This window comes from Isoptericola hypogeus, from assembly GCF_039531145.1.
GTDB lineage: Bacteria > Actinomycetota > Actinomycetes > Actinomycetales > Cellulomonadaceae > Isoptericola > Isoptericola hypogeus.
The window spans coordinates 1,497,519-1,553,184 of sequence record NZ_BAAAPM010000003.1 but is presented as its reverse complement, the minus strand read 5'-3'; the positions used below and the strand labels follow the sequence as shown (position 1 = coordinate 1,553,184).

The following is a 55,666-nucleotide window of genomic DNA, read 5'->3' as shown; positions in this document are numbered from 1 at the left end:
CGACCTCGTCGTCTGCGCGACGTCGGCGGGCGAGCCCGTCTTCGACGGCGCGCTCGTGCGCGACGGGGCGTGCGTCGTGGCGATCGGCTCGCACGAGCCCGACCGGCGCGAGCTGGACGGGACGCTGATGGGCCGCTCCCGCGTCGTCGTCGAGGACCGGGCCACCGCGCTGCGTGAGTGCGGGGACGTGGTGCTCGCCGTCGACGAAGGCACCCTTCGTCCCGACGACCTCCTCCCCTTGGCCGACCTCGTGCGCGGCGCCGGCCGGGCCGCCGACCGGCCGAACGTCTTCAAGGGCTCCGGCATGTCGTGGCAGGACCTCGCCGTCGCCACGGGGGTCGTCGACGCCGCCGGCGGCTGACGTCGACGACCGGGGGCCGACGGCGCGAGCCTGCCTCCGTCGGGGGGACGCGGACTACGGCGCGGGCTCGACCCGCAGCTCCGCCATGTCCACCACCGGCCGGTAGCCGAGCCGCTCGTACAGGCGGTTCGACACCGGGTTCTCGAGGTCGGTGAAGAGGCACACCCGCAGCTCTCGGTCGAGCAGCAGCCGCGAGACGTGCGCGGTCAGCGCGCCGCCGTACCCGCGGCCGCGGTGCTCGGCGGGCGTGTACACCGGCCCGACGCGCGCCACCCCCAGCGCCGGTCCGGCGAAGCCCACCATCGACACCGGCGTCCCGTCGCGGGTCCACAGCCACGTGCGCCCGCCGGAGACCCGCTCCGCGACGTCGTCGCGCGAGCCGAGGACGGGCGCGTCCGCGGGCCGCGCCCGGCCGGCCTGTCGGTCGGCGTCCTCGTGGAACCGCCGGTACCAGGCCTGCACCAGGTCCAGGTCGGCCGGCCCGGCGATCCGGGCCTCCCCGTGCGGGGCGGGCGGAGCCACGAGGCCGCGGACCTCGAACAGCCGCGTCGGGCGTTCGACGCGCGCCCGTCCGCCGGCGCGCTCCGCGACCCGGGCGACGAAGGCCTCGGTCGCGGGCTGGGCGCCGTTCGCGCCGGTGACCGGCTCGCCGTCGTCGGGCAGGACGTCGGCCAGCGCGGCCGCCGTCGAGGCCGCCATCGGCAGCAGGTAGAGCGGGTGCGGCGCGAACGGCGCGGTGCGCATCGCGATGCCGGCGAGCCCGCCGGACGGGTCGGTGGCGAGGGCGAACCAGTGCGGGTGCTCCGGCTCCGGGGCGCCCCGCTCCAGCTCGGCGGCGAGCCTGGTCGCCACCGTCGCGACGACCGTCCCCAGCACCGGGTCGGACGCGAGCGCGTCCCGGGCGGCCGACAGGAAGTCGCGCGGGTCGGGGACGATCTGCCAGGTGGCCCCGGTCTCCCGGGCTGCCTCGGTGGGCCGGTTGTTCATCTCCCGCACGGTAGCGGCCGACGCCCGGGAGGTCCGCTTCATTCCCGGGTCGGCGGTCGGTCGCCGATCCGCGGGTTGAACGCCGGGGGAACGGTCGGCGAACATCGTCCGAACCCCGCCCGCACGGCGGTCCGCGGGCTCCATACTTCCGGCTGTGCACGATGAGATCGCCCAGATGGCACGCCACGTGGCGCCGCGCGGCCGGACCCAGCTCGCCGGCGTCGCGGGGGACCTCGCGCAGCCTGCGATGGTCGTCGGCTCGTCGATGCCGATCGGCCAGCTCGAGGTCATGTTCCGCAGCCCGGACATCGCCTGCGTGGCCGTCCAGGACGACACCGGACTGGACCGCGTCGGCATCGTCACGCGCGCCGGGCTGGCGACCGCCCTGACGGGGCGGCTCGGCTACGGGCGCGCCGTCCTCGAGCGGCGCCCCGCCGTGACCGTCACCGACTGGTCTCCGCTCGTCGTCGACCCCCAGGCGCCGGTGTCGCAGGTCGCGACGCGGGCGATGGCCCGCTCCGGCCCGCGACGGTACGACGACATCCTCGTCCGGGGCCCGTACTGGGGCAGCGCCAGCACCGCGGAGGTCATGCGCGCGCTGGTCACCGCCCTCGCCGAGCGCTCGACGCACGACCCGCACACCCGGCTGCCCACGCGCGCGGCCACCTGGGAGGCGCTGTCGCACCGGTGCGAGCTGGTGCGGGGCGGGCGCACCCGGGTCGTGCTGGTGCTGCTCGACGTGCGCGGCATGGCCGCGCTCAACGCCGCCCACGGCCAGGACACGGGCGACGTCGTGCTGGCGGAGCTCGCCGCGCGCCTCGGCGAGGCGCTCCCCCGCGGTTGCGAGGCCGGCCGGGTGGACGGCGACCGGTTCGCCGTCCTCGCCACCCTCCCGGCGCTGGACGACATCGAGGCCGCCGCGTCCGCGGAGGCCGTGCGCCAGCACCTGCTGACCCGCCTCGCCGAGCCGTCCGGCCAGGTCGACGCCGCCGTGTGGCCGTCCCTGCACTCGGCCGTCGTGTGGTCGGTGGCCGGCGCCGCCGACGCCGACGAGCTCGTCACCCACGCCGAGCTGCGGCTGCGGCGGGCGAGCGCGGCGGCGCTGCTCGACGTCGCCTGAAGCCCGGCGCTTGGCGACCGCGCCGCGGGACAGGGCTCCGAGACGGGGCTACGTCCCCGGGCTGACGAGGCCCTGCGACACCAGCCAGTCCAGCGCGACGTCGGCGGGCTCCTCGCCGTCGACGTCGACGCGGGCGTTGAGGCCGATCATCACCTGGTCGGTGAGCAGCGGCGTGATCCGGGCGAAGACGTCGGCGATCTCGGGGTGCTCCTCGAGCACCGTCGTGGCGACGTTCGGCGCGACGTTGTACGACGGGAAGTACTGCGCGTCGTCGGCCAGGACCGTCAGGTCGAGCGCCTGGATGCGGCCGTCGGTCGTGAAGATGACGCCGAAGCTGCACTCGCCGTCGGCGGTCGCCTGGTAGATCGCGCCCGTGTCCATGATCCTGACGTTCTCGGTCGGCACGCCGTCGGGCTCGCCGAGCGGGACGCCGTAGTGCGCGAGCATCGGCTCGAACCCGTCGTCACGGCTGCGGAACTCGCTGTGCACGCAGAACGTGCGGTCGGCGACGGGGACGTCGGCGATCTGCGACATCGACGTGATGCCGAGCTCGTCGGCCGCCGCGGGACCCATCGCCAGGCCGTACGTGTTGTTCAGCGGCGCCGGCGGCAGCCAGGTGATGCCGTTCGCGAGGTCCGCGTCGTGCACCGCCTGCCACTGCGCGTCCTTGTCGGGGATGCCGGTCTCGCCCAGGTAGGAGACCCACGCCGTGCCGGTGTACTCCCAGCCGACGGTCGTGTCCCCGTGGACCAGCGCCTCGCGCGCCGGGTTGGAGCCGGGGATGTTGGTCGCGTCGGTGACGTCGAAGCCCGCCGCGCGCAGGGCGAGGACGGCGATCTTGCCGAGGATCAGCTGCTCCGTGAAGGACTTCGAGCCCACCGTGACATCGCCGCCGGCGGCGCCGTCGACCGGCTGGATCGCGCCGGGCGCGACGGCGGGCGCGTACCCCGACGACGGCTGCAGGCCGCACGCGGCGACGGGCACGACGGCGGCGGCCGCCGCGAGGGCGGCCAGGGCGCGGGCGGGTCGGTTCATCGAGCTCCTCATCTCGTGGTTGCTCACCGGCTCGTCACAGGCCGCGCGGCCGCGCGACGTGCTCGACGACGCGGCCGAGCCAGTCGACGACGAGGGCGAGCAGCGCGACCAGCAGCGCGCCGGAGACGAGCAGGGTCGGCAGGTACAGGTTGACGCCGGTGGTGATCAGCAGGCCGAGCCCGCCGCCGTCGACGAACGTGGCGAGGGTCGCGGTGCCCACCAGCAGCACGAGGGCGGTGCGGATGCCGGCGAGGATCACGGGCACGGCCAGCGGCAGCTCCACCCGCACGAGCACCGCGAGCGCCGACATCCCCATCCCGCGCCCAGCCTCCACGAGCCGCGGGTCGACGCCGGCCAGGCCGACCATCGTGTTCCGCAGCACCGGGAGCAGCGCGTACAGGACCAGCGCCACGACCGCCGTCGTCGGGCCGAAGCCGAGCCACATGGCGAGCAGCACGACCAGGCCGATCGCGGGCGCCGCCTGGCCGACGTTCGCCACCGCGACGACGGGCCCGGCGAGGCGCTTCATGCCGCCCCGCGTCAGCAGGATCCCGAGCGGCACGGCAACGGCGACGACGATGCCGCCCGCGGCGAACGTGAGACGCAGGTGCTCCAGGATCGCGGGCCACAGGGCGTCCCAGCCCAGCGGCCGGCTCTCGGTGGTCGTCAGGTCGGCGGTCGCGCGCCAGACGAAGAAGCCCGCGAGCACGACCGCGACCAGCGCGGGCTGCACCAGGAGGCCGCGCCACCCGCGGGTCCCCTCGGACGTGTCGAGGGCGCCCTGCTCGCGGAGCGCGCTCACGGCGCGCCGTCCCCGGCCGGCGCGCCGTGCCCGGCCGGTGCGTCGGCCCGTGCGGCGGCCGGGCGGGTCAGGAACGACATGACCGCCTCGAGGGTGAGGGTGCCGACGACCGCGTCGCGGGGGCCGGTGACGACGACGGCGGGCTGCCCGGCGGCGAGCATCACGTCGAGCGCCTCGTGGAGCGTGGCCCGGGCCGGCAGGACGGGAAGGGCGGGGTCCGGCCCGTCGCCGTCGGCGGTGGTCGTGCCGTCAGCGGCGAGGCCGGCCAGGGCGTCGCCGACGGACACGAGGGTGAGGGTCTTGAGCGCCGCGCCCTTGCCGACGAAGTCCACGACGAAGTCCTCGGCAGGGGCGGTGAGGATCTCCTCGGGCGTGCCGAGCTGCACGATCCGGGCCCCGGTGTCGAGGATGGCGATACGGTCGCCGAGCTTCACGGCCTCGTCGAAGTCGTGCGTGACCATGACGATCGTCTTGCCGAGCTCCTCCTGGATCGCGAGGAGCTCGTTCTGCAGCCGGTGCCGGGTGATGGGGTCGACGGCGCCGAACGGCTCGTCCATGAGCAGCACCGGCGGGTCGGCGGCGAGCGCGCGGGCCACGCCGACGCGCTGCTGCTGGCCGCCGGACAGCTCGCGCGGGTAGCGGCCCCGGTAGACGGCGGGGTCGAGGCCGACCAGCTCGAGCAGCTCGTCGGTGCGCGCGGCGATCCGCTGCTTGTCCCAGCCGTGGTCCCGGCCGAGCATCTTCGGCACCAGGCCGACGTTCGCCGCGACCGTCAGGTGCGGGAACAGGCCGCCGGCCTGGATGACGTACCCGATGCGGCGGCGCAGCGCGTCGGCGTCCTGCGTCGTGACGTCCTCGCCGTCGAGCACGATCCGGCCCGACGTGGGCTCGATGAGCCGGTTGATCATCTTCAGGGTCGTCGTCTTCCCGCAGCCGGACGGGCCGACGAGCACGAGGATCTCGCCCGCCTCGATGCGCAGGTCGATCGCGTCGACGGCGGGGCGGGCCTGGCCCGGGTACTGCTTGGTCACGCCCTGCAGGTGGATGGACGCGCCGGTCGTCGTCGTGCTGGGCGGCGCGGTCGTGGTGGTCTCAGGCACGGATCCCCCTGGGAATGGTGAGGCGGCCGACGCCGACGAGCGCCAGGTCGACCAGCAGAGCGATGACGACGACGAAGATCGTCCCCGTGAGCGTCGAGTAGACGGCGTTCGCGCCGCCGAGGCGGGAGAGCCCGCTGAAGATGAAGCCGCCGAGCCCGGGGCCCAGCACGTACGCGGCGACGGCGGCGATGCCCATGACCATCTGCGTCGACACCCGGATCCCCGCGAGGACGACCGGCCAGGCCAGCGGCAGCTCGACGCGCAGCAGGGTCGCGGACCGGCTCATGCCGATGCCGCGCGCGGACTCGACCGTGGCGCGGTCGACGCCGGACAGGCCCACGACCGCGTTCCGCAGGATCGGGAGGGTCGCGTAGAACGTCACCGCGATCACCGACGGCGTGACGCCGAAGCCCGTCCACGCGAGCAGCAGCCCCAGCAGCGCGAACGACGGGATGGTCAGCGCGATCGCCGTCGTCGAGCTCGCCAGCGACGACGCCCGCGCGCTGCGGTACACCAGCACGGCCACGCCGAGGGCGATCAGGGTCGCGAGCGCGACCGACTGGATCACCAGGCTCGCGTGCTGGAACGACGAGAACAGGATCTCGTCGCGGCGCTCGACGACGTAGTCCCACATGGGGCGGGTCTCCTCAGGGTGGCTCGTGGCTCTCGACGGGTCCGGTCCGCCCGCGGCCGGTGTCCGGCCGCTCGTGGGCGGGTGCCGCAGATGATCCCGTCGACATCCTCATGTCCCTGCGCGCACCAACGGGAACTCATGGTGAAGACCGCGGCACGTCCCCGTCAAACCGCGGGCCGTCTGCCGGGCCGCCCGGCCCGTGCGAGGGTGGGGCGATGGCACACCCCGAGGCCCGGCGCGACGGCGCCGACCCTGCCGTCGATCGCGGCGCCGACCACGCCGACCACGTCGTCCTGGTGGACGACGCCGGCAACCGCCTGCGCACCTGGCCGCGCTCCACGGTGCACACCGAGGCGACCCCGCTGCACCTCGCGTTCTCCTGCTACGTGCTCGACGACGCCGGCCGGCTGCTCATGACGCGCCGCGCGCTCGCCAAGCGCACGTGGCCGGGCGTGTGGACCAACTCGTTCTGCGGCCACGTGCGGTGGGAGGAGTCCGCGGAGGAGGCGCTGCACCGCCACGCCCGCGGCGAGCTCGGGCTGGACGTGGCCGACGTCGAGCTCGCGCTGCCCGACTTCCGGTACCGCGCCGTCGACGCGTCCGGCGTCGTCGAGCACGAGATCTGCCCCGTCTACGTGGCGCGGGTCGCTGGCGAGGTCGCGCCGAACCCCGACGAGGTCGCCGAGCTGGCGTGGGCGCCGCCCGACGACGTCATCGCCGCCGTCCACGCCGCGCCGTGGGCCTTCAGCCCCTGGATGGTGGAGCAGCTGCGGGCGTTCCACGCCGCAGGGCTGGACTTCAAGCCGGGCGGCTGAGGGCGGCGTCGGCGCGACTACCAGCGTCGGATCACGGTGGCCTTGGGGCCGGCGACGAGACTCCTCGCCGGGACGTCGTCGGCGACGACGGCGCCCGCGGCGACGACCGCGTCGCGCCCGATGCTCACGCCCGGCAGGATCGTCGCTCCGGCGCCGATCCACACGTTCTCGGCGACGTCGATGGGCCCGCCGGTGAGGTACAGGCGTCGCTCGTTCGGGTCGACCGGATGGCTCATCGTGATGAACGTGGTCCGCGGGCCGACCATCGTGCCCGCGCCGAGCCGGATGCCGGCGTAGTCGAGGAAGGTGCAGTTCTGGTTGACGAACACCCGCTCGCCCAGCTCCAGGCGCAGCCCGTGGTCCGTGAAGAACGGGGGGTAGATCGTCACCCCGGGCGGGAGCGGGCGCCCGAGGATCTGCTCGAACAGCGCCGCCTTGCCCGCCTCGTCCTCGAACGGCAGGACGTTGAGCCGCGACGTGAGTGCGGTGACCTCCAGGACCCGCGTCGACATCGCGGTGAACTCGGGGCCGAGGTCCCGTTCGGCGGACGCCGGCTCCGCGGGCTCGTGGATGGGCATGAGGCGGTCGCTGGTCATCCGGCGATTCTGGCAGCAGGAAGCCCGCGGGCTGGAGGCCTGACCTCCTACCGTGCTGGACGACGGCACGGCACCCGCGGGCTCCGGTGGTCGCGAGGAACTCGCTACCCGTCCCGCGCGCCGGCCGGGCTCGACGACCTCGTCATCGGGTCCGGCAGCGCGAAACGCTCAAGGGCGCGCGCGACTAGCGCGCGACCACCTCATGGGTCCGAAGAGTCTTCACTGCGTCGGATCACCTCCCTTCTCATGTGCCGACGACGCTACGCCCGGTCGCCGGAGGTGCCAAGGGGTTTTCCACCGGTGTTCGCCGACGGCTCAGTCGACCGGCAGGCACACCCACGTGTTCGTACAGGTGTTCGAGTGGGTGTCGGTGGCCCGTGGTTGGGTGTTGTCATGGCGGATCAGCCGGGCAGCGTCGCAGCGGACGGCCCCGAACCTCATGGGAGCGGGGCGCAGCTCGTGCTGGATGCTGCGCTGGAGGCGGCCGTGGCGGAGCAAGCGCTGATGAATGCGGCGGCGGGGCGGCGCACGATCGCGCTCGCAGGGGTCGTGGAGGCCGCGGACGCCGATCTGGGGACGATGCTGGACCTCGGGGTGGATCGCATCGCGTCGGCGTCGTTGGTGCGCCGGTCGTCAGTGGCGCACCGGGCGCTGATCGCGGAGGTCTCCTGCAGCCTCGGAGTCGGTGAGCAGGCGGCGCAGAGCCTGCTGGAGGACGCCGAGGTCCTCGCCAGCAAGGCGACCGGCACGTTGGGCCTGTTGTGTCAGGGGGACATCTCGTATCAGCACGCGGCGAAGTTGGCCGGTGTGGTGGCGGACCTGCCCGCCACCGCGGTTGCGGACGTGGAGCGGGTGGTGCTGGGGCGCGCGCCGGAGCTGACCGCGGCGAAGTTCGGTGCCCTGGCCGAGAAGGTGCGCGACGTTCTGCACCCGGTGCCGGCGGAGCTGCGGTGCGAGGCCGCGAGGTTGAAGGCGAACGTGTGGCTGGACGACGACAAGGACGGCATGACGTGGTTGACGGCGCTGCTGCCCACGGCCGCTGCCCGTGCCGCCTACGACCGGGTTACTCGGACCGCGGCGAGAGCGAAGGCCGCGGGGGATCCCCGCGGGGTGGGTCAGCTGCGCGCCGCCACCCTGACCGCGCTGCTGCTCGACGACGACGCAGCGAAGAACGGAGCGAAGGGCTCGACCGGCAGCGGCTCGTCCGGCGGCGGGCCCGCCGATGACGGTTCGACAGGCGACGGCTCGACAGGCGAGGGCCCGACGGTTCGCAGATCGACCGACGCTCGGGGTCGCGAGCCGGGCACGGGTGAACGCCGTGAACAGCCCCGGCCACCCGTACCGCCCGGTACCGGCGAACCACCCGGACCGCCAGGACCGCGGGAACGATCGACGGCAGTCGAGCCGGTGGAGCCACCCGAGCCGGTGGACGTGCCGGACCCGTTGGAAGTCCTGGCGCGCAGCATCAAGCCGGTGCTGCACGTGACGGTGCCGATCACCACCCTCACGGGGGTGGGCGAAGGCTCGGCGACGCTGGACGGTGTCGTGCCCATCGACGCCGAGACAGCGCGCCTGCTCGCGGCGGGTGCGCCGACGCTGCGGCGCGTGCTGACGGACCCGGTCACGGGGGCGATGCTCACTCTGGAACGGCGCACGTACGTCGTGCCAGCGGACCTGCGGGCGTTCCTCACCCAGCGGGACGTCACGTGCCGGTTCCCGGGCTGCCGCATCCCGGCGCGCCGGTGCGACGTCGACCACACCATCGCATGGGCCGACGGCGGCACCACGGACGCCACGAATCTGGCCCATCTGTGCCGCCGGCACCACACGCTGAAGCACGAGTCGCGCTGGCAGGTCGAGCAGCTCGCCGACGGGGTGCTGGCGTGGACCTCGCCGCGGGGTCGGACGCATCTGACCACGCCCGGGGTCGCGGAGCAGGTCCTCGGCCGGCTGGACGCATGGGCCGTCGAGGCCCGGTACCTGGCCGACGAGACACCACCCGACCCGAGCATGAGTCTGAGCACCGAGCCGAGTACGGACCTGAGCACCCTGCCGAGTACGGACCTGAGCGCGGACCTGGCCACGGACATGGACGTCGACCCGACCGACGAGCCCGTCGACAGCTCCGCCGCGGACTCTCTGGAGCTGGCCGGCCGGCCCGCTGACACGGGCGTCGACCGGGACGACGCCCCGCCCTTCTGAGCGGGCGAGTCCCACCAGGGTCCCGGGGGTCGGCCGCCGGTCTGGGACAGGCTCATCCGGCCGGGGTATCGGCGGGGTTCGACACCGGGCTTCGACAGGTTGGACCAGGCCGGATCCAAACGGGCTCGATCGAGCGCGTCGGATCTCAACGCCGCAGGTTCGCCCACTCCGCGGGGTAGTCGTCGAGCCACTGCGCCAGGGACCGGGCGGGGCGGCCCACGAGCCGGCTCACGTCGTCGGACACGTGCGCGAGCTCACCCGCCGCGATGGCGGTGTACGACGTGACCCAGCCCGCGACCTCGAACGGCTCCGCGCCGTACCCGGCGCGGGACTCGTACGCCTCCTGCTCCGACTCGGCGTGGTAGGTGACGTCCCGGCCGCTCGCCTCGGCGAGGGTGGCGGCGACCTCGGCCAGCGTGAGCGCCTGCGGGCCCGTGACCTCGTACGTCGCACCGTCGTGCCGCCGGGGCCGCTCGTCGAGGATGACGGCGGTCGCGACGTCGGCGACGTCGTCGTGCGAGACCGACGCGACGCGACCGTCGCCTGCCGGGCCGCGGATGACGCCGTCGTCGCCCACGAACATGGTCAGCGCGTGGTGGTACAGGTTGTCGCGCAGCACCGTGGTGCGCAGGCCGGACCGCTCCGCGACCGCGGCGAGGTGCTGCTCGGTGTGCCAGTGGTCGCGCGCGAACGTGAAGGTCGCGTCGGGCGCGGCGCCGACGAACGACGTGTAGACGAGGCGCTCGACGCCGGCCGCGACCGCGGCGTCGATGGTCGCGGTGTGCAGGGCGACCCGGTCGGCGGACTCGCGCGCGCTGACCAGGAAGACGGTGCGCACGCCGTGGAACGCGGCCCGCATGGCGTCGGCGTCGGCGTAACCGTCGGCGACGGCGATCTCGCACTCGGGGAGCCGCCGGCCGTCGGCAAGCCGGGGAGCCTGCGCCGGGTCGCGCACGACGAGCCGCTGCCGCGCACCTTCCGCCGCCAGGCGGAACGCGAGCCGCGAACCGAGCCGTCCGCTCGCGCCCGTCACCGCGACCAACCCGTCCGCCGACCACCGCACCATGCCTCACCGTAGGCACGTCGACGCCGGCAGGGCCTGTCGAGCCCCGCGGCGGACGAGGGTGAGAATGGGCCGGTGACTGCTGAGCCGTACCGCGTGATGACCGTCTGCACCGGCAACATCTGCCGCTCCCCCATGGCCGAGATCGTGCTGCGCGACCGGCTGGAGGCGGCGGGCCTGGGCGACCGGGTCGTCGTGGACTCGTCGGGCGTGAGCGACGAGGAGCACGGCAATCCCGTGGACCCGCGGGCGCGGCGCGTGCTCGCCGCGCACGGCTATCCTGCCGGCGACGGGCACCGGGCGCGCCAGGCCACGGCGTCCGACCTCGCCTCCCGCGACCTCGTGCTCGCCATGACCGCGCAGCACGCGCGCCGGCTGCGCCGCCTGGCGACGGAGCGCGGCGCGTCAGGCACCGAGCGTGCCGAGATCCGCCTGTACCGGTCGTTCGACCCGGACGCCCCGCTGGTGGAGCGGGACGCCGACGAGCACCTGCTCGACGTCGACGACCCCTGGTACGGCGACCAGGGAGGCTTCGAGACCACCCTCGCGGAGGTCGAGGCGGCCGCGGACGGCGTCGTCGCCCACGTGCGCGCGCGCCTGGAGGGCACCAAGGACGTCGCCTCCTGACGGCGAGGCGCGGTGAGATCCGGGCGCGGGGCGGCAGCCCCGAGTGGGACGATCCGGGCATGACGACGAACGAACCCCGGCCCGTCACCGTCCGGCGCGTGCGCGCGGACGAGTGGCGCGAGGTGAAGGAGCTGCGGCTCGCGGCACTGCAGGACCCGGTCGCGCACCTGGCGTTCCTGGAGACGCACGACGAGGCTGCCGCGAAGCCCGACGGGTTCTGGCGGGGCCGCGCCGAGGGCGCGGCGTCCGGCGGCCCGGTCGCCCAGTACGTCGCGGTCGACGACGACGGCCGCTGGCTGGGCACGGTGACCGGCCTGCTGGAGGAGCCCGGGCAGGACAGCGCGCTCGGCGGCGCGGTCCAGCGGCGCCAGGTGCACCTGGTCGGGGTGTTCGTACGGCCCGAGGCCCGGGGCGCGGGGATCCTGCAGCGACTGTTCGCGGCCGCTCAGGGCTGGGGGCGCGAGCAGGGCGTCGAGCTCGCGCGGCTGTGCGTGCACGTCGACAACTCCCGCGCCCGGGCGGCCTATCTCAAGGCCGGCTTCGCGCCGTCGGGCACGACGTTCACCCTCGACGCGGGCGAGGAGCTGGAGATGGTGCGGCCGCTCTGACGGCTCCGGTCCCGCTCTGCCGGCTCAGCGGCGGCGGCGGAACAGCCGCCGCCACCCGCTCGGCTCAGGCGCGGGCTCGGGGGCGGCGCGCGGCGGGACGTACGCACGCAACCAGCGCGTCGTCTCGGCCCAGACGACGTCGCGCACGGGGGCGGCGGACAGGGTGACGTCGTGCAGCGCGCCGTCGACCCGGACGACGGTCACGCGGCTGCCGAGGTCGGTGGACCGGCGCGCCACCCCGACGACGTCTATCACGGAGTCGGTGCGGAGCATCTCCTGGCTCCAGCGGACCGGCGCGGTGAACCGCGCCGAGAGCAGCACGAGGACGGGGGCCTCGATCCCCAGGCCGCGCGCCACGCGGTCGTGCCCGCGGAAGACGGCGGACAGCCACGCGGGCGTCGGGCGCCAGCCGGCGTCGGAGCGCCACGCCGGGTCGTAGTCCCACTCGCCGTCGAACCGTGACGACGTCGCGCGGGAGTAGAAGCCCTGGTCGAGGTTGATCATGTGGCTCAGCGGGGCGAGCGCCGCCTGCACCCGCACCCCCGGCTCGAGCATGCGGCGCCCCACGTGCCGCGTCTGGAACTCGAGCCACGGGCTGTTGAGCACCAGCGCGTCGGCCCGGCCGGGGCGGTGCGCCATCCACAGGCTGAGCACCAGGCCGCCCGTCGAGTGCCCCATGAGCACCAGCCGCCGCCGCCCGGCCCCCGCGTCCGGGCCGTGGCCGACGAGGGCGAGCGCCGCGGAGATCTCCTCGTCGTAGGTGCGCAGCCGGGTGACGAAGCCGGGCGTCTGCCAGGAGCGGATGCTGCGCCCGTACTTGCGCAGGTCGAGCGCGAAGAACCGCGCGCCCCGGGCCTCCCAGAACGCGGCCAGGTGCGGGTGGAAGAAGTAGTCGTTCCAGCCGTGCACGTACAGCACGTCGACCCCGGCGTCGGGGACCTCGGCCGTCGTCTCCGGGCGGGACGTCGGGGCGCGCCGCACGAGCGTCGCGACGACCTCGCCCTCGAAGTCCGGCTCCAGGAGCAGCGTGTGCTGCTCGAAGCCCGGCAGCACGTCGGGCAGCCAGCCGGCCGGCGCGGTGGGCCGGTCGTCGGAGGTCGTGCCGGCGGATCGCTCGCTCACGCCCCGAACGTACGAAACCCGGTGCCGCGGCGCGACCGGACGCCGCGTAGTTCGCCCGGAGGACCGCCCGGGTCAGCGTGCCGCGCCGTCGGCGGAGCGGCGGACGGCGCGTCCGGGCAGCGCGCTGGTGCGGGCGCCGTCGTCCAGCACCGCGACGCCGTCGACGAGGACGAGGTCGATGCCCTCGGCCTGCCGGCGCGGGTCGTCGAAGGTGGCGACGTCCCGGATCGTGGCGGGGTCGAGGAGCACGAGGTCGGCGGCGTACCCCGGGCGGACGAGGCCGCGGGCGGCGAGGCGCAGGCGGGCGGCGGGGCGCCCGGTGAGGTGGTGCACGCAGTCCTCGAGGGTGAGCAGGCCGAGCTCGCGCACGTACCGGGCGAGGTAGCGCGGGAACGTCCCCCACGCGCGCGGGTGCGGCCGGCCGCCGACGAGGATGCCGTCCGATCCGCCGCAGTGCGCGCGGTGGGTCATGATCGCGCGGACGTTCTCCTCGTGGCCGACGTGCTGGAGGATCGTCGTGCCGAGGCGGTCGGCCCGCAGGAGGTCGACGAAGACGTCGCCCGGCGCGCGGCCCTCGCCGCGGGCGATCGCCGCGATCGTGCGGCCCACCCGGTCCTCGAGTCCCGGGCGCTGCACGCCGCTGACCTCGATCGTGTCCCAGTCGGCGACGCAGCCGTGGCAGCCGTCGGTGCCCACGTGCTCCAGCTCGTGGACGATCCGCGCCCGGTCGGCCGGGTCGGCGAGCCGCGCGAGGGCGGCGTCCGGCCCGCCCGAGAACGCCCAGCTCGGCAGGAGCGCGCTGAGCGTCGTCGAGCCGGGCAGGTAGGGATAGGAGTCCAGGGTGACGTCGACGCCGTCGTCGAGGGCCGCGTCGACCAGCGCGAGGAGCTCGCCCGCGCGGCCGGCGTTCGGGGCGAAGTTCATCGTCGCGTGCGTGAGGTGCAGCGGGCAGCCCGTGGCCCTGGCCAGGTCGAGCACCTCGGCGTACGCCTCGAGCGCCCCCTCGCCGTAGGAGCGGGTGTGCGGGCTGTAGTACCCGCCGTGCGCGGCGACGACCCGCAGCAGCGCCGCGAGCTCGGCGTCGTCGGCGTACATGGACGGCGGGTAGGTGAGGCCGCTGCTCATGCCGAGCGCGCCCTCCCGCAGCCCCCGGGCGAGGAGGTCGGCCATGCGCGCCTGCTCCGCGGGCGTGGCGGGGCGGTCGTCGGGGCCGACGACGAGGAGCCGCAGCGTCCCCTGCGGCACCAGGTAGGCGGCGTGGCAGGCGATGCCCCGGTCGAGGCGGTCCAGGTAGCCGGCGACGGAGTCCCAGTCGTAGGCGAAGCCGGGCGGGTCGCCGTTCCAGCCCGCGAGCTGGGTGCGCAGCGCGTCCCGGGTGCGCTCGTCCACAGGCGCGAGGGACAGGCCGTCCTGGCCCAGGACCTCCAGCGTGACGCCCTGGCCGACCTTCGCCGTGTGGTCCGGGTTCGCGAGGATCTGCACGTCCGAGTGCGCGTGCAGGTCGATGAAGCCGGGGGTGAGCGCGCGGCCGGCCGCGTCGACGGTGCGGTGGGCCCCCGCCGCCCGGACGTCGCGGCGGCCCGGGTCGACGGCGGTGATGCGGCCCGCGGTCACCCCGACGTCCGCGACGAAGCCGGGCGCTCCCGTGCCGTCCACGACCAGCGCGTCGCGGACCAGCCAGTCGATCACGGCGCCCTCAGAAGAACGTGCGCACGAGGTCGACGACGACCGGGTCGGCCGCGTCGGCGTCGTCGACGACCGGGACCAGCGCCCACTTGTCCATCGCCGTGCAGGGGTGCGACAGGCCCAGGCGCAGCACGTCGCCGATCCGCACGGGCGGCTCCTTGGCGCCGGTCGCGTCCCAGCGCAGGAAGCCGTGCTGGTCGTTGACGGCGGTGACCGTGACGCCGTCGACCGGCGCGAGGCCGACGCCGTCCTCGTCCTGACGCGGCCAGCGGCGCTGCACGCGGGGCAGACCCTCGTCGAACGGCAGGTCGCGCTTGCCCGCGTCGAACAGCGCGAGGCCGGGCTCGGGCTGGGAGGTGACCCGCACCCAGGCGTGCATCGCGGCCCGGAGGCCGGTGCCGTCGGTGCGCGGCTCCTCGCCGAGCGCCGAGACGTGCCGGTAGTGCCCGTCGTCGTGCACCTGGTAGGCGCCGCTGCGCAGCACCACGCGGGCGCCGGTGCCGGCGAGGGGCGAGAGCACCTCGTCCACCAGGTCGAAGAACGCGCTGCCGCCCGCCGAGACGATCGGCGCGTCCACCTCGTACAGGCCCGCGGCCTCGATCTGTACGTGAGCCGCGAGCAGGTCCCGCAGGTAGGCGACCACCACGTCACGGCTGTGGGGGTCGGAGTCGTGCGCCAGCGCCCCCTCGTATCCCGCCACCCCCGCCAGCCTCAGGTGCGGGGACGCGGCGACCCGCTGTGCCGCCGCGAGCGCGGTGGCCTCGTCCCGGGCACCCGTGCGGCCGCCCGCTCCCCCGCGCTCGACCAGGACGTCCAGCGGCGGCCGCGGCCCGGCGTCGGCGACGTGCGCGGACAGGGTCTCGTGCATGAGGTCGACCGTGGTGGGCGAGTCCGCCCAGACGAGGACCCGCAGGTCGTGGTCGTCGGCGAGCTCGTCGGCGACCCAGCGCAGCGCGGCCGGCGAGATCAGCGTGTTGGCCACCAGCACCCGGGTCACGCCGAACGCGCGCGCCACCGCGAGCTGGGAGGCGTTCGCGACCGTGATCGCCCACGCCCCCGCGTCGAGGAGCTCCGACCAGAGCTGCGGGGCCATCGTGGTCTTGCCGTGCGGCGCGATCGCCAGACCGCGGGCCGTGCACCAGTCCTCCATCGCGCGCACGTTGTGGTCCAGCGACGCCCGCGAGAGCGTGAGCAGCGGCGTCGACAGCTCGGACAGGCGGGGCCGGCGCTCGCGGACCTCCGCGACGCTCAGGCCCCACAGCTCCGGCGGGATCGCCTTGTGCTGCCAGCCCGTGCGCTCGTCCGCGAGCGCGGCGACGCGGCCGCGGTCGATGCGGCATGCCTGCTCGTCGTGCTGAGCGTCGTGGTCCATCGTCAGAGCACCTCCCCCGCCGTCAGGCATGCTTGGGACAGTACGGCAGCAGGCCGAACGAACTCCATCCCTCGAGCCCGGAGGACCGTCCGATGACCAGTCCCACGAACAGGACCGCCGTCCGCACCGACCAGGCTCCCGCCCCGGCGCACACCTTCTCGCAGGGGGTGCGGGCCGGCAACCTCCTGCAGGTCTCGGGGCAGGGCCCGGTCGACCCCGCGACGAACGAGTACCTCTACCCGGGTGACGTCGCCGCGCAGACCACGCGCACCCTGCGGAACGTCGAGGCCGTGCTGGCCGGCGGCGGCGCGAACCTCGCCGACGTCGTCATGCTGCGCGTGTACCTCACCACCCGCGCCGACTTCGCCGCGATGAACGACGCCTACGGCGCCTTTCTCGCCGAGCGGCTGGGGCCCGACGCCGTCCTGCCCGCCCGCACGACCGTCATGGTGGAGCTCCCGCGCGAGGAGATGCTCGTGGAGATCGACGCGCTCGCCGTCATCGAGTGACGAGCAGGTCGGGCAGGGCGGTGACGTCGTCGACGACGTGCTCGGCGCGGGGTAGCGCGTCGTCGTCGGCCTGGCGGGAGAACTTCCCGGTGCGCACCAGGACCGTGTGCACGCCGGCCTCGAGGCCCATCGCGATGTCCGACGAACGGTCGTCCCCGACCACCCACGTGCGCGCGGGCCCGGGCGCCGGGTTGACGGTGCCCAGCGCGAGCCGCAGGAAGTCGGAGCTCGGCTTACCGAGCGTGCGCGCGCTCACCTCGGCGCCGTGCTCGAGCGCCGCGACGACCGACCCGGTGTCGAGCGCGGGTCGCCCGCCGCGCAGGAACCAGCGGCCGTGCTGCAGCGCGAGCAGCTCCGCCCCCGCGAGGACCGCGCGGAACGCCGCGTCGAGGGCCGGGTAGTCGAGCACGTCGTGCACGTCGCCGACCAGTACGTGCGTCGGGTCGTCGTCCGGCCCGACGACGGCGAGGGATGCCCCGAGCTGGTCGCGGACCACGCCCGTGGCGAGCACGTGCACCCGCGCGTCGGGAGCCGCGGAGAGGTACGACGTCGCGGCGTCCACGGGGGTGAACAGCTCGGCCGGGTCCAGCTCCAGGCCCATCCCCCGCAGCATCGCGACGATCGACGCGGAGTCCTGGGAGTCGGTGTTGGTGACGAACCGGATCGCGTGCCCCGCGTCCCGCAGGTTCGCGACGGCGCGGTCGGCGCCGGGCACCAGCCGGCCCGCGTCGTAGACCGTGCCCTGCAGGTCGAGGACGACGGCGTCACCCACGGTTCGTTCCCCCCTGGTCCCTCAGGCCGCTCCGTTCAGCGGATCCCGTGCGCCCGGCGCCGCTCGCGCCAGCGCTGCACCTCGCGCTCGACGTCGCGCGTCGGCGTCACGACGGGCGGGCCGCCCATGAGCTGGCGGCGGGCGTCGATCACCCGGGCATTGAAGTCCTGCACGACCTGCCGGACCCGCGACTCCTCGGGCTCGCGGTCGAGGGTCTCGTCGAGCTCGGCGTCGTCGCGGCGCAGCTGCGCCGCCGGCAGCACCCCGGTGATGTTCTCGCGCTCCACCAGGCTCTTCAGCCACCAGTCCGGATCGTGGGTGCCGCGTAGGCCGGGGATCGGCTTGCCCGCCAGCGGCAGGTCGTCGAACTCCCCGCGGCGGATCGCCTGGTCGACCACGGTGTCCACCCAGAGGTGGCGGTCGTCCATGCGCGGTCGAGGCTGCGCGGCGGAGGGGGCGCCGGCGGCCTCCGCGTCGTCCTCACCCACCGTCGCGCCGCCCTGCGCGGCGCGCTCGAGGTCGGCCTCGCGGTCCACGCGGTACTGCACGGCGTGGCGCACCGGGTCGGCGCCGGCGTCGTCGGGTCCCTTGGCTCTCCAGGCTCGCATGTCTCCACGCTAGCGAGCCGCGCGGGTCAGTGCCGCGGGTCGCGGGTCGGCGGCGACGAACGGCGGCCACGAGCTGTCGGTGCGCGACGGCGACCAGGAGCGGGCGGTCGAGCGTCACACGCTCCGCGAGCTCGAGGCTCCTGCGGGGATCGCCGAGGGGCCGCGGCGGCATGATGGGCGCATGAAGATCTCCCGCCGCAGCCACGTGCCCCCGTTCGCCGTCATGCAGGTGCTGGCGGCGGCCAACGAGCGCCGCGCGGCCGGGAACGACGTGCTCAACCTGTGCGCGGGCGAGCCGTCCACGGGGGCGTCCGACGTGGTGCGGGAGCGCGCCGCCGACCTGCTGCGGCACGCCGACCTCGGCTACACGGAGGCGATGGGGGTCCCGGCGCTGCGCGCCGAGATCGCCGGGCACTACCGGCGCTGGTACGACGTCGACGTCGACCCGGGCCGGGTGGCGGTGACCACCGGGTCGAGCGGCGGGTTCCTCCTGGCGTTCCTCGCCGCGTTCGACGTCGGCGACCGCGTGGCGCTCGCGCGGCCCGGGTACCCGGCGTACAAGAACATCCTCGCGGCGCTCGGGTGCGAGGTCGTCGAGCTCGACTGCGGCCCGGAGACCCGCTACCAGCCGACCGTCTCCCAGCTCATGGAGGCCTACTACGGCGGCGGGCTCGACGGCGTCGTCGTCGCGTCGCCCGCAAACCCCACCGGGACGATGATCACGCCCGCCGAGCTGGCCGCTGTCGCCTCGTGGTGCGGCGAGCACGACGTGCGCCTGATCAGCGACGAGATCTACCACGGCATCGCCTACTCCGACGATGTACAGCAATCCACCGCCGCGATGTACGCGGATGCGGGGGCCGTGGTGGTCAACTCGTTCTCCAAGTACTGGGCCATGACGGGCTGGCGCCTGGGCTGGCTGGTGCTCCCCGAGGAGCTGGTCGGCCCGGTGAACGCGCTGGCCGGGAACGTCGCGCTCTCCCCGCCCGCGCTCGCGCAGCATGCGGGGATCGCGGCCTTCTCTCCCGACGGCTACGCCGCCGCGGCCGGGAACGTCGCGCGGTACGCGGCCTCGCGGGCGGCGCTCCTCGACCGGGTCGACGAGCTCGGCTGGCGCCCCGTCGCGCCCGCCGACGGCGCCTTCTACCTGTACGGGAACGTCTCGCGGTACCTCGACGCCGTCGGTGGCGACTCGGTGGCGTACTGCTCCCGCCTGCTCGCGGAGGCCGACGTCGCCATCACCCCCGGGGCCGACTTCGACGGCGTCGCCGGCGGCGAGTGGGTGCGCCTGTCGTTCGCGGCGTCGCCGGACGTCGTGGCGCGCGCCGTCGACCGCATCGTCGCCTGGCAGCGCACCCTCTGAGCGCGACGCGGCACGCACCGGCCCTGCTACCCGGGCGGGAAGGCCGCTCCCTCGGCAGGATGGGGCTACCTCGGCGGCGGACTGGGAGGAGGGCCTTGGTGATCCGGCTCGTGACGGCCAACATCCAGCACGCGCTCGTCGCCGGCGCGCGCACGGACCTGGACCGGCTCGGCCACGCCCTGGCGGGGCTCGACGGCGACGTCGTCGCGCTGCAGGAGGTGGACCGCGGGCAGACGCGTTCGGGGGATGCCGACCAGGCGCGCGAGCTCGCGGCGGCGCTCGGCACGAGGGAGCACCGGTTCCTGCCCGCGCTGGTCGGACCGTTGGCGCCGTGGTATCGCCGCCGTCGCGCGACCGCGGCCGACCTCGACCACGCCGCTCACCCGGGCCACGCGCCTGACCTGCCCGGATACGGCATCGCGCTGCTCTCGCGCCATCCCGTGCGCGCGTGGCGACCGATGCGGCTGCCCGGGCCGAACGTGCCAGGCCTGCCACCCCTCGGCGTGGACGAGCCGCGCGTCGCGCTGGCCGCGGCCGTCGCGACGCCCGACGGCACCGTGACCGTCGTGACGACGCACCTGTCGCGGGTCGACCCCTGGAGACGCGCGCAGCTGCGCGCGCTGCGTCACCGGCTGCGCCACGCACCCCGACCGCTGGTGCTGCTCGGCGACCTCAACACGCGCGACGCCGTCCCCGCCCGGCGCACGGGCTGGCGCGAGCTCGTGCACGTGCCCACCTACCCCGCCGCCCGGCCGTGGCTGCGGATCGACCACGTACTGACCGACGGCGACGTCCGGGCCGCCGCGGCGGCCCGCGCCGTGGACCTCGGCGTCAGCGACCACCGCGCGGTCGTCGTCGACGTCGTGCTCGGCAACGACGAGACCCCGCACCACGCCAAGGACGGAGCACGGGACGGATGAGCGACGACGCGACCGGCAGCACGACCGACCGCCCGCACGGGCGGCCGGAGACCCCCGAGCAGCGCTCCGACCGCAACTGGAGCGAGCTGCTGCAAGAGCTGCGCGTCATGCAGACCGGGGTGCAGATCCTCACCGGGTTCCTGCTGACGCTGCCGTTCCAGCAGCGGTTCGCGGACCTGGACACCTACCAGATCACGCTCTACCTGGTGCTCGTGGTGCTGTCGGTCGCGACGACCGGGATGCTCGTCTCCCCCGTCGCGCTGCACCGCGCCCTGTTCCGGCGCCACCTGAAGAAGGAGATCGTCACCGGCGGCGACCGGATGACCCGCGTGGCGATCGTCCTCATGGCGTTCGTCATGACCGGGGCGGTGATGCTGGTCTTCGACGTCGTCGTGGGGCGGACGGCGGGCCTGGTCGTCGGCGGTTCGATCCTCGGGGTGCTGCTGGTGCTGTGGGTCGTGGTGCCCGTGGTCGTCCACCGGCGCAGCTGAGCGCGCCCCGCGTCGCGAGGACGGCAGGACGCCGCGGCGAGGTCAGGCGGCCAGGTCCACGCGCTCGGCCGGGACCAGCTCACCGGGCTCGGCCGCGACGAGCTCGGCCGGGACGAGCTCGACGGCGTGGCGACCGGCGGTCGGGTCGTCGGCGCCGTCGATGACGGTCGCGACGCCGGCCGCCCCCGTCACCTGCGCGAGGGCCGCGCGCTCGGCGCGGCGTGCGCGGGCGATCGCGCGGAGGGCGCCGGCGCCGATGACGACGGCGGCGACGTTGGCGAGCGCCGACGGCCAGATGCCGTTCATGACGGCGATCATCAGCATCACGGCCGCGCCGCCGATGTTGGCGACCTGGAACGCGAGCGAGTCGGCCGTCCAGCGGCCCTTGCTCACCATGCCGTAGGCGAGGACGACGGCGATGGCGCCGACCCACCCGAGGGCAGTAATCACGGTCAGCAGGGAGATCGTCATGACGGGCACCTCCGGGTAGGTCGGCATGGCACAGCGGTGCCATGCGGAAGGATGGATCTGAGGGTGTGGGGCGCCGTCTCCCGAGTCCGGGAGCCGGTCGTGCCGGCCGGCGCCGTGACCATTCTGAGACACGATCGGCCTTCAGCGCAATCAAATCTTTCTGCGACCGGCAGTTAGGATATCTACATGGCTACCGACCCACGAAGGCTTGCCTTTCTCCTTGCCGTGCACCGTGCCGGGGGCGTGCTCGCGGCAGCAGATCTTCTGCATGTCACCCCGTCGGCGGTGTCCCAGCAGATCGCCCGTTTAGAGGCCGAGGAGGGCATCGCCGTCCTCGACCGCGGGCCGCGCGGCGTGACGCTCACCGCCGCGGGCCGCGTCCTGGCCGAGGCGGGCGAACGCATCGAGGGCGAGCTGCTCGAGGCGCGCCAGGCCATCGCGGCGCTCGGCGAGGGCGTCGCCGGGACCGTCGTGCTCGGCGCCTTCCAGTCCGCGATCCGTGCGGTCGTGGCGCCCATGCTCGTCGACCTCGCCGAGCAGTACCCCGGCGTCGAGGTCGACGTGCGCGAGCACGAGCCCGCGGACGCGATCAGGATGCTCCGCGCGGGCGACCTCGACGTCATCCTGCTCGAGCGCGACGTCGACGTGGACGCCCCCGCCCCGCGCGGCGTGCACGACGTGCCCCTGATCGACGAGCCGTGGCGCGTCGTCGTGCCCGCGGCCATGCCCACGCCGGAGCGGCTCGACGACCTGCGCGACCTGCAGTGGATCGGCGCCGTGCCGGACACCGCGGCCGACCGTGCCCTGCGGCGGCTCGCGCGCACGCTCGGGACGTCGGTGACCACGCGGCACTCCTACTTCGACTTCGACACGGCGCTCGCCCTCGTCGCAGCGAACCAGGGGGCGGCGATGCTCCCCGCGCTCGCGCTCGAGAGCGACGTCCCCGAGGGGGTCGAGGTGGTGGGCCTCGCCGGGCTCGGGTCACGACGCATCGTCGTGCGGCACCGCGCCACCCGGCACGAGCCCGGGCCCGCGGTGCGGGCGGTCGTCGACGCGATGGTCGAGGTCACGCGGGACCGCGAGCTGGCCTGACAGGCGGCGTTCCGGCCCGCTCCGCCGTCGTCTCGACGGGCGGCCCGGCCGCACGGCTCCTAGCATCGCCACCAGGGAAGTCGCACCGCTGGGGAGGCCGACATGTCCGACGACACGAGCGCCGTGCCGCTGTCGCAGCGCACGATCGGGACCGCGCGGCGGCTGTGGGGGCTGGTGTACCTGCGCGCCGTCGCGTACCTGGCGGGCGGCGTGGTGCTGTTCCTCAACCCCGACGAGGGACTGGTGTGGTTGCGCTGGCTGATCGGGCTGGTGATCCTCGTCCAGGGCATCCTGCTGATCGTCGAGGGGCGGCCGACCAAGGGCGAGCCCTCGGCCGAGAGCGCCGGCGACGAGGTGAGCTGGCGGTTCGTCGTCGGCATCGTGAGCGTCGCCGCCGCCCTGGTCGTCGTGATGTGGCCGTCGATGAGCGCGCAGGTGCTGTACCTCGTCGTCGGGATCTGGGCGTGCGCCGCGGGGGTCAGCGGCATCATCGGCGGCCTGCGGGGCCGCGCGCTGCGTGCGCTGGCCTGGGACTGGCAGCTCGCCAACGCCGTCCTCTGGCTCGTGCTGGGCGTGCTCATCTTCGCCCGCCCCACCGACGACACGGTGACGATCGCGCTGCTCCTCGCCCTCTACCTGGTGCTCGCGGGGGCCGTGATCCTCGTGGGCGGGTTCGCCAGCACCACCCGGGTGCGCGACGAGCGCAAGGGGCGCGCCGCACCGGTGGCGGGAGCCGCGCCGTCGGGCCGGCCGGAGACCCCGCCGTCGGGCCGGGCGGACACCCCGCCGTCGAGCCGGGCGGAAACCCCGCCGTCGAGCCCTCCGGACGGCCCGGTGCACACCGACCCGGCCGGGGAGCCGGGCACGGGACCAGCAGGGACAGGCGCCGCCGGTCCGCGTCACGACGACGAAACCCGGCACGGGTAGGATCGACGCCACAACGCAACACGCTGTTCGAACCGCGTCGGGAGAGTTCGCGCCGCGACGTCGGGCCGGTCCGCCGGCCCTGCGCGCGGCCGGCGCCGAAGGAGCAATCCCTCCCCGGGAATCTCTCAGGCACCCCGTACCGTCGCGGCGAGGCAACTCTGGAAAGCGGTCCGCCGCTGGCGACCGGCCCCGGCCGGCAGCCCGCGAAGGACCCACCGACGGTGCAAGTCGGCGCGCCCCGTCGTCGCCCGCGACCTGCGATCACGCAGGAGCGGGCGGTGCCAAGGCGGACCGGCAAAACTCTCAGGTCGACGTGCGACCGGGCCTGGCCCGGCACGCAGTCCGATGACAGAGCGGGGAGGGACCGATCGTCCCTGCCCGCCATTCCCGGACCGACCTCACGGAGCGCTCGACGTGACCACCTCCCCCGGATCCCCCGCGTACGACCCCGACGTCTTCGCCGACCGCCACCTGGGCCCCCGCGGCCGCGAGGTGCGGGTCATGCTCGACGCGCTCGGCTACGACACGCTCGACGCCCTCGTGGACGCTGCCGTCCCGAAGACGATCCGCACCGACCGCCCGCTCGCCCTGCCGGCGGCCCGCACCGAGGCCGAGGTGCTCGACCACCTGCGCGACCTCGCGTCGAAGAACCAGGTCAAGAAGCAGATGATCGGGCTCGGGTACTACGGCACCGCCACTCCCCCGGTGATCCGCCGCAACGTGCTCGAGTCCCCCGCCTGGTACACCGCCTACACGCCGTACCAGCCGGAGATCTCGCAGGGGCGCCTGGAGGCGCTGCTCAACTTCCAGCAGGCGGTCGAGGACCTCACGGGTCTCGAGGTCGCGGGCGCGTCGCTGCTCGACGAGGCGACCGCCGTCGCGGAGGCCGTCGCGCTGATGTGGCGGGCGTCGCGGGCGAAGTCCGGGTACGTCGTGCTCGACGCCGACCTGTTCCCGCAGAGCCTCGCGGTGACGCGCGGTCGGGCGGAGGCGATCGGCCTGCCGGTGGTCGTGACCGGGCTCGACGGCGGCCTGGCGGCGGGGCTCGAGGCCGCCGTCGCCGCCGGCGGCGAGCTGCCCGACGGCGACCTCGTGGGCGTGGTGCTGCAGCAGTCCGGGGCGTCGGGCCGGGTGCTCGACGCGCGCGGCGTCGTCGCCGAGGCCAAGGAGCGCGGCGCGCTCGTGACGATGGCGACCGACCTGCTCGCGCTGACGCTGCTCGTCTCCCCCGGCGAGCTCGGGGCGGACGTCGCGGTCGGCTCGGCCCAGCGCTTCGGCGTCCCGCTGTTCTACGGCGGCCCGCACGCCGCGTACATGGCGGTCCGCAAGGGCCTGGAGCGGCAGCTCCCCGGCCGCCTCGTCGGGGTGTCGACCGACGCCGACGGCGCGCCGGGCTACCGGCTCGCGCTGGCCACCCGCGAGCAGCACATCCGCCGCGAGAAGGCCACGAGCAACATCTGCACCGCCCAGGCGCTGCTGGCCATCGTCGCGTCGATGTACGCCGTCTACCACGGCCCGCAGGGCCTGAAGGCGATCGCCGAGCGCACTCACGCCCGCGCGGTTGCGATCGCGGACGGCCTGCGCGCCGCCGGCGTCGATGTGGAGCACGAGCACTTCTTCGACACGGTCCGCGCCGTGGTCCCCGGCCGCGCCGAGCAGGTCGTGACGGCCGCTGCCGCGGCGGGCTACAACCTGTACGTCGCGGACGCCGATCATGTACAGATCGCCTGTGACGAGACCACGACCGCCGCGGACGTCGCCGCCGTCCTCTCCGCCTTCACCAGCGTGCTGGGGAACGGGGCCGGCGCGGAGGCCGACGCGGTGCACCGAGCGGCGGGGGAGCCAAGCCCGCCCGCGGATGTAGAAGTTCCCGAAGTGGAGGGCGCCCTGGCGCCCGTGAACGCATCCGCGCGCGGACTTGGCTCCCCCGCCGCGGACCTGCCGACCGCCGTCACCCGCGCGACGCCGTTCCTCGAGCACCCGATCTTCCACCAGCACCGGTCCGAGACGTCGATGCTGCGCTACCTGCGCCGCCTGGCCGACAAGGACCTCGCGCTGGACCGCACGATGATCCCGCTGGGCTCGTGCACGATGAAGCTCAACGCGACGGCGGAGATGGAGGCCATCAGCTGGCCGGGCTTCGCCGACATCCACCCGTACGTGCCCGCCGACCAGGCGCGCGGCTACGCGGAGATGATCGACGCGCTCGAGTCGCAGCTGGCGGAGATCACGGGCTACGCGGCGGTCTCGGTGCAGCCCAACGCCGGCTCACAGGGCGAGTTCGCCGGCCTGCTGGCGATCAAGGGCTACCACCGCTCGCGCGGCGAGTCGCACCGCGACCTGGTGCTGATCCCGGCGTCGGCCCACGGCACCAACGCGGCGTCGGCGGCCCTCGCCGGCCTGCGCGTGGCCGTGGTCGCGACGGCGGACGACGGCGAGATCCAGCTCGACGACCTGCGCGCGAAGCTCGAGGCGCACGGCGAGCAGGTGGCCGGGATCATGATCACGTACCCGTCGACCCACGGGGTCTACGAGGAGCACGTCCGCGAGGTCTGCGAGCTTGTACATAATGCAGGTGGTCAGGTGTACATCGACGGGGCGAACCTCAACGCGCTCGTCGGGCTCGCGCGCCCGGGCGAGTTCGGCGGCGACGTCTCGCACCTCAACCTGCACAAGACGTTCTGCATCCCGCACGGCGGCGGCGGCCCCGGCGTGGGCCCGGTCGCGGTGGCCGCGCACCTGGTGCCGTTCCTGCCCGCGGACCCCACCCCGGGGGCCGAGGGCAACGGCACCCCGCCGGTCAGCGCCGCGCCGCACGGCTCGGCCGGCATCCTGCCGATCTCGTACGCCTACCTGGCGCTCATGGGCCCGGACGGGCTGACAGAGGCCTCCAAGGCCGCGGTGCTGACCGCCAACTACGTGGCGGCGCGGCTGAACGAGCACTTCCCGGTGCTGTACACGGGCCCGGGCGGGCTCGTCGCGCACGAGTGCATCCTCGACCTGCGCGCGCTGACGGCCGCGACCGGGGTCACGGCCGAGGACGTCGCCAAGCGCCTCATCGACTACGGCTTCCACGCCCCGACGCTGTCGTTCCCCGTGGCGGGCACGCTCATGGTCGAGCCGACCGAGAGCGAGGACCTGGCAGAGCTGGACCGGTTCGTCGACGCCATGGTCGCCATCAAGGGCGAGATCGACCGCGTCGCGGCGGGGGAGTGGGCCGTGGACGACTCGCCGCTTCGGCACGCGCCGCACACCGCGGCGAGCGTCGTCACCGACGAGTGGACCGCGCCGTACTCCCGCGAGCTCGCGGCGTTCCCGGTCGCAGGGCTGCGACAGACGAAGTACTGGTCGCCCGTGCGCCGCATCGACGGGGCCAAGGGCGACCGCAACCTCGTGTGCTCCTGCCCGCCGCCCGAGGCCTTCGCCGTCTGATCGTCGGTCGAGCCTGTCGAGACCACGGGTGTCTCGACAGGCTCGACCGACGGGACTCGACACGCTCAACCACCGAGAGGAGCCTCGATGACCGAGGACCAGAAGACTCCCCTGCACGACGAGCACGTCGCGCTCGGAGCGAGCCTGACCGGATTCGGCGGCTGGCTGATGCCGCTGCGCTACACCTCCGACCTCGCCGAGCACCGCGCGGTGCGCGAGGCAGCAGGCCTGTTCGACCTGTCCCACATGGGCGAGATCCACCTCACCGGCCCGCAGGCGGGCACCGCGCTCGACCACGCGCTCGTCGGCGCGGCGAGCAAGATCGGCGTCGGCCGTGCCCGGTACTCGATGATCTGCGCGCCCGACGGCGCCGTCCTCGACGACCTCATCGTGTACCGGCTGGCCGACGAGCACTTCCTCGTGGTCGCCAACGCCGGCAACGCCGTGCGCGTCGCCGCCGAGCTGGTCGCGCGCGCCGCCGCCTTCGACACCGTCGTCGACGACCGGTCGGCCGCCACGGCGCTGATCGCCGTCCAGGGGCCGCGGGCCGAGGAGATCCTCGCGGGCCTGACGGCGCCCGTCGACGTCGACGCCGTGCGCGCGATGAAGTACTACGCGTCCGCGCCCGCGACCGTGGCCGGGGTCGAGGCGCTCGTCGCGCGGACCGGGTACACCGGGGAGGACGGCTTCGAGCTGTTCGTGCCCGCGGAGCGGGCCGGCGACCTGTGGCGGGCGCTGCTCGCGGCGGGGGAGGGGCACGGGCTCGTGCCCGCGGGACTGTCCGCCCGCGACTCGCTGCGCCTCGAGGCCGGCATGCCGCTGTACGGCCACGAGCTGGACGAGACGACCACGCCGTTCGAGGCGGGCCTCGGCCGCGTCGTGAAGCTCGACAAGGTGACCGACGACGGCGAGCCGCTGCCGTTCGTGGGCCGCGACGCGCTCGCCGCGCGGGCCGAGAGCGCGCCCGCGCGGGTGCTCGTCGGCCTCCGCGGCGAGGGCCGCCGCCCCGCCCGGGCGGGCTACGACGTCGTCCGGCGCGGGCTGGACGGCGAGGCCGGCGCCGTCGTCGGGCACGTGACGTCCGGCGCGCCGTCGCCCACGCTGGGCTTCCCGGTCGCGATGGCGTACGTGACGCCCGAGGTGTCGGCCGAGGGCACGGAGCTGGCCGTCGACGTGCGCGGACGCGCCGAGCCGTTCGTCGTCGTCAGCATGCCGTTCTACAAGAAGCGCTCGTAGGACGATCGTCCTCGTCCGTCCCGCCCGTAGGACGATCGTCCTGCACCCCCCGAGCACCAACCGAACCGTCCTGGACAAGGAGCACCCCATGGCCGACTTCCCCGCCACCCTGCGCTACTCCGCCGAGCACGAGTGGGTCGACGACGCGTCGCCCGCCACCGTCGGCGTGACCTCCGTCGCCGCCGACGCCCTGGGCGACGTCGTCTACCTCGAGCTGCCCGAGGTCGGTGCGTCGATCGAGGCCGGCGCCGTCGTGGGCGAGATCGAGTCCACCAAGTCGGTCTCGGAGCTGTACTCGCCCGTGAGCGGCACCGTCGTCGAGGTGAACACGGCCGCGGTCGACGACCCGGCGCTGGTCAACTCCGACCCGTTCGGCGAGGGGTGGCTGTTCAAGGTGGACGTCACCACCCGTGGCGAGCTCATGTCGGCCGAGGAGTACGCCGCCCAGGCCGGATGACGGCGCTCTGAACCGGCCGTGACCAAATTGTGATTTGGCGCTTCGGCCCGGGCATGATTGACCTGTACAACATTGTGACCTGCACAAAGACCGTCGGGGACGCCTCTGGTGGTGCGTCCCCGACGGTCTGGACGTTCTCATGACGCAACTGTTGTCGTTCACCCGCGTCATGAGAGCGCGGTTTGCCGCTCCACATCAATGACGGCTTCCCCAAGGTCGACCATCGGTCGGCAGCCGTCTGTGGAGGAACGACCATGAGCACGATCGAGCTGGAGCCCCTGACCGCGACGCTGTCGAACGCGATGTCGAGTGCGATGTCGAGCGTGATGCCGAGCGCCACGCTGACGCGGCGCGAGCGGGTCATCCTGTCCAACCTGTCCGAGGACGTGACCCTGGAGCAGATCGCGACGAAGCTCTTCGTCACGCGCAACACGGTCAAGTCCCAGGTGCGCAGCGTCTACCGCAAGCTCGGCGTCTCCAGCCGGGCGGAGGCCGTCGCGTGGGCGCGACGGGCGGGTATCCGGCAGAGCTGACGGCGCGGAACCGGGAGGCCCTGCACGACGCCAGGGAGGACGTCGGCGCGGGGCCTTTCCCTGGCCGGTGCGAGTCCCGCGGATGGCAGAATCGCGGGCATGACCTCCCGCCGCCTCGTCGTCGCCGCCGCGATCGTCGACGACCTCGAGCGCCCGACGCGGCTGCTCGCCGCCCGGCGCAGCCGGCCGGCGGCGATCGCCGGGCGGTGGGAGTTCCCGGGCGGCAAGGTCGACCCGGGGGAGACGCCGGTCGAGGCCCTGCACCGCGAGCTGGGCGAGGAGCTGGGCGTGCGCGTCGAGCTCGGCGCCGAGCTGGTGGGCCCCGACGACGGCGCATGGATCATCACCGACCGGCACGTCCTGCGCCTGTGGCGCGCGATCGTGACCGACGGCGATCCGCGGCCCCTCGTGGAGCACGACGCGCTGCGGACCCTGGACCGCGCAACCCTGTACGACGTCGACTGGCTGGACGGCGACGTGCGGATCGTGCGGGAGCTCGAGCAGATCCTCGACGACCCCGTCGACGCCGGCTACCGCTGAGGCCGGGGTCCTACGGCGGCGCCGTCGGGAAGACCGGTGACCCAGCGGTCGACCTCGCGGCGGCTGTGCAGGCGCACCACCGTGAGGTGCGGCGCCTCGACGGCGAGCAGTCGGTCCAGGCCTCGGAACTTGTTCCGCGTGCGCCACGCCCACCGCAGGATGTGGTCCTGGTCGGTGAAGACCGTCCGCAGCGGCGGCTCGACGTTCCCGTTCCACAGCACCGTGCGCCGCAGCCGGCGGGACACCGTCCGGCGCACGACCTGCCGCATCACGACCCGCACCGGCAGGTCCAGCCAGACCAGCAGCTCCGCGCGACTCAGCAGCAGGGACCGGACCTGCCGGTACTGCCACTCCGTGACCCAGGCGTCGCCGTCCGCGAGCGCCCGCACGTCGGCCTCGAACTCGGGTCGAGGCGTCCAGCCCGGGCCGTGGTGCAGGGAGTCGAGCTCGGTGTGCGGCACGCCGAGGGCCGCTGAGACCCGCCCGGCGAGCGTCGTCTTGCCGGAGCCCGACGTGCCCGCGACGAGGATGCGCCGGGGTGGGGTCGGGGTCGGGACCGTCGGGGCAACCTCGTCATGCACCGGCCGATCATGCCCTAAGGGGGAGTCGACCAGGTCCTTCCTCCGGGGTTCTGCGGTCGAATCCCGGAGGAACCGCATGCTCGGCGGGACGCGACGTGTGCTGGGATGGCCCCATGAGCTCACCGACGAGCCCGCAGGTCCGCCCGACGTCCGGCTTCGAGCTGCGCACGGACCTGCTCAGCCGGGTCGCGCACGCGCACGACGCGTCGCACTACCTGCTGCGGCCCGAGGTGGTGGTGCGCGCCCACGACCGCGACGGCGTGGCCGGCGCGCTGCGCGAGGCGCGGCGGCGCGGCCTGCCCGTGACGTTCCGCTCGGGCGGCACGAGCCTGTCCGGCCAGGCGTCGGGCGCGGGGATGCTCGTGGACACCCGCACCCGGTTCACGCGCGTCGAGGTGCTGGACGACGGCGCCCGGGTGCGGTGCGAGCCCGGCGCCACGCTACGCCTGGTCAACGGGCACCTCGCCCGGTACGGGCGGCGGCTGGGCCCCGACCCGGCGAGCGAGATCGCGTGCACGATCGGGGGAGTGGTCGCCAACAACTCGAGCGGCATGACGTCGGGAACCGCGCGCACGGCGTACCGGACGGTGGAGTCGATGACGGTGGTGCTGCCGAGCGGCACCGTCGTGGACACGGGCGCCCCGGACGCCGACGCGCGGCTGGCCGCCGTCGAGCCGGGGCTGCACCGGGGGCTGGCCGAGCTGCGCGACCGCGTGCGGGGGAGCGCGACGATGCGGGCTGAGGTCGAGCGGCAGTTCGCGATGAAGAACACCATGGGCTACTCGGTCAACGCGCTGCTCGACCACGACTCCCCGGTGAAGATCCTCGAGCACCTGCTGATCGGCTCCGAGGGCACGCTCGGCTGGGTCGCCGACGCCACGTTCCGCACCGTCCCGCTGCTTGCGCACGCGGCGACGACGCTGCTGGTCATGGACTCGCTCGAGCGCGCCACGGACGCGCTGGCGCCGCTCGCGGCGTCCGGCCCCGAGGCGATCGAGCTCATGGACGCGGCGTCGTTGCGGGTGGCGGCGGCCGACCCCGGCGCAGACCCGTCGATGCGCGCGCTCGCCGGGAGGATCACCGGCCAGACGGCGTTGCTCGTGGAGTACCGGGCGCCCGACACGGAGTCGCTCGCGCCGCTGCAGGAGGCCGCCCGCGCCGTCGTCGACGGGCTGCGTCTCGAAGTCCCGGCGACCGTCGGCACCGACCCCGCCACCCGCGAACGCCTCTGGCGCGTCCGCAAGGGCCTCTACACCGCGGTGGCCGGCGCGCGGCCGGCGGGGGCGACGGCGCTGCTGGAGGACGTCGTCGTGCCGGTCGCCGACCTCACCGTGACGGTCCGCGACCTCGGCGGCCTGTTCGCCCGGCACGGGTACGACGACGCCGTGACGTTCGGGCACGCCAAGGACGGCAACCTGCACTTCATGATCACGCCGCGGCTCGGCGACGCTGCCGAGCTGGACCGGTACGCCGCGTTCAGCGACGACCTCGTCGACCTGGTCCTGGGCCACGGCGGCTCGCTCAAGGCCGAGCACGGCACCGGGCGGATCATGGCGCCGTTCGTGCGCCGCCAGTACGGCGGCGACCTGTATGCGGTGATGCGCGAGGTCAAGCGGCTGTTCGACCCCGCCGGGCTGCTCAACCCGGGCGTCGTGATCAGCGACGACCCGCGGGCGCACCTGCGCGACCTCAAGGTCGAGGCGTCCGCCGGGGGCGACGACGCGCCGCTCGTGGACCGCTGCGTCGAGTGCGGCTACTGCGAGCCCGGCTGCCCGTCGCGCACGGTGACGACGACGCCGCGCCAGCGCATCGCGCTGCTCAAGGAGCTGGCGGTGGCGCCGGCGGGCGAGCGCGAGGAGCTCGAGCGCGCCTACCGCTACTGGGGCGTGCAGACCTGCGCCGCGGACTCGATGTGCGTGCAGGCGTGCCCGGTCGGCATCGACACCGGCATCGTGATGAAGGGCCACCGGGCGCGGTCGACCCCGGCGGTCGTGCAGCGCGGGGCGGCGGCGGTCGCCGACCGGTGGGGCCCGACGGTCGACCTGCTGCGCGGTGCGCTCGGCGTCGTGCAGGCGGTGCCGACGCCGGTGGCGCGGGCGGCGTCGGAGGTGGCGCGCGGCGTCGTGGGCACCGACGTCGTGCCCCGGGTGGACGCCGACCTGCCTGGCCCCGGTCGGCAGCGCACGAAGGGCGACGTGGTCGCCGACGACGGCAGTGCTCCCCGCGCGGTCCTGTTCGCCTCGTGCATGGGCGAGCTGTTCGCCCCCGCCTCACCGCTGGTTGAGCCTGTCGAAACCGGGTCTCGACAAGCTCGACCGGCGAACATCGGCGCGGAGGCCGCCTTCCGCGTGCTCTGCGAGCGCGCCGGGATCGGCCTCGCCGTGCCGGCGGGGATCGGCGGCCTGTGCTGCGGCACGCCGTGGGCGAGCAAGGGCCTGCCCGACGGCGCGGCGCTGATGGCGCGGCGGGTGCTCGACGCGCTGTGGGCGGCGTCGGACGGCGGCCGGCTCCCCGTGGTGTGCGACGCGTCGAGCTGCACGCACGGGCTGGTCGAGACGCCGAAGCACCTGGACGACGCGGACCGCGTGCGGTTCGGGCGGCTGCGGATCGTCGACGCCGTGACGTTCGTGCGCACCGACGTGCTGCCGGCGCTCGCGGCGCGGGGCGTCGAGGTCGCGCGGGAGGCGAGCGTCGTCGTGCACCCCACGTGCGCGACGGTGCACCTGGGTGCGGTGGACGACCTGCGTGCCGTGGCCGCCGCCGTCGCCGACGACGCCGTGGTGCCCGCCGCGTGGGGCTGCTGCGGCTTCGCCGGGGACCGCGGGATGCTGCACCCCGAGCTCACCGCGGCGGCGACGCTCGCGGAGGCGTCGGAGGTCGCCGTCCGGGAGGGCGAGCAGCCGGGCGGGCGGTTCGACGCCTACGTCTCCAGCAACCGCACCTGCGAGATGGGCATGTCCCGCGCCACCGGCCGCGACTACGTGCACGTGCTGGAGCTGCTGGAGGCCGCGACCCGCTGAGCACGGGTCGGGTCGGCGATCCGTACCCAGGTCGGCAGACATGTGTGCCGACCTGGGTACATCCTGCCGACCCGGTGACGCGACGCGGGGCACGGTCGGTTCGCTACAGTGCCGGGATGGTCCGCGCCGCCCGACGTCTCCTGGCCCTGCCGGGGCGACGGTTCGCGGGCGCCCTGCTGGTCCTGCTCCTGATCGCCGGCGTCGTGCTGATGCACGCGATGAGCGGCTCGTCGGGCACGCACCTGCCGGCCCACGCGACCGTCGCCGTCGCGCACGGGACGGACCACCACGGGACGGACCACCACGCGGCGCCCGCGCCGGACCGCGACGCGCCGGCCTCCGCGACCGTCGCCACGACCCACGACACCGGGGCCGGCGCGTGCGACGGCGGCTGCGGTCACCACGAGATGGTGACCGCGATGTGCCTGATGATCCTGGCCGTGCTCCTCACGCTCGCCCTCCCGGGCGGGCGCGGCCTGCTGCTGGCCGAGGTCCCGTGGCGGGGCCTGGGACTCGCGGTCCTGTCCCACGCGCGACGGGCGCACGGCCCGTCCCTGCACGCCCTGGGCATCTCCCGGACGTAGACCCACGTCGTCCCGCGGCGCGCCCTCACGCGCCGCCCGGCACCGGGCCACACGGCCCGGCGTGGCAGCTACTCCGAGAGAAAGGCCCAGACCCTCATGCCGCACACCCTGATGAAGCGCGCCCTCGTACCCGCGCTGTCGCTCGCCGTCGTCGCCGGACTGACGGCGTGCTCAGACGCCGAGGACGCCGGTCACGACATGGACGCCATGACGAGCCCGACGAGCGCTCAGTCGTCCGAGCCGCCGGCGGAAGACTCGGCGTCGTTCAACGACGCGGACGTGACGTTCGCGCAGATGATGATCCCCCACCACGAGCAGGCGATCGCGATGTCCGACGTGCTGCTCGCCAAGGACGGGATCGATCCGGAGGTCGTCGACCTGGCCCGGCAGATCAAGGCGGCCCAGGGCCCCGAGATCGACACCCTGACCCGGTGGCTCGACGCGTGGGGCGTCGAGCCGACGTCCGGCGGTCACGGCTCGATGGACGGGATGATGTCCGAGGAGGACGTGCAGGCGCTCGAGGAGGCCCAGGAGGCCGAGGCGCAGCGCCTCTTCCTTAAGCAGATGATCGTCCACCACGAGGGCGCCGTCGAGATGGCGCGCGCGGAGGTGGCCGACGGCCGGGATCCGCAGGCGGTGGCGATGGCGCAGTCCGTCGTCGACACGCAGAGCGACGAGATCCGGGCGATGGAGGGCCTGCTCGCCGGCGGGTGACCCTCGCCGTGCGTGCTCCGGTCACCCGGACCCCACACTCGCTCCCGCCCGCCCGAAGGACTGCCGCAGTGGCGGAGCTCGGCGGCTCCTGGCCGTCGCCGCCGGTCCGGTCAGGCGCGCAGGGCCGCGACGACCGTGGGCCACCGCCCCGCCCGGCGGACCAGCAGCACGTCGGCCCGAGCGCCCGGAACCAGCGCTCCGCGGTCGTCCAGCCCGGCGGCACGCGCCGGCCCGGAGGTCACGAGCGCGACGGCGCCCGGCAGGTCGGTCAGCCGCTCGCGGACCAGCACCTCCACCGCCGTCAGCAGGGACGACGGCACGTAGTCCGACGCGAGCGCGTCGACGAGGCCGCGCGCCACGAGCTCACGGGCGGAGACGTTGGCCGCGTGCGAGGAACCGCGCACCGCGTTCGGCCCGCCCGCCACGACGTGCAGCCCGTGCTGGCGTGCGGCGCGCGCGGCCTCGAGCGTCGTCGGGAACTCCGCGACGGCGCCTCCTCGCGCGACCAGCGCCTCGACGTCCCCCCGGGTCTCCGGGTCGTGGCCGGCGAGCCGGACGCGGCCCGCGCGAGCCCACGCTCCCAGCCGTTCGAGCGCGGCGGTCGCGACGTCCGCCCGTTCCTCGCGCTCCGCCCGCCACGCCACCACGTGCCGGCGCGCGTCGGACGGCGCCATGCCCTCGCGCTCCACGAGGAAGCGCTCCATCGTCGCGGGGTCGGCATACTGCCCGATGCCGGGGGTGTGGTCCTCGTGGGAGACGAGCGGCGGCACGTCGCCGGCGTCGCCCGCCAGGGCCGTCTCGAGGTCCGTCAGCCCCGCGAGGCACCGCACGTCGAGGCGGTGCAGCACGCGCGCGCCCGCCGCGGCGGCGACCGGGTCGCGCAGCGCCGCCAGCACCGGCCCCGGCCCGGGCTCGCCCGCGGCGAGGCCGACGGGGGAGCGTTCGCCGAACGGCACGCCGTGGAACGCGGTGAGGACGCCGCCGGCCGCGAGCCGGTCGCCGGCCGTCCGCACCGCGAGGTCGAGCGGCAGGTCCGCCCCGGGCCGCGGCCGGCGCTCGTGCGCGAGCACGTCGGTGTGCACGTCGACCAGACCGGGCAGGCACCAGGCGCCGCCGCCGTCGAGGTCCGCCCGGAAGCCCGGCGGCCGCTCGCCCACCTCGGCGACGCGGCCGCCGTGCACGACAAGCCGCGCGTCGTCCACGACCCGGTCGGGCAGGACGGCGCGGACGCCGGCGAGCGTCCACTCGGCGGGCGGGGCGCCGATCGGCCAGGGGGCACCGGTCGTGGGGCGGAGTGTGGTGGGCACGGGCGCATGTTGTCCGGACGACCTGGCGAGACGGTTAACGAGGCTTCATGCGTCGTTCACCTTCCCGGGGCCGCCCCTTCTCCGCGGGCTCCCAGACTCCTGGTCGGCGCCGGTCGCGGCGCCCACGCGGAGAGCGACCACCGGAGACGTCATGAAGACCACCAGGACCACCCTCGCCGCCGTCGCGCTCGCCGGCGCCGCGGCCCTCACGCTGTCCGGCTGCGGGTCGCTGGGCTCGGCGTCCGCCGGCGGCGGCACCACCGACCAGGGCTTCCCGGAGGTGCTGCGCCTCGGCGCCATCCCGGCGGAGAACTCGACGAACCTCGCCGAGGGGTACGAGCCGATCATCGCGATGCTCGAGGAGGAGACGGGGGCGAAGGTCGAGGTCAGCCAGGCCTCCGACTACGCGGGCGTCATCGAGGGCCTCATCGCCGACAAGGTCGACCTCGCCTTCCTCGGCTCGTTCGGGTACGTCCTCGCGACCCACAACGACGCCGCGGTCACCCCGCTCGCCGCCGTCATCGCGGAGAAGGGCGCGGAGCCGGGGTACTTCTCGCTCGGCATCACCCAGGGCGACAACGACGACGTGGACGGCCTCGAGGACTTCGCCGGCAGGTCCGTCTGCTTCGTGGACCCCGGGTCGACGTCCGGCTTCCTCTACCCGACCGCAGGCCTGATCGACGCGGGCGTCATCTCCTCGGGCACCGAGAAGGACGTCGCCGCGGGCGTCGAGCCGGTGTACGCGGGCGGCCACGACGCGTCCGCGCTGGCCGTCGCGTCGGGCGACTGCGAGGTCGGCTTCGCCATGCAGTCGATGGTGGAGGACACGCTGCCGGCGGCCGGCGACCTCGCCGAGGGCGACCTCAAGCAGGTCTGGAAGTCCGAGACGATCTCCGGCTCGCTCTTCGTCGGCAACGACGCCCTCGGAACCGAGGTGAACGAGAAGCTCACGACGCTGCTGACCGAGAAGGCCAACGCCGACTACCTGCGCGAGAACGGCTTCTGCGACGGTGACTGCCTGCTCACGGACGAGGACGCGTGGGGCTTCGTGCCCGCCGAGGACGCGGACTACGACGGCACGCGCGAGGTCTGCACCATCACCAAGTCCGACAAGTGCGAGGAGGGCTGATCATGCCGACCGCCGACGAGTCCCTGGTGCGGGTCCGCGGCCTCCGCAAGGAGTTCGACGGGACCACGGCCCTCGCCGGGGTGGACCTGGACGTGGCGCGCGGCGAGCTCGTCGTGCTGCTGGGGCTGTCCGGCTCCGGCAAGTCCACGCTGCTGCGCTGCCTCAACGGGCTGCACCGCCCGAGCGGCGGTGAGGTGACCGTGGCCGGCACGCGCGTGGACCGCGCGTCCTCTCGTGAGCTGCGGCACCTGCGCACCGAGGTCGGCTTCGTGTTCCAGCAGTTCAACCTGGTGGGCCGGCTCACGTGCCTGGAGAACGTGCTCGTCGGGGGCCTGGGCCGCGTGCGCGGACCGCGCTACGGGGTGTCCACCTACTCCCGCCGGATGCGGGCGGAGGCGATGGCGCACATCGAGCGCGTCGGGCTCGCCGACCAGGCGTACCAGCGCGCCGACACGCTGTCCGGCGGGCAGCAGCAGCGCGTGGCCCTGGCGCGCACGCTCATGCAGCGCCCGCAGCTCGTGCTCGCGGACGAGCCGGTCGCCTCCCTCGACCCGGAGAACGCCGGCACCGTGATGGACCTGCTCGTGCGGGTCTGCGCGGAGGAGGGGCTGACGGTGCTGTGCACGCTGCACCAGGTGGACCTCGCGCTCGGCTGGGCCGACCGGCTCGTCGGCCTGCGGCAGGGCGAGAAGGTGCTGGACCGGCCGACGGCCGGGCTCACCAAGGACGAGGCGATGGCGATCTACCGCCGGGTGGAGCCAGCGGCGGTGGTGGCATGACGGCGGCCCCCGTGGCGCCCGCCCCGGCGCCGCCCCGGCTCGACGACAGCGCGGGCCGCGGTGTCGGCCCGGGCCCCGACCTGCTGCGCCCGCCGCCCGGCGCCCGGCACCGGGCGATCCGGTGGCTCGCGGGCGGCGGCGTGCTGCTCACGCTCGCCGCGTCGTCGGCGATCGGGCTCGACCTTCCGACGCTCGTCGCCGGCGGCGAGGACGTGGCGAACCTGCTCGGGAGGATGGTGCCGCCGGAGCTGTCGGACCCCGCCCGCATCGCGACGCTCGCCGTCGACACGGTGCTGATGGCGTTCCTCGGCACAGTGCTCGCGACGGTCCTGTCCGTGCCGCTGGCCTTTCTCGCGGCCCGCACGACGACACCGCACCCCGCGGTGGCGACGGTCGCCCGCGGCGTCATCACGTTCTGCCGCGCGGTGCCGGACCTCGTGTTCGCGGTCCTGTTCGTGCGGGCCCTGGGGCTCGGCGTGCTTCCGGGAGTGCTCGCCCTCGCACTGCACTCGGTGGGGATGCTCGGCAAGCTGTTCGCCGATGCGATAGAGAGCGCGGACCCGGGCCCGCGCGAGGCCGTGCGCAGCGTCGGCGTGGGCCGCGTGCGCGAGCTGCTCAACGGCGTCGTCCCGCAGGTCGTGCCCGCCTGGGTGTCCGCGTTCGTGTACCGCGTCGACATCAACCTGCGCACCTCCGTCGTGCTCGGGTTCGTCGGTGCCGGCGGCATCGGCTTCGCGCTCCAGGACGCGCTGCGCGGCCTGGTCTACCCCAAGGCCATGGGGATCGTGCTGGTGATCCTCGTGCTCGTCGCGGGCATGGAGCTGCTGTCCGTGGCGATCCGCCGCACGCTGCTGGCACCGCGCCACCCGCGGTACGGGCGCGACCGCGCGGTCCGGTTGCTGGTTGGGGGCGCCGCCGGCGTCCTGCTCGTCGCCTCGTTCGTCCGGCTCGACATCGACCCGTCCACGCTCGTGACCTCCGTGCCCGACCTGCTCGCCGTGGCCGGACGCACGTTCCCGCCGGACCTCACCACGCTCGGGCCCGCGCTGTGGGAGGCCATGCTCCAGACCCTCGCCATCGGGCTGTCCGCCACCGGCATCGGCGTGCTGTTGTCGCTGCCGCTCGGCCTGCTCGCGGCCCGCAACGTGGCGCCGCACCCGCTGGTCTACGGCGTCGCGCGGACGGTGATCCTCGTCGTGCGCGCGATCCCCGAGCTCATCCTCGCGGTGGTCTTTGTCGCCGCCGTCGGGCTCGGGCCGGTCGCGGGCGCCGTCGCGCTCGGCATCGGGTCGATCGGCTTCCTCGGCAAGCTCGTCGCGGACGCCGTCGAGGAGATCCCGCCCGGCCCCGCCGAGGCCGTCCGCTCGGTCGGCGGGGGCTGGTGGAAGGTGCTGTTCTCCGCCGTGCTTCCCCAGGGGATGCCGTCGATCGTCGGGTCGGGCCTGTACCTCCTGGACGTCAACATCCGCACCTCGACCATCCTCGGGATCGTCGGCGCCGGCGGCGTCGGCTTCCTGCTCTTCGAGGCGGTCCGCACCCTCCACTTCCAGGTGGCGGGCGGGATCGTGCTCCTCGTCTTCGTCGTCGTCCTGCTCATCGAGAGGCTCTCCGGGTGGATCCGCGCTCAGCTGTCCTGACCACCGTCGCGCTGTGGGAGGGCGGCGACGCCGTCCGTCTGGTCGACGTACCCCTACCTGCGCTCGGGCCCGGCGAGGTGCTGGTCCGCGTGCTCCTCGCCACCGTGTGCGGCAGCGACCGGCACACCGTCTCCGGGCGACGCACGTCGCCGTCGCCGTCCGTGCTGGGGCACGAGGCCGTGGGGGAGGTCGTCGAGGTCGGCCCCGGCGGAGCCGTGGGCGACGACGGCGGCGCGCTCGCCGCGGGCGACCGGGTCGTGTGGGGCGTCACCGTGGCCTGCGGCGAGTGCGACCGCTGCCGCGCCGGGCGCACGGCCAAGTGCCGGTCCGTGCGCAAGGTCGGCCACGAGGCGTTCGACTCGGCGTGGCCGCTGTCCGGCACCTACGCGCGGCACCTGGTGCTGCCCGCCGGCGCGACGATCGCCCGGGTCCCCGTGACCGTGTCGGACACGCTCGCCGCCCCCGCCGGGTGCGCCACCGCCACGGTCATGGCCACGGTCGAGGCGGCGGGCCCGCTGGCCGGCCGCCGTGTGCTCGTCAGCGGCGCCGGCATGCTCGGCGTGGCCGCCGTCGTGGCGGCGCGGGACGCCGGTGCCGCGACGGTCGTCGTCACCGACCCCGACCCTGCCCGGCGCGACGTCGCCGCACGTTTCGGCGCCTCCGCCACCCCGGGCACCGACGAGCCGGTCGGGACGGTCGACGTCGCGATCGAGCTCTCCGGCGCGAGCCAGGCGGTGGCCCGCTGCCTCGACGCGCTCGACGTCGGCGGCCGGCTCGTCCTGGCCGGGTCCGTCGCGCCCGCCCCCGCCGTGGCGCTCGACCCGGAGCGGGTGGTGCGGGGCTGGCTCACCGTGACGGGCGTCCACAACTACGAGCCCCGCCACCTGCGCGCCGCGCTCGGGCTGCTGGACCGCACCCGGGACGCCGTGCCGTGGGACGAGCTCGTGACGCCCGCCGCGCCGCTCGCCGACGTCGGCGCCCTCCTCACCGGGCCGGCCGGCACGGCGCCGCGCGCGGCGGTGGTGCCGTGAGCACTCCCGCGGCGGCGGCCCGCTCAGGTGTCGCGGCCGTGGCCGAGCTCCAGCACGACGCGCACCGCGTCGGCGCGCACCCACCGCTCGGTGGACAGCAGCGGCCGCCCGCCCGCGCCGTCGCGCGCGAGGCTCGCCATCAGCCACGCGGGGTCGCCCGGCCGGCAGCCCAGGCCGTCGCTCGCCTCCTCGGGGGCGGGCTCCACGCTCGCCCGGGTCCACGCGCGCTCGGGCCGCACCCCGGCCGTCTCCCGCAGGATGGTGTCCAGCGACTCCTCGAGCCGCAGGGCGGTGGGCAGCTCGGGCACGAGGTCGGCGGTGAGCCACTCGACCCCCCACGCGGCGGGCATCTCGTCGATGTGCGACCGGCGCACCAGCCGGAACCCGCGGGTGCCGGTCGGCACCTCCAGCGCCGCGGCGACGTCCGGCGGCAGCGGGACGGCGTCGCACGCGAGCACGACGGTGCGGGGCTCGGCGCCCGCCTCGCGCAGGGTGCGGCTCCACGACGGCGCCCGGCCCGGCGCGACCAGGTAGTCGACCCGCCGCCGGGTGAACGTGCCGAGGCCCTGGATGCGGCTCACGAGCATCCGGCGCTCCAGCTCACCCAGCGCGGCACGCGCGGCGGCGCGCCCGACCCCGAAGCGCCGGCCGACCTCCGCCTCGGACGCCACCCGCGTGCCGGACGGCAGGTCCGCGAGCTCGTCGGCGAGCACCCGTACGATCTGGGCCGACGACCCTGCCGGCACGCTCTGTCTGGCCACGCCCGGACCGTACCCGGCCCAGGTGGCCGTGCGGTGAACGACCACGACCGCCGCCGCGACCCCGACCAGGGAGGAACCCGATGACCTCGCCCATCCCCACCACGCCCGCCGTCGGCGGGACCACCACGGTCGCCGGCCCGCCCGCGTCGACCGGCCGCCGCGTCGTCGTCGTGGGGGCGGGGGTGGTCGGGCTGGGCGTCGCCGCCGAGGCGCACCGCCGCGGGTACCTGGTGACGGTCGTCGAGCAGGCGTCGGGGGTGGTCGGGTCGTCGGTGCAGAACTTCGGCCACGTGTGCGTGACGGCCCAGGCCGGCGACGCGCGCCGGTACGCCCTCGACGCCCGGGAGCGCTGGCTGTCGCTCGGGTCGGCCGCCGGGTTCGGCGTCGCCCCGGTGGGCACGCACGTCGTGGCACGGACCGCGGCCGAGCACCGGCTGCTCGCCGAGCTCGCCGTCGAGCGCGGTCCGGACGAGGTCCGTCTCCTCGACGCCGCCGAGGTACGGGCGGCGGTCCCGGTGCGCCCGGACCCGGTGGTCGGGGGTGCGCACCTGCCGCTCGACCTCCTCGTCGACCCCCGCGCGGCGGCCCCCGCGCTCGCCCGCTGGCTCGAGTCCCGGGGCGTGGACTTCCGCTGGCGGACGGCCGCCCGCGTCGTGGCGCCCGGCCGGGTCACCACGACCCGCGGCACGCTCGAGGCCGACGTCGTGGTCGTGGCCGCCCACCACGACCTGGACCGGCTGATGCCCGACGTGGCCGAGGCCGCCGGCCTGCGCCGGTGCCGCCTGCACATGCTGCGCGTGCGTCCCGCCGGGCCCCTCGGCCTGACGACCCCGCTGCTCAGCGGCTGGTCGATGGTCCGGTATGCGGCGCTCTCCGCGCTCCCCGCGGCCGCGGACGTCGCGGCCGAGCTCGCGACCGCCGACCCGTCCGGGGCGGCCTGGGACGTCAACCTCATGGCGACGCCGCAGGGCAGCACCCTGATCCTCGGGGACACGCACCTGCGCGCCGACGACGCGCCCGTGTTCCAGGAGGAGGAGGGCTTCGAGCTGCTGTTGCGCCTCGGCCGCGACCTGTTCGGCCGCGACGACATGCACGTCGTCGAGCGCTGGCAGGGCACCTACGCCACGGCGCCGGGGCGGGAGTTCCTCGTGGCCGAGCCCGCGCCTGGGGTGCACGTCGCCTCCGTCACCACCGGCATCGGCATGACCACCGGGCTCGGCCTCGCGGCCGACGTCCTCGACCGTGCCGGGATCACCGCATGAGCGGCCCGGCCCGACCCGACCCCCACCCACCGGAAGGACCCCTCGTGATCGACCTCGCCGCCCTGGACATCGCCGGCACCACCGTGGAGGAGGGCAGCGCCGTCTACCGCGCGCTGCACGACGCCGTGCGCGGGCACGGCAGCTCCGCGGACGTCGCCGACGTCGCCCGATGGATGGGCGCCGACAAGCGCACCGCCATCCGCGCCCTGCTGGAGCTCGGGGGTGACCCGTCCGCCGTCGAGCCGGCGTTCGCCGACTTCGAACGACTGCTGCGCGAGGCCTACGACGCGACCCCGCCCACCGCGATGCCGGGGGTGCTCGACGCGTTCGTCGCCCTGCGCGAGCGGGGGGCGCGGATCGCCCTGACCACGGGCTTCTCCGCGGACGTCACCGGGCTGATCCTCGAGCGGCTGGGCTGGACCGACGGCGTGGTCGACGCGGTCGTGACCACGGACGACGTGCCCGCCGGCCGCCCCGCGCCGTACCTGGTGCACCGGGCGATGGAGCGCACCGGGGTCACGGACGTCCGTCGCGTGCTCACGGTCGGCGACACCGTCCTGGATCTCGAGGCCGGCACGAACGCCGGCGCCCGCCTCGTGGTCGGGGTGCTCAGCGGGGGCGTGCCGCGCGCGGTGCTCGAGGCCGCGCCGCACACGCACGTCGTCGACAGCGTGGCCGACCTGCCGGCCGTCCTGGCCGGGGCGGCCACGCCCGTCGTCACGGCCTGACCGGCCGCACCACCATGGCCGCGCCGCCCCCGCGGCGGCGCGGCTCGGACACCGCCGTGAGCAGGCCGTCGTCGCCGATCTGCACGGCCGTCGCGGCGCCGATCTCGGCCGCGGACGTGAACTGGTCGCCCGACGCCACGAGCGTGTGCCCGTACGCCTCGAGCGCGGGCCCGTAGGCGTCGATGAACTCCGGCTCGGCGATGACGTTCGCCGTGTTGCGCTGCGTGGCGCGCGGCGCGGCCAGCGCCGCACCGATGTCCATCCCGCGGTCGAGGTGGTTGGTCAGCGTCTGCAGCACGGTGGTGATGATCGTGGAGCCGCCGGGGGAGCCGAGCGCGAGCACCGGCTCGCCGTCGCGCAGCACGATGGTCGGGGACATCGACGACCGCGGGCGCTTGCCCGGCTCGATGCGGTTCGGGTCGTCGGCGTCCCACACGGTCGAGAAGTCCGTGAGTTCGTTGTTGAGCAGGAACCCGCGGCCCGGCACGACCATGCCCGACCCGCCGGTCTGCTCGATGGTCAGCGTGTACTCGACGACGTTCCCCCACCGGTCCACGACGGTGAGGTTGGTCGTCGAGACGTTCTCGGTGTCGGACTCGACGGGCGCGACCGTCTCGCCGCACGCGCCGTCGTCGGCGTCGACGTCGCCGGGCAGGACGGGCTTGGGCGCCGCCGCCGTCGGGTCGACCAGGCACGCGCGCTCGGCGGCGAAGTCGTCGGAGAGCAGCGTGCGCAGCGGCACGTCGACGTAGGCCGCGTCGCCGAGGTACACGCTGCGGTCGGCGAACGCCAGCGCGCTGGCCTCGAGGTAGTGGTGCAGGTAGTCGGTGTCGGACATGCCCGGGAGGTCGAACGTCTCGAGGATGTTCAGCGCCTCGCCCACGGTGGAGCCGCCGCTGGACGACGGCGCCATGCCGTAGATCTCGTAGCCGCGGTAGTCCGAGCGCGTCGGGGCCTGCACCAGCGCCTCGTAGCCGGCCAGGTCCTCCTCGGAGAGGTACCCGGGCGGCACGGGCAGGTCGGTGCCGGGGTCGGTCTGCGGGTCCTGGACGACGTCGACGATGTCCTCGGCGAGGGCGCCGCCGTAGAAGGCGTCCGTGCCGCGCTTGGCCAGCAGCCGGTACGTGTCGGCGAGGTCGCGGTTGCGGAAGACGGTGCCCACGGCCGGGGGAGCCCCGCCGGGCAGGAACAGGTCGGCCGTCTCGGGGAACGCGGCGAACCGCTCGGCGTTGTCCGCCGTCTGGTCGTGGAACGTCTGGTCGACGACGAACCCTCGCTGCGCGAGCTTCGTCGCCGGCTTGAGGGCCTTCTTCAGCGAGTAGGTGCCCCAGCGCTCCAGCGCGACCTCCCAGGTCGCGGGCGTGCCCGGCGTCCCGACGGACACGCCGCTCGTCACGAGTTCGGGCGTGAACCGGTAGGGGGCCCCGGTCGCCGGGTCGATGAAGGCGTCGCGCGGCATGTCCGCCGGCGCGGTCTCGCGGCCGTCGATGGTGTGCACCCGCCCGCTGCGGCCGTCGTGGTATACGAAGTACCCGCCGCCGCCGACCCCCGCGCTGTACGGCTCGGTCACGCCGAGCGCGGCGGCGGCCGCGACCGCGGCGTCGACGGCGTTGCCGCCCTTGCGCAGCACGTCCAGCCCGACGCGGCTGGCCGACGGGTCGACGGTGCTGATCGCGCCGCCGTACCCGACGGCGGTGGGGACCTTGTCCTCGTCGCGGGGCGCGGCGCTCGCGGACGTCGCGGCGGTGGTGCCGACGACGACGGTGGTCGCGGCCAGCGCGAGAGCGGACAGGAGGGCGGCGGGGCGGCGGTGCGAGGAGCGGCGACGGTCCATCTCCCCACGGTGGACGACGTCGGCCGCTCACGCGCGTCGAACGGCGGTCAGGTGGGTTCCCGCCGTACGGGAGCCGTCAGGACCCGGCCCCGCGCCGTACGGGTCTCGTCAAGGCCGGCGCTCGAGCAGCCCGCCGCGACGTAGGAAGGAGGCATGACATCGCCGACCATCCGCGCGCGGATCCCCGTCCTGATCGCCCGCCGACGCCGGTCGGCCGGCGCGTGGTCCTCCGAGTCGGCGTCGTGGCCCGCGCGGACCACCTTCACGAGCGACGACGTCTGGGTCGACGGCCTGTCGCTCGCCGCCGTCGCGGCATCGGGCGAGACGCCGATCGTCGTGACCGGCAGGACGAAGGGCTGCGTGCTCCTCGTCCACGTCGACGTCGTCGTCCCGCGCCTGGGCCGGACTCCCCGGCAGGTGTGGGTCGACGCCGACCTGTCGCACGGGGCCGTCCGGGTCGAGCACGCGCGGGCCCTGGGGCACCACACGGACCGCCTCGCGCGCTGGGCCGTCAGGTCGGCGTACCGGGAGTCGGGGCACGACCCGGTGCGCCTGCCCGAGGACCTCGGCTGGGGTGACGTGGTGGCCGTTCCCTGCCTCGCGGACCTGACCGTGTCCGACGTCGCGCTCTGACCCGCGGCACCGTCACCACGACACGTGCGGACCATGCTTCGTCTACGCATCTCGTCACCGTCCGGGCTCACGTCCGCGGTGCTCGACGCCCTCGCCGGCGACCCGGCGGTGAGCGAGCTCTCCGTCGTCCGCGGCGCCTCGCTGCTGCCGGACGGCGACGTCGTCACGGCGAGCGTCGCCCGGGAGGCGGCCAACCACCTCGTGGACCGGCTCCGCGAGCTCGGCGTGCAGCGCGAGGGCAGCCTCCAGCTCGAGCCGGTGCGGGCGTGGACGTCCGACCGCGGGCTCGCCGCGCAGCGGCTCAGCCCCGGCAGCGGGGCCGACACGGTGGTGTGGGCCGACGTCACCCAGCAGGCGTACGAGGACTCCGAGGCCAGCTGGACGTTCCTGAGCCTGGTCACCCTCGCCACCCTGATCGCCGGCGTCGCGATCGTCCTGGACTCCCAGATCCTGGTCATTGGGGCGATGGTGATCGGGCCGGAGTTCGGCGCCATCGCCGCGCTCGGGGTCGCGCTGGTGCGCCGTCGGTGGGGGCTGCTCCAGCGGTCGCTGCGCACCCTCGGCCTCGGGTTCGCCGTCGGCATCGCCGTGACGACGGTCGCCGCGCTGGTCGCCCGCGCGCTCGGCTGGGTGACCGTCGCCGACGTCACCGCCGCCCGGCCGGACACCGGGTTCATCTACACGCCGGACCGGTGGTCGTTCGTCGTCGCCCTCATCGCCGCCGCGGCGGGCGTTCTCGCGCTCACCTCGTCCCGGGTCGGCGGGCTGTCCGGCGTCTTCATCTCGGTGACGACCATCCCGGCCGCCGCGAACATCGCCCTCGGCATCGCGTTCGGCGTCGGGCACGAGATCGTCGGCAGCGTGCTCCAGCTGGTCGTCAACCTCACGGGCATGGCGGTGGCCGGGTGGCTCACCCTCGCGGTGCAGGACGCCGTCTGGTCGCGCGTCTCGGCGAGCAGGGCACGCCTGGTCGACCGCCTGCGGTCCCCCCGCTGACCGCAGAGGATGTACAGAAGTTTCCCTGCTGGTTGACATCCTGAAAGTTGATGGCAACCTGGGGCCGGGAGCCTGCAACGGCGCACGCTCCCGGTCGACTTGCGGAGGATCCCGATGAGCCGAGCTCTGCCACCCGCCCGACGCACGACCGCCACCGCGGGGCTTGCCGCCCTGCTCGGCCTCGCCCTCGCCACCCCGGCGACCGCCGCGGCCGCCCCGCCCGGGGACCCGGACCTCCCGGTCGCGGCCGCGGCCGCCGCCGCGTCGCCCACGACGACCCTCGCCGACGACGTCGCCGACCTGCCGCTGGACGACGACGGCGCGGCGATCGTCACCGAGCGCACTGAGCGGCTGATCGCCCCCGGGCTGGAGCTCACCGAGTTCGCCCGGCTGTCGCAGGACGGCTGGCTCAGCGGGGAGGTGCTGGTCGCCCACCTCGGGGCCGACGGCGGTCCGCGCGCCGGCTACCTCGGCCCGGACGCGGTCGCCGGCAACGCGACCGTGAGCGAGATGGCCGCCGACAGCGGCGCGGTCGCCGCCGTGAACGGCGACTTCTTCGACATCAACAACTCGGGCGCCGCCCTCGGCGTGGGCGTGGACGACGGCACCCTGCTGAAGTCCGCGACGCCCGGCCGCGAGAAGGCGGTCGCGTTCGACCGGACCGGGATGGGCCGGCTCGCCGAGCTGTTCCTGGCGGGCACGGTCACGGTGCCCGCCGTCGGGGGGCAACGGGAGCTCGCCGTCGACGGCCTCAACGTCTCGGGCGTGCCCGCCGGCGGCGTCGCCGTCTTCGACTCCGCCTGGGGCGACTTCACGCGCGCCCGCCCGCTCGGCGCGGGGGAGCAGGGGGTCGAGGTGCAGGTCCGTCTGGACGGCGCCGACGCCACGACCGGCACCGTGGTCGCCGTGGGCGCCCCGGGCGAGGGGCGCCTGCCCGGGGACGTCCGCGCCGTCGTCGCCCGGCCCGGCGCCGCGGCCGACGCGCTCGCGGCGCTCGCCACCGGCGACGCCGTCACCCTGACCTACGGCCTGCGCGACGACGCCGGCGAGGTGGCCACCGCCATCGGCGGCGACCCCGACGACTGGCTGCTCGACGACGGCGAGGTCACGTCCGCGACCAGCGACTTCGCGCGGCTGCGGCACCCGCGCACCGCCATCGGCTTCGACGAGACCGGCCGCACCGCCTACCTGGTCGTGGTCGACGGGCGGCAGTCGCACAGCATCGGCGCGTCGCTGCCCGAGCTCGGCCGGCTGCTGAGCCAGGTCGGCGCCCACGACGCTCTCAACCTCGACGGCGGCGGCTCGACGGCGATGGTCGCGCGGCTGCCCGGCGACGCCGGGACGAGCGTGCTCAACAGCCCGTCCGACGGCGCCGAGCGGAACGACGCCAACGGCCTCGGCCTGTTCACCGCCGCGGGCTCGGGCGTGGTGCACGGCTACGACGTGCGGGCCGAGGTGCCCACCGGCGAGGCCCCGGCCTCCGACGCGCTGCGCGTCTTCCCCGGCCTGCACCGCACGCTGGCGGCCAAGGGTTACGACGAGACCATGGCCGCCGTCGACACGGCGCCCGAGGGCTGGACCACGACGGATCCCGCCGTCGCGGGCGTGTCCCGCGCCGACGACGGCTCGGGCGTCGTCACGGGCGCCGCGGCCGGCACCGCCACGGTCCGCGCGGCCACCCCCACCGCCGGCGGCGTCGCGAGCGGCGCCGCGGAGGTCACGGTGCTGGGCGAGCCGGTCCGGCTCAGCGTCGCCGAGCCGGTCGTCACGCTGGCGGACGCCGAGCAGACGGCCTCGCTCACGGTCGTCGGGCACGACGCCGACGGCTGGTCCGCGCCGGTCGAGGCGCGCGACGTCGAGGTCACCGGGGGCCAGGGCGTCGCGGCGCTGGAGCCCGCGGCGGACGGGTCGTTCACCGTGCGGGCGCTGCAGGGGTCGGGTGCCGCGAGCTTCACCCTGACGGCCGCCGGCCTGAGCGTCGACGTCGCGGTGGCCGTCTCCCTGGACGAGGTGCAGGTCGCCGACTTCGCGGACGCCGCACGGTGGACGTCCGCGAACGACCGCGCCCCGGGCGGCTCCGTCGCCCCCGCCGCGGGCCACGACGGCGCCGCCGGGCTCCGGATGACCTACGACTTCACGCGGTCCACGGCCACGCGCGGCCAGTACGCCGTCGTGCCGGACGGCGGCCGCGAGATCCCGGGCCAGCCGCGCAAGGTCACGATGTGGGTGGACGGCGACGAGAACGGGGCGTGGCTGCGGCTGCAGGTGCGGCAGGGCAACGGCGTCACGACCAACCTCGACGGCCCGACGGTCTCGTGGGACGGCTGGCGCCAGGTCGAGTTCGCCGTGCCCGAGGGCGTGCAGTTCCCGCTGGTCGTGCAGCGGGTACGGGCGCTCGAGACGCGGGCGGCGGCGCAGTACGCCGGCGAGCTCGTGATCTCCGACGTCCGCGCGCACGTGCCGCCGGACGTCGAGGTGCCCCAGGTGGCGGACGTCGAGGACCCGGTCGTGGTCGACGAGGACGCGACGGACGACGCCCCGCTGCGGGTCGCCGTGATGTCCGACGCGCAGTTCGTCGCCGCCAACCCCGGGTCCGGAGCGGTCGCCGGCGCGCGGCAGGCGCTGTCGGAGATCGTCGCCGAGGACCCGGACCTGCTGGTCATCAACGGCGACCTGGTCGACGAGGCGTCGCCCGCCGACTTCGACCTGGCGCGCCAGATCCTCGACGAGGAGCTCGCCGACGCCGACTTCCCCTGGTACTACGTGCCGGGCAACCACGAGGTCATGGGCGGGTCGATCGAGAACTTCGAGGCGGAGTTCGGGGAGCGCACGCACGTGGTCGACGTGCCCGACCCGTCAGGGGACGGCGGCGTGACGCGGCTCGTCATGCTCGACTCGTCCGCCGGCCGCCTCGGCGCGGACTTCGCGCAGGTGCGCGCACTGCGCGACGCCCTGGACGACGCGGCGTCCGACGACGTCGTGACCGGCGTCGTGACCTTCTTCCACCACCCGCTCGACGACCCTCTGCCCACGAAGGCGTCGCAGCTCACGGACCGGCTCGAGGCCGAGACGCTGCGCGGCTGGTTCGAGGACTTCCGGGAGGCCTCGGGCAAACCGATCGCCTCGGTGGGGTCGCACGTCGGGGCCTTCCACGCGAGCACCGCGGACGGCGTGCCGTACGTCGTCAACGGCAACTCGGGCAAGAGCCCGGCGAGCACGCCCGACGACGGCGGCTTCACCGGGTGGTCGATGGTGGGTCTCGACCCGTCGTCATCGGCCGAGGCGGGCGACGGCGACCCGCGCGCCTGGTTCTCCTGGGAGGTCAACGCGCGGGCGGGGTCGGTCGCCGTCTCTGGGCCCGAGGAGCTCGCCGTCGGGACGTCGGGCGCCCTGAGCGCCCTGGTCACGCAGGACGACATCCGCGAGGTGCCGGTCGAGTGGCCGGTCTCGTCCCGCTGGGGCGGCGACCGCGTCTTCGTGGGCGCGGCCGAGGACGCGCCGTCGGGTGCCGTGCTGGCGCTCGACCCGGACACGCACGCCGTGACCGCCGTCGCTCCCGGGCGCGCGACCGTGCAGGTCGAGGTGAACGGCGTCGTCGGCGCGCTGGAGGTGCTCGTGCCCGCCGGCGCCCCCGGCGAGGCGCGGATCAGCGACGACAACGGCTGGGACACCGGCCTGCGCGACGGCGACTACCGCGTGCTGGTCGACCTCTGGTGGGGCGAGAACGCCACGAGCATGCGGCTGTTCGAGGACGGCGAGCTGATCCACACCGAGCGGCTCACGCACGGCGGCACCGACGCCCAGCGCGTCGCCGTCCCGGTCACGGGCAAACGGAACGGCGCGTACGTCTACACGTGCGAGCTGGTCAACGCGGCCGGCACCACGCCCTGCGCGAACGAGCACACCGTCCGCGTCACCGACGCCAACCCGGGCACGCCGACGCTGTCGTACGACGACACCTCCGACGGCACGGCGGGCGACGGGACGTACGCCGTCACGATGAACAAGTGGTGGGGCACGCAGGCCACCGGCTACGTGCTGTACGAGGACGGGGCCGAGATCGACCGGCAGCCGCTCGTGCCCGGCACCGGGGGAGAGGCGCAGTCCGCCACGACGGCGGTCACCGGGCGCGCGCCCGGCGTCTACCGGTACGTGGCCGTGCTGACCAACGACGCGGGCCAGACCCGCAGCAGGGAGCTGACGGTGCGCGTGCGGCGCTGAGCGGGGCCGGCGTGCGCGGCGTCGACCCGGCCTCACCGGGCCAGGGCGGCCTCGGCGTCGAGCCGGGCCAGCTTGTGCGGGTTGCTGATACCGAAGATCCGGGTGACCCGCCCGCCGCTGACGGTGACGCTGAGGGCGACGGTGACCTCTCCCTCGACGTCGATCCGCACGCCCGGCGCACCGTTGAGCCACAGCGGCGCGATCGTGAGGCGGTCCGGGCTCACCGACGCGATCCCCCGGAGCAGGGCGACGGCCAGCCGCTCGGCGCCCCGCACAGGACGGCGCGCGGCGCCGCGGACGAAGCCGCCGCCGTCGGCGATCGCGACGACGTCGGGTGCGAGCACGTCCATGAGGGCCTGCACGTCTCCGGTGGTGACGGCCGCCAGGAACCGGCCCACGACCTGCTCCTGCTCGGCTCGGTCCACCTCCATCCTGGGGCGTCGCGCGGCCACATGGTCCCGCGCTCGCCGCGCGACCTGCCGCACGGCCACCGGCGTCTTGCCGACGGCCTCGCCGATCTCGTCGTACGGGACGTCGAAGACCTCCCGCAGCACGAAGACGGCGCGCTCGGTGGGGGCGAGCGTCTCCAGCACGGTGAGCATCGCGATCGAGACGCTCTCGGCCAGCTCCACGTCCTCGGCCACGTCCGGGCTGGTCAGCAGCGGTTCGGGGAGCCACTCGCCCACGTAGTCCTCGCGGCGCCGGGAGAGCGTGCGCATCCGGTTCAGCGCCTGCCGGGTGACGACGCGGACCAGGTAGGCGCGCGGGTCGCGCACCTGGGTCCGTTCGACGTCGGCCCACCGCAGCCAGGTCTCCTGCACCACGTCCTCGGCGTCGGCGGCCGAGCCGAGCATCTCGTACGCGACCGTGAACAGCAGGCTGCGGTGGGTGACGAACGGGTCGTCGCTCATGCGTTCACCCTGCCACCGGGTGCACGGCGTCGTCGGCCCGGGTGGTCGCCGGCGAGACTGCCTGGCGGGCGGTGAGCGGCGGCAGGCCGCACGACGCCGAGAACTCCTGCGAGCGGATGCCCAGGGCGATGTTCGAGCGGGCGGTGGCGTTCATCAGCCCGACCTTGGTGGTGAGCTCGACGAGGGCCGCGGGGCCGAGCTCGTCGAGCAGCGCGGCGGACAGCTCGTCGGTGACCGCCACCGGGGTCCGGCACATCGCCTCCGCGTACTCCATGACCCGCCTCTCGATGGGGGTGAAGACGTCGGAGGTGCGCCAGCGCGGCACCTCACGGGCCTTCGCTTCGTCGAGACCCTTGTGGCGGGTCATGAAGTAGTGCAGGTCCAGGCAGAAGCTGCACCCGACCTCTGCGGCGGCGGCCATGCTGGCGTAGGTCGACAGGTTCGCGTCGAGCTTGCCCCACTTCTCGGACCTTCGGCCGAGGCCCATGAGGTCCTTGAACACCGCCGGGTGGTGCCAGAGCACCCCGGCCGACTCCGGGACCTCGCCCATCAGGCGGCGGCTCATCGTCTTCACCAGCCATCCGAGAGGGCCGGTGATCTCGATCGGGGGGACGCGGGTGGTGGGCGTCGTCATGTCTCCTCCTGGTGCTCGGTCGTGACATGAAGACACCGGCCGGCGCCCCGGCGTGACAGGTGGGGGTTGGCCGCGCTCGCGGCGAGCGGCCTATCCTCGGAGCATGAGCGACTTCCAGGTCAACCCGCGCGTCAAGTCCGAGCCCACCGGTGCCGCCCTCGGCCGCTTCATCGGCGCGTTCGTGCTCTTCCTGGGCGGCATCGTGCTGTTCGGCTCTGGCGCCTCCGGCGGCAACCCGACCCTGGATCCCTACATGGTCGTCGGCGGCATCCTCGCCGTCGGCCTGGCCTTCGGGCTGCCGATGATCGGCGCGCACGAGCGCGGCTGACCCCCCGCGCCTGGCGTTCCCCGCCGAACATGCGGTTGGTCCGGGATTCACGACCTGAATCCCGGACCATCGGCATGTTCGGCCTGGTGGTTCCGCATGGTCGACGGCTCGTCGAGGCGGTCCAGCAGGTCGACGGCGGCGCGGGCGTACTCGCCGATCCACCGGTCATGGATGCGCTTGATCGGCAGCGGGGCGAGCGCGAGGTGCCGCTCCCGCCCGACCTTGCGGCCGATCACGAGGTCGGCCCGCTCGAGCACCCGCAGGTGCTGCAGCACCGTGGTGCGGTCCAGCCCCGGGAAACGGTCGCAGAGCTCGCCCGTCGTGCGGGTGGACTCCTTGAGCGCGTCGAGCATCCGCCGCCGCACGGGTGAGGCCAGGGCCTTGAACACCAGGTCGTCGTCGGTCTCTGTCTGCCCCGCCCTGGAGCCCTCCGGAATCATGTGATAAAAATACAACATGAATGAGAAGCAGGCACTCACCGAGCTGACCTTCACGGTCTCGGGCCGCGTCTCGCGCCCGTGCCGCGACGTCTACGAGGCCGTCGCCGACCCCGACCAGCTGTCCCGCTACTTCACGACCGGCGGCGCCCGCGGGAGGCTCGAGCCCGGCGCCGACGTCACCTGGGACTTCGCCGACTTCCCCGGGCGCTTCCCGGTGACCGTCGTGGAGGCGGACGCTCCCCGGCGCATCGTCGTCCGGTGGGCCGGCGAGGAGACCAGCGGCGACTCCGGGGCGACCACGACGACCTTCGAGTTCGAGCCCGTCGACGACGACACCCGCACCCTCGTCACCATCACCGAGTCGTCGTGGCGGCCCACGCCCGACGGCGCGAAGCACGCGTTCGGCAACTGCGAGGGCTGGACGGGGATGCTCGCCGCGCTCAAGGTGTGGCTCGAGCACGGCATCAACCTCCGCGAGGGCTTCTACCGGTAGAGCCGCGCGCCCACTGCCTACTGCCTACTGCCTACTGCCGAACAGGCGGTTGGCACCGCTATCGGGGCCTGATCCCGCGATATGGCGGTGTCAACCGCCTGTTCGGCGACGTGCGGCCTGGGTCAGGCCGTGCTGCGGACCTCGTCGAGGAACCGGCGGGCGCGCTCGCGCAGGCCGGCCACGCGCCGCTCGACGATCGCGGCGCGGACGGCGTCGTCGTCCCGCCCTGCCTCGGCGAGCGTGGGACGACGTCGGGCGTTGCGCGAGCAGCCGAAGTCCGTGCAGATCAGCGTGCCGATCGTGTCGCCCTTGCGGCCGGCGGCGCCGCCGCGCTTGGCGACGTAGAGCTGCACGTCGCGGGTCTCGACGACGTCCTCGCACCACGCGCACATGGCGGCGCGGCGCGGTCCGGTGCGCTCGGCGGCGCGCAGCAGCACTCCGACGGGGGCGTCGTCGATCCACGTGACGGCGTATGCGGAGAGGGGCTGCTTGCGGTCGCGCCAGCCGAGGTAGTCGAGGCGGTCCCAGGCGAGCTCGGCGAGGTCGGGGACGATCATGCGCTGCCGCTCGCTGCGGGTGGCGTTGACGAGGGAGTCGCGGAGCTGCTGCTCGGTGAGGGGGTTCATTGGGGTACTGCTTTCGGTGAGCGAGGACGTCGCCGGGGACGACGGGGCGTGGTCGCGCCGTCGGGCCGGGTGACGGTGGGCATGACGAAGCCCCGCATCGCCCGGCCTGCTGAACCGATCAGCGGCGGACGACGACGGGGCAGGCGGGACTGCCCGAGCAGGCCTGGTGGCCCACCCCGCTCCCTGCGACGCCGCGCATCGCCCGCTCCTCGCTCGTGAAGTCTCACGTCTGAAAACTTGGTCCGTTCGCGCCTCCGGGGGCGCGACCGGCCCGTCCATGGTGCCACGGGACCGTCGCCCGGGTCGACGAGAATTCCGTCACCCCGCCCTGCCACGGTGCCGAACACGGGGTTGGCGTCGTTACGGGACTCGATAACGACGTCAACCCCGTGTTCGGCGGCGAAGACATCACTGTCAGAGGGTGGCGCGCACCTCGCGGGCGGCGGCGACCAGGTGCGCCAGGGCCGGCTCCACCTCGGCGTACCGACGCGTCTTGAGCCCGCAGTCCGGGTTGACCCACACCAGGGACGGGTCGATCGACTTCACCGCCAGCGTCAGCAGCTCGGTGACCTCCTCGGCGGACGGCACGCGCGGGGAGTGGATGTCGTAGACGCCCGGACCGATGCCGCGCGCGTATCCGGCGTCGGCCAGCTCCGGCACGATCTCCATGCGCGAGCGGGCCGCCTCGACCGAGGTCACGTCGGCGTCGAGCCCGTCGATCGCGCCCACGACCTCGCCGAACTCCGAGTAGCACAGATGCGTGTGTACCTGCGTCGCCGGGGCGGCGCCGGCCGTCGCCAGCCGGAACGAGCCGACCGACCATCGCAGGTAGTCGTCCTGGTCGGCCCGGCGCAGCGGCAGCAGCTCGCGCAGCGCCGGCTCGTCCACCTGCACGACGGCGATCCCCGCGGCCTCGAGGTCGGCCACCTCGTCGCGCAGGGCGAGGGCCACCTGGTTCGCGGTGTCGCCGAGCGGCTGGTCGTCGCGCACGAACGACCAGGCCAGGATCGTGACGGGCCCGGTGAGCATGCCCTTGACCGGCTGGTCCGTGAGGGACTGGGCGTACGACGACCACTCGACCGTCATCGGCCGCGGGCGCGTCACGTCTCCCCACAGGATCGGCGGGCGCACGCACCGCGACCCGTACGACTGCACCCAGCCGAGGGACGTCGTCGCGAACCCGTCGAGCTGCTCCGCGAAGTACTGCACCATGTCGTTGCGCTCCGGCTCGCCGTGCACCAGCACGTCGAGGCCGAGGTCCTCCTGCAGCCGGACGACGCGCTCGACCTCCGCCCGCATCGCCGCCGTGTACGCGGCGTCGTCGAGCTCGCCCTTCGCCCACGCCGCGCGTGCGGTGCGGATCTCGGGGGTCTGCGGGAACGAGCCGATCGTCGTGGTGGGCAGCGGGGGCAGGGCGAGCCGCGCCCGCTGCGCGGCGACGCGCTCGTCGTGCGCGCCGCGGGCGAAGTCGCCGTCGTCCAGGTCGGCGAGGCGCTCGCGGACGTCGGGCACGACCACGCCGGCGGGCGCCGCGCG

At 74.8% G+C, this 55,666-nt stretch carries 51 protein-coding genes, 2 pseudogenes and 1 riboswitch; of the genes and pseudogenes, 31 read left to right on the top strand and 22 right to left on the bottom strand.

Features of this window, described 5'->3' with window-relative positions; genetic code table 11:
• Positions 1-361 (top strand): annotated as a pseudogene (locus tag ABD254_RS09265) (ornithine cyclodeaminase family protein); the annotation flags it as partial.
• Between the two features lie 54 nt (positions 362-415).
• On the opposite strand, the gene ABD254_RS09260 reads toward ABD254_RS09265, so the two are convergent.
• A complete protein-coding gene (locus tag ABD254_RS09260) occupies positions 416-1,348 on the bottom strand; it encodes a GNAT family N-acetyltransferase (RefSeq protein ID WP_344247814.1) in 933 nt (310 codons plus the stop codon).
• Positions 1,349-1,523: 175 nt separating this feature from the next.
• Here ABD254_RS09260 and ABD254_RS09255 point away from each other — a divergent pair, with 175 nt between their 5' ends.
• A complete protein-coding gene (locus tag ABD254_RS09255) occupies positions 1,524-2,468 on the top strand; it encodes a diguanylate cyclase domain-containing protein (RefSeq protein WP_344247812.1) in 945 nt (314 codons plus the stop codon).
• A 48-nt stretch (positions 2,469-2,516) separates the two neighbouring features.
• On the opposite strand, the gene ABD254_RS09250 is transcribed toward ABD254_RS09255, so the two are convergent.
• The 4 genes from ABD254_RS09250 to ABD254_RS09235 are packed head-to-tail and all read right to left on the bottom strand — an operon-like array spanning position 2,517 to position 6,039.
• Complete coding sequence (locus ABD254_RS09250) at positions 2,517-3,503, bottom strand: glycine betaine ABC transporter substrate-binding protein (protein WP_344247810.1); 987 nt, start codon at positions 3,501-3,503, stop codon at positions 2,517-2,519.
• Between the two features lie 34 nt (positions 3,504-3,537).
• Complete coding sequence (locus ABD254_RS09245; protein WP_344247808.1) at positions 3,538-4,305, bottom strand: ABC transporter permease; 768 nt, start codon at positions 4,303-4,305, stop codon at positions 3,538-3,540.
• Entirely contained in the window at positions 4,302-5,405 is a 1,104-nt protein-coding gene (locus ABD254_RS09240) for an ABC transporter ATP-binding protein (RefSeq protein WP_344247806.1), read from the bottom strand. The genes ABD254_RS09245 and ABD254_RS09240 overlap by 4 nt, the downstream gene beginning before the upstream one ends.
• Complete coding sequence (locus tag ABD254_RS09235) at positions 5,398-6,039, bottom strand: ABC transporter permease (RefSeq protein ID WP_344247804.1); 642 nt, start codon at positions 6,037-6,039, stop codon at positions 5,398-5,400. The genes ABD254_RS09240 and ABD254_RS09235 overlap by 8 nt, the downstream gene beginning before the upstream one ends.
• A 215-nt stretch (positions 6,040-6,254) precedes the next feature.
• Here ABD254_RS09235 and idi point away from each other — a divergent pair, with 215 nt between their 5' ends.
• Entirely contained in the window at positions 6,255-6,854 is a 600-nt protein-coding gene (idi, locus tag ABD254_RS09230) for an isopentenyl-diphosphate Delta-isomerase (protein ID WP_344247802.1), read from the top strand.
• A gap of 17 nt (positions 6,855-6,871) precedes the next feature.
• Here idi and ABD254_RS09225 read toward each other — a convergent pair whose 3' ends face one another.
• Positions 6,872-7,450: a DapH/DapD/GlmU-related protein gene (locus ABD254_RS09225; protein WP_344247800.1), complete on the bottom strand. Its 579-nt coding sequence runs from the start codon at positions 7,448-7,450 to the stop codon at positions 6,872-6,874.
• A gap of 393 nt (positions 7,451-7,843) precedes the next feature.
• Between ABD254_RS09225 and ABD254_RS09220 the strand changes: the two genes are divergently transcribed.
• Positions 7,844-9,652, top strand: coding sequence for an HNH endonuclease signature motif containing protein (locus tag ABD254_RS09220; protein WP_344247798.1), 1,809 nt, complete (start codon positions 7,844-7,846; stop codon positions 9,650-9,652).
• A gap of 145 nt (positions 9,653-9,797) precedes the next feature.
• On the opposite strand, the gene ABD254_RS09215 is transcribed toward ABD254_RS09220, so the two are convergent.
• Complete coding sequence (locus ABD254_RS09215; RefSeq protein WP_344247796.1) at positions 9,798-10,718, bottom strand: SDR family oxidoreductase; 921 nt, start codon at positions 10,716-10,718, stop codon at positions 9,798-9,800.
• 96 nt (positions 10,719-10,814) lie between these two features.
• On the opposite strand from ABD254_RS09215, the gene ABD254_RS09210 reads away from it, so the two are divergent.
• Together ABD254_RS09210 and ABD254_RS09205 are read left to right on the top strand one after the other, a co-directional pair.
• On the top strand, positions 10,815-11,342 hold the full coding sequence (locus ABD254_RS09210; protein WP_344248529.1) for a low molecular weight protein-tyrosine-phosphatase: 528 nt from the start codon (positions 10,815-10,817) through the stop codon (positions 11,340-11,342).
• Positions 11,343-11,401: 59 nt separating this feature from the next.
• A complete protein-coding gene (locus ABD254_RS09205) occupies positions 11,402-11,950 on the top strand; it encodes a GNAT family N-acetyltransferase (protein WP_344247794.1) in 549 nt (182 codons plus the stop codon).
• Positions 11,951-11,974: 24 nt separating this feature from the next.
• Here ABD254_RS09205 and ABD254_RS09200 read toward each other — a convergent pair whose 3' ends face one another.
• The 3 genes from ABD254_RS09200 to ABD254_RS09190 form a co-directional block, all read right to left on the bottom strand.
• Positions 11,975-13,072 (bottom strand): alpha/beta hydrolase, encoded by a 1,098-nt coding sequence (locus tag ABD254_RS09200; RefSeq protein ID WP_344247792.1) that lies wholly within the window; start codon positions 13,070-13,072, stop codon positions 11,975-11,977.
• A gap of 72 nt (positions 13,073-13,144) precedes the next feature.
• Entirely contained in the window at positions 13,145-14,758 is a 1,614-nt protein-coding gene (locus tag ABD254_RS09195; RefSeq protein ID WP_425553734.1) for an N-acyl-D-amino-acid deacylase family protein, read from the bottom strand.
• A 10-nt stretch (positions 14,759-14,768) separates the two neighbouring features.
• A complete protein-coding gene (locus ABD254_RS09190) occupies positions 14,769-16,130 on the bottom strand; it encodes a type III PLP-dependent enzyme domain-containing protein (RefSeq protein WP_344247788.1) in 1,362 nt (453 codons plus the stop codon).
• Between the two features lie 92 nt (positions 16,131-16,222).
• Here ABD254_RS09190 and ABD254_RS09185 point away from each other — a divergent pair, with 92 nt between their 5' ends.
• The gene (locus tag ABD254_RS09185) at positions 16,223-16,639 is read left to right on the top strand and encodes a RidA family protein (RefSeq protein WP_344247786.1); all 417 of its coding nucleotides are present in this window, start codon (positions 16,223-16,225) and stop codon (positions 16,637-16,639) included.
• Here ABD254_RS09185 and ABD254_RS09180 read toward each other — a convergent pair.
• Together ABD254_RS09180 and ABD254_RS09175 are read right to left on the bottom strand one after the other, a co-directional pair.
• Entirely contained in the window at positions 16,629-17,411 is a 783-nt protein-coding gene (locus ABD254_RS09180) for an HAD-IIA family hydrolase (RefSeq protein WP_344247784.1), read from the bottom strand. The genes ABD254_RS09185 and ABD254_RS09180 overlap by 11 nt on opposite strands.
• Positions 17,412-17,446: 35 nt before the next feature.
• Complete coding sequence (locus ABD254_RS09175) at positions 17,447-18,019, bottom strand: DnaJ family domain-containing protein (protein WP_344247782.1); 573 nt, start codon at positions 18,017-18,019, stop codon at positions 17,447-17,449.
• A gap of 181 nt (positions 18,020-18,200) precedes the next feature.
• Here ABD254_RS09175 and ABD254_RS09170 point away from each other — a divergent pair, with 181 nt between their 5' ends.
• The 3 genes from ABD254_RS09170 (at position 18,201) to ABD254_RS09160 (ending at position 20,793) form a co-directional block, all read left to right on the top strand.
• Positions 18,201-19,382 (top strand): aminotransferase class I/II-fold pyridoxal phosphate-dependent enzyme, encoded by a 1,182-nt coding sequence (locus tag ABD254_RS09170; protein ID WP_344247780.1) that lies wholly within the window; start codon positions 18,201-18,203, stop codon positions 19,380-19,382.
• A gap of 98 nt (positions 19,383-19,480) precedes the next feature.
• A complete protein-coding gene (locus ABD254_RS09165) occupies positions 19,481-20,302 on the top strand; it encodes an endonuclease/exonuclease/phosphatase family protein (protein WP_344247778.1) in 822 nt (273 codons plus the stop codon).
• Positions 20,299-20,793, top strand: a complete 495-nt coding sequence (locus ABD254_RS09160) for a DUF6328 family protein (RefSeq protein WP_344247776.1) — start codon at positions 20,299-20,301, stop codon at positions 20,791-20,793. The genes ABD254_RS09165 and ABD254_RS09160 overlap by 4 nt, the downstream gene beginning before the upstream one ends.
• A gap of 42 nt (positions 20,794-20,835) precedes the next feature.
• Here the strand turns inward: ABD254_RS09160 and ABD254_RS09155 are convergent, their stop codons facing one another.
• Positions 20,836-21,264 carry a CBU_0592 family membrane protein gene (locus ABD254_RS09155; RefSeq protein ID WP_344247774.1) on the bottom strand — a complete coding sequence of 143 codons (429 nt, stop codon included), beginning with the start codon at positions 21,262-21,264 and terminating at the stop codon, positions 20,836-20,838.
• Between the two features lie 186 nt (positions 21,265-21,450).
• On the opposite strand from ABD254_RS09155, the gene ABD254_RS09150 reads away from it, so the two are divergent.
• The 7 genes from ABD254_RS09150 (at position 21,451) to ABD254_RS09120 (ending at position 29,481) form a co-directional block, all read left to right on the top strand.
• Positions 21,451-22,356: a LysR family transcriptional regulator gene (locus ABD254_RS09150; RefSeq protein ID WP_344247772.1), complete on the top strand. Its 906-nt coding sequence runs from the start codon at positions 21,451-21,453 to the stop codon at positions 22,354-22,356.
• A gap of 102 nt (positions 22,357-22,458) precedes the next feature.
• On the top strand, positions 22,459-23,283 hold the full coding sequence (locus ABD254_RS09145) for an HdeD family acid-resistance protein (RefSeq protein ID WP_344247770.1): 825 nt from the start codon (positions 22,459-22,461) through the stop codon (positions 23,281-23,283).
• Between the two features lie 28 nt (positions 23,284-23,311).
• Positions 23,312-23,435, top strand: a riboswitch (glycine riboswitch).
• Positions 23,436-23,628: 193 nt separating this feature from the next.
• Complete coding sequence (gcvPB, locus tag ABD254_RS09140) at positions 23,629-26,715, top strand: aminomethyl-transferring glycine dehydrogenase subunit GcvPB (protein ID WP_425553695.1); 3,087 nt, start codon at positions 23,629-23,631, stop codon at positions 26,713-26,715.
• Between the two features lie 87 nt (positions 26,716-26,802).
• Positions 26,803-27,951, top strand: coding sequence for a glycine cleavage system aminomethyltransferase GcvT (gcvT, locus tag ABD254_RS09135; RefSeq protein WP_344247766.1), 1,149 nt, complete (start codon positions 26,803-26,805; stop codon positions 27,949-27,951).
• 88 nt (positions 27,952-28,039) lie between these two features.
• Positions 28,040-28,408, top strand: a complete 369-nt coding sequence (gcvH, locus tag ABD254_RS09130; protein ID WP_344247764.1) for a glycine cleavage system protein GcvH — start codon at positions 28,040-28,042, stop codon at positions 28,406-28,408.
• A gap of 302 nt (positions 28,409-28,710) precedes the next feature.
• Complete coding sequence (locus ABD254_RS09125) at positions 28,711-28,941, top strand: helix-turn-helix domain-containing protein (RefSeq protein WP_344248528.1); 231 nt, start codon at positions 28,711-28,713, stop codon at positions 28,939-28,941.
• A 99-nt stretch (positions 28,942-29,040) separates the two neighbouring features.
• A complete protein-coding gene (locus ABD254_RS09120; protein ID WP_344247763.1) occupies positions 29,041-29,481 on the top strand; it encodes a (deoxy)nucleoside triphosphate pyrophosphohydrolase in 441 nt (146 codons plus the stop codon).
• Here ABD254_RS09120 and ABD254_RS09115 read toward each other — a convergent pair.
• On the bottom strand, positions 29,472-30,062 hold the full coding sequence (locus tag ABD254_RS09115; RefSeq protein ID WP_344247762.1) for a P-loop NTPase family protein: 591 nt from the start codon (positions 30,060-30,062) through the stop codon (positions 29,472-29,474). The two genes, ABD254_RS09120 and ABD254_RS09115, sit on opposite strands and share 10 nt — an antisense overlap.
• 113 nt (positions 30,063-30,175) lie before the next feature.
• Here ABD254_RS09115 and ABD254_RS09110 point away from each other — a divergent pair, with 113 nt between their 5' ends.
• The 3 genes from ABD254_RS09110 (at position 30,176) to ABD254_RS09100 (ending at position 34,380) form a co-directional block, all read left to right on the top strand.
• Positions 30,176-33,082, top strand: coding sequence for an FAD-binding and (Fe-S)-binding domain-containing protein (locus tag ABD254_RS09110; protein ID WP_344247761.1), 2,907 nt, complete (start codon positions 30,176-30,178; stop codon positions 33,080-33,082).
• Between the two features lie 116 nt (positions 33,083-33,198).
• On the top strand, positions 33,199-33,666 hold the full coding sequence (locus ABD254_RS09105; protein ID WP_344247760.1) for a hypothetical protein: 468 nt from the start codon (positions 33,199-33,201) through the stop codon (positions 33,664-33,666).
• A gap of 96 nt (positions 33,667-33,762) precedes the next feature.
• Entirely contained in the window at positions 33,763-34,380 is a 618-nt protein-coding gene (locus tag ABD254_RS09100) for a DUF305 domain-containing protein (protein WP_425553693.1), read from the top strand.
• Positions 34,381-34,490: 110 nt separating this feature from the next.
• Here ABD254_RS09100 and ABD254_RS09095 read toward each other — a convergent pair whose 3' ends face one another.
• Entirely contained in the window at positions 34,491-35,687 is a 1,197-nt protein-coding gene (locus ABD254_RS09095) for an alpha-D-ribose 1-methylphosphonate 5-triphosphate diphosphatase (protein ID WP_344247758.1), read from the bottom strand.
• 151 nt (positions 35,688-35,838) lie between these two features.
• Here ABD254_RS09095 and ABD254_RS09090 point away from each other — a divergent pair, with 151 nt between their 5' ends.
• From ABD254_RS09090 to ABD254_RS09075, 4 genes are read left to right on the top strand one after another with little or no spacing between them, the layout of a single operon-like run.
• Positions 35,839-36,816 carry a phosphate/phosphite/phosphonate ABC transporter substrate-binding protein gene (locus ABD254_RS09090; RefSeq protein WP_344247756.1) on the top strand — a complete coding sequence of 326 codons (978 nt, stop codon included), beginning with the start codon at positions 35,839-35,841 and terminating at the stop codon, positions 36,814-36,816.
• A 2-nt stretch (positions 36,817-36,818) separates the two neighbouring features.
• The gene (phnC, locus tag ABD254_RS09085; protein WP_344247754.1) at positions 36,819-37,595 is read left to right on the top strand and encodes a phosphonate ABC transporter ATP-binding protein; all 777 of its coding nucleotides are present in this window, start codon (positions 36,819-36,821) and stop codon (positions 37,593-37,595) included.
• Positions 37,592-39,232 (top strand): phosphonate ABC transporter, permease protein PhnE, encoded by a 1,641-nt coding sequence (phnE, locus tag ABD254_RS09080; protein ID WP_344247752.1) that lies wholly within the window; start codon positions 37,592-37,594, stop codon positions 39,230-39,232. The genes phnC and phnE overlap by 4 nt, the downstream gene beginning before the upstream one ends.
• Positions 39,208-40,263 (top strand): zinc-binding dehydrogenase, encoded by a 1,056-nt coding sequence (locus tag ABD254_RS09075; RefSeq protein ID WP_344247750.1) that lies wholly within the window; start codon positions 39,208-39,210, stop codon positions 40,261-40,263. Before phnE ends, ABD254_RS09075 begins: the two co-directional genes overlap by 25 nt.
• Before the next feature lie 23 nt (positions 40,264-40,286).
• On the opposite strand, the gene ABD254_RS09070 is transcribed toward ABD254_RS09075, so the two are convergent.
• A complete protein-coding gene (locus ABD254_RS09070; protein ID WP_344247748.1) occupies positions 40,287-41,024 on the bottom strand; it encodes a GntR family transcriptional regulator in 738 nt (245 codons plus the stop codon).
• A gap of 80 nt (positions 41,025-41,104) precedes the next feature.
• On the opposite strand from ABD254_RS09070, the gene ABD254_RS09065 reads away from it, so the two are divergent.
• Together ABD254_RS09065 and ABD254_RS09060 are read left to right on the top strand one after the other, a co-directional pair.
• Positions 41,105-42,286 carry a TIGR03364 family FAD-dependent oxidoreductase gene (locus ABD254_RS09065; RefSeq protein ID WP_344247746.1) on the top strand — a complete coding sequence of 394 codons (1,182 nt, stop codon included), beginning with the start codon at positions 41,105-41,107 and terminating at the stop codon, positions 42,284-42,286.
• A 44-nt stretch (positions 42,287-42,330) separates the two neighbouring features.
• Positions 42,331-43,014, top strand: coding sequence for a phosphonatase-like hydrolase (locus ABD254_RS09060; RefSeq protein ID WP_344247744.1), 684 nt, complete (start codon positions 42,331-42,333; stop codon positions 43,012-43,014).
• Here ABD254_RS09060 and ggt read toward each other — a convergent pair.
• Complete coding sequence (ggt, locus tag ABD254_RS09055) at positions 43,004-44,848, bottom strand: gamma-glutamyltransferase (RefSeq protein ID WP_344247742.1); 1,845 nt, start codon at positions 44,846-44,848, stop codon at positions 43,004-43,006. The genes ABD254_RS09060 and ggt overlap by 11 nt on opposite strands.
• A 153-nt stretch (positions 44,849-45,001) precedes the next feature.
• Here ggt and ABD254_RS09050 point away from each other — a divergent pair, with 153 nt between their 5' ends.
• The 3 genes from ABD254_RS09050 to ABD254_RS09040 all read left to right on the top strand — a co-directional run bounded on the left by ABD254_RS09050 (position 45,002) and on the right by ABD254_RS09040 (position 50,698).
• A complete protein-coding gene (locus tag ABD254_RS09050) occupies positions 45,002-45,481 on the top strand; it encodes a hypothetical protein (RefSeq protein WP_344247740.1) in 480 nt (159 codons plus the stop codon).
• A gap of 33 nt (positions 45,482-45,514) precedes the next feature.
• Positions 45,515-46,477, top strand: coding sequence for a DUF389 domain-containing protein (locus tag ABD254_RS09045; protein WP_344247738.1), 963 nt, complete (start codon positions 45,515-45,517; stop codon positions 46,475-46,477).
• A gap of 114 nt (positions 46,478-46,591) precedes the next feature.
• Positions 46,592-50,698: a phosphodiester glycosidase family protein gene (locus tag ABD254_RS09040; RefSeq protein ID WP_344247736.1), complete on the top strand. Its 4,107-nt coding sequence runs from the start codon at positions 46,592-46,594 to the stop codon at positions 50,696-50,698.
• Positions 50,699-50,730: 32 nt separating this feature from the next.
• On the opposite strand, the gene ABD254_RS09035 is transcribed toward ABD254_RS09040, so the two are convergent.
• Positions 50,731-51,609, bottom strand: coding sequence for an RNA polymerase sigma-70 factor (locus tag ABD254_RS09035; protein ID WP_344247734.1), 879 nt, complete (start codon positions 51,607-51,609; stop codon positions 50,731-50,733).
• A gap of 4 nt (positions 51,610-51,613) precedes the next feature.
• Positions 51,614-52,243, bottom strand: coding sequence for a carboxymuconolactone decarboxylase family protein (locus tag ABD254_RS09030; protein ID WP_344247732.1), 630 nt, complete (start codon positions 52,241-52,243; stop codon positions 51,614-51,616).
• A gap of 103 nt (positions 52,244-52,346) precedes the next feature.
• Between ABD254_RS09030 and ABD254_RS09025 the strand changes: the two genes are divergently transcribed.
• Entirely contained in the window at positions 52,347-52,571 is a 225-nt protein-coding gene (locus ABD254_RS09025) for a hypothetical protein (RefSeq protein ID WP_344247730.1), read from the top strand.
• A gap of 47 nt (positions 52,572-52,618) precedes the next feature.
• On the opposite strand, the gene ABD254_RS09020 is transcribed toward ABD254_RS09025, so the two are convergent.
• Positions 52,619-53,011: an ArsR/SmtB family transcription factor gene (locus ABD254_RS09020; protein WP_344247728.1), complete on the bottom strand. Its 393-nt coding sequence runs from the start codon at positions 53,009-53,011 to the stop codon at positions 52,619-52,621.
• Positions 53,012-53,027: 16 nt separating this feature from the next.
• Here ABD254_RS09020 and ABD254_RS09015 point away from each other — a divergent pair, with 16 nt between their 5' ends.
• A complete protein-coding gene (locus ABD254_RS09015; protein ID WP_344247726.1) occupies positions 53,028-53,504 on the top strand; it encodes an SRPBCC family protein in 477 nt (158 codons plus the stop codon).
• Between the two features lie 122 nt (positions 53,505-53,626).
• Here ABD254_RS09015 and ABD254_RS09010 read toward each other — a convergent pair whose 3' ends face one another.
• Both ABD254_RS09010 and metE read right to left on the bottom strand, forming a co-directional pair.
• Positions 53,627-54,130 (bottom strand): FBP domain-containing protein, encoded by a 504-nt coding sequence (locus ABD254_RS09010; protein ID WP_344247724.1) that lies wholly within the window; start codon positions 54,128-54,130, stop codon positions 53,627-53,629.
• A 414-nt stretch (positions 54,131-54,544) separates the two neighbouring features.
• Positions 54,545-55,666, bottom strand: a pseudogene (gene metE, locus ABD254_RS09005) (5-methyltetrahydropteroyltriglutamate--homocysteine S-methyltransferase); the annotation flags it as partial.

Excerpts from the sequence above, each read along its gene's own strand:
- gcvPB (WP_425553695.1), top strand. The coding sequence starts at position 23,629 with ATGACAGAGCGGGGAGGGACCGATCGTCCCTGCCCGCCATTCCCGGAC.
- ABD254_RS09040 (WP_344247736.1), top strand. The coding sequence starts at position 46,592 with ATGAGCCGAGCTCTGCCACCCGCCCGACGCACGACCGCCACCGCGGGG.
- ABD254_RS09190 (WP_344247788.1), bottom strand. The coding sequence starts at position 16,130 with ATGGACCACGACGCTCAGCACGACGAGCAGGCATGCCGCATCGACCGC.
- ABD254_RS09045 (WP_344247738.1), top strand. The coding sequence starts at position 45,515 with ATGCTTCGTCTACGCATCTCGTCACCGTCCGGGCTCACGTCCGCGGTG.
- ABD254_RS09025 (WP_344247730.1), top strand. The coding sequence starts at position 52,347 with ATGAGCGACTTCCAGGTCAACCCGCGCGTCAAGTCCGAGCCCACCGGT.
- ABD254_RS09220 (WP_344247798.1), top strand. The coding sequence starts at position 7,844 with ATGGCGGATCAGCCGGGCAGCGTCGCAGCGGACGGCCCCGAACCTCAT.
- ABD254_RS09125 (WP_344248528.1), top strand. The coding sequence starts at position 28,711 with ATGTCGAGTGCGATGTCGAGCGTGATGCCGAGCGCCACGCTGACGCGG.
- phnC (WP_344247754.1), top strand. The coding sequence starts at position 36,819 with ATGCCGACCGCCGACGAGTCCCTGGTGCGGGTCCGCGGCCTCCGCAAG.
- ABD254_RS09105 (WP_344247760.1), top strand. The coding sequence starts at position 33,199 with ATGGTCCGCGCCGCCCGACGTCTCCTGGCCCTGCCGGGGCGACGGTTC.
- ABD254_RS09155 (WP_344247774.1), bottom strand. The coding sequence starts at position 21,264 with ATGACGATCTCCCTGCTGACCGTGATTACTGCCCTCGGGTGGGTCGGC.
- ABD254_RS09020 (WP_344247728.1), bottom strand. The coding sequence starts at position 53,011 with ATGATTCCGGAGGGCTCCAGGGCGGGGCAGACAGAGACCGACGACGAC.
- ABD254_RS09150 (WP_344247772.1), top strand. The coding sequence starts at position 21,451 with ATGGCTACCGACCCACGAAGGCTTGCCTTTCTCCTTGCCGTGCACCGT.
- ABD254_RS09160 (WP_344247776.1), top strand. The coding sequence starts at position 20,299 with ATGAGCGACGACGCGACCGGCAGCACGACCGACCGCCCGCACGGGCGG.
- ABD254_RS09065 (WP_344247746.1), top strand. The coding sequence starts at position 41,105 with ATGACCTCGCCCATCCCCACCACGCCCGCCGTCGGCGGGACCACCACG.
- ABD254_RS09255 (WP_344247812.1), top strand. The coding sequence starts at position 1,524 with ATGGCACGCCACGTGGCGCCGCGCGGCCGGACCCAGCTCGCCGGCGTC.
- ABD254_RS09035 (WP_344247734.1), bottom strand. The coding sequence starts at position 51,609 with ATGAGCGACGACCCGTTCGTCACCCACCGCAGCCTGCTGTTCACGGTC.
- ABD254_RS09215 (WP_344247796.1), bottom strand. The coding sequence starts at position 10,718 with ATGGTGCGGTGGTCGGCGGACGGGTTGGTCGCGGTGACGGGCGCGAGC.
- ABD254_RS09175 (WP_344247782.1), bottom strand. The coding sequence starts at position 18,019 with ATGCGAGCCTGGAGAGCCAAGGGACCCGACGACGCCGGCGCCGACCCG.
- ABD254_RS09210 (WP_344248529.1), top strand. The coding sequence starts at position 10,815 with ATGACCGTCTGCACCGGCAACATCTGCCGCTCCCCCATGGCCGAGATC.
- ABD254_RS09090 (WP_344247756.1), top strand. The coding sequence starts at position 35,839 with ATGAAGACCACCAGGACCACCCTCGCCGCCGTCGCGCTCGCCGGCGCC.
- ABD254_RS09010 (WP_344247724.1), bottom strand. The coding sequence starts at position 54,130 with ATGAACCCCCTCACCGAGCAGCAGCTCCGCGACTCCCTCGTCAACGCC.
- ABD254_RS09015 (WP_344247726.1), top strand. The coding sequence starts at position 53,028 with ATGAATGAGAAGCAGGCACTCACCGAGCTGACCTTCACGGTCTCGGGC.
- ABD254_RS09185 (WP_344247786.1), top strand. The coding sequence starts at position 16,223 with ATGACCAGTCCCACGAACAGGACCGCCGTCCGCACCGACCAGGCTCCC.
- ABD254_RS09050 (WP_344247740.1), top strand. The coding sequence starts at position 45,002 with ATGACATCGCCGACCATCCGCGCGCGGATCCCCGTCCTGATCGCCCGC.
- ABD254_RS09260 (WP_344247814.1), bottom strand. The coding sequence starts at position 1,348 with ATGAACAACCGGCCCACCGAGGCAGCCCGGGAGACCGGGGCCACCTGG.
- ABD254_RS09030 (WP_344247732.1), bottom strand. The coding sequence starts at position 52,243 with ATGACGACGCCCACCACCCGCGTCCCCCCGATCGAGATCACCGGCCCT.
- ABD254_RS09250 (WP_344247810.1), bottom strand. The coding sequence starts at position 3,503 with ATGAACCGACCCGCCCGCGCCCTGGCCGCCCTCGCGGCGGCCGCCGCC.
- gcvT (WP_344247766.1), top strand. The coding sequence starts at position 26,803 with ATGACCGAGGACCAGAAGACTCCCCTGCACGACGAGCACGTCGCGCTC.
- phnE (WP_344247752.1), top strand. The coding sequence starts at position 37,592 with ATGACGGCGGCCCCCGTGGCGCCCGCCCCGGCGCCGCCCCGGCTCGAC.
- ABD254_RS09100 (WP_425553693.1), top strand. The coding sequence starts at position 33,763 with ATGCCGCACACCCTGATGAAGCGCGCCCTCGTACCCGCGCTGTCGCTC.
- ABD254_RS09225 (WP_344247800.1), bottom strand. The coding sequence starts at position 7,450 with ATGACCAGCGACCGCCTCATGCCCATCCACGAGCCCGCGGAGCCGGCG.
- ABD254_RS09205 (WP_344247794.1), top strand. The coding sequence starts at position 11,402 with ATGACGACGAACGAACCCCGGCCCGTCACCGTCCGGCGCGTGCGCGCG.
- ABD254_RS09120 (WP_344247763.1), top strand. The coding sequence starts at position 29,041 with ATGACCTCCCGCCGCCTCGTCGTCGCCGCCGCGATCGTCGACGACCTC.
- ABD254_RS09235 (WP_344247804.1), bottom strand. The coding sequence starts at position 6,039 with ATGTGGGACTACGTCGTCGAGCGCCGCGACGAGATCCTGTTCTCGTCG.
- ABD254_RS09170 (WP_344247780.1), top strand. The coding sequence starts at position 18,201 with ATGAAGATCTCCCGCCGCAGCCACGTGCCCCCGTTCGCCGTCATGCAG.
- ggt (WP_344247742.1), bottom strand. The coding sequence starts at position 44,848 with ATGGACCGTCGCCGCTCCTCGCACCGCCGCCCCGCCGCCCTCCTGTCC.
- ABD254_RS09110 (WP_344247761.1), top strand. The coding sequence starts at position 30,176 with ATGAGCTCACCGACGAGCCCGCAGGTCCGCCCGACGTCCGGCTTCGAG.
- idi (WP_344247802.1), top strand. The coding sequence starts at position 6,255 with ATGGCACACCCCGAGGCCCGGCGCGACGGCGCCGACCCTGCCGTCGAT.
- ABD254_RS09145 (WP_344247770.1), top strand. The coding sequence starts at position 22,459 with ATGTCCGACGACACGAGCGCCGTGCCGCTGTCGCAGCGCACGATCGGG.
- gcvH (WP_344247764.1), top strand. The coding sequence starts at position 28,040 with ATGGCCGACTTCCCCGCCACCCTGCGCTACTCCGCCGAGCACGAGTGG.